The sequence below is a fragment of the Aquiflexum sp. genome (assembly GCF_041751335.1).
GTDB lineage: Bacteria > Bacteroidota > Bacteroidia > Cytophagales > Cyclobacteriaceae > Aquiflexum.
In genome coordinates this window covers 1-57,671 of sequence record NZ_JBGSXS010000155.1, presented here as the reverse complement: position 1 = coordinate 57,671, position 57,671 = coordinate 1, and the positions used below count along the sequence as shown (strand labels likewise).

General features: G+C 39.6%; 49 protein-coding genes (1 of these 49 running past the window's edge). 33 read left to right on the top strand and 16 right to left on the bottom strand.

Going from position 1 to position 57,671, the window contains the following annotated elements; all coding sequences use genetic code 11:
• The 3 genes in view from ACEW8U_RS08785 to ACEW8U_RS08775 are tightly spaced (at most 9 nt apart) and all read left to right on the top strand, a layout consistent with a single transcriptional unit that may run on beyond the window.
• Window positions 1-128: the end of a YbcC family protein gene (locus ACEW8U_RS08785; RefSeq protein ID WP_373521670.1), read on the top strand. 2,365 nt of this gene lie to the left of the window's left edge; the window shows 128 of its 2,493 coding nt (coding positions 2,366-2,493); the start codon falls outside the window, past its left edge; the stop codon is at window positions 126-128.
• Between the two features lie 2 nt (window positions 129-130).
• Window positions 131-2,011 carry a proton-conducting transporter membrane subunit gene (locus tag ACEW8U_RS08780; RefSeq protein ID WP_373521669.1) on the top strand — a complete coding sequence of 627 codons (1,881 nt, stop codon included), beginning with the start codon at window positions 131-133 and terminating at the stop codon, window positions 2,009-2,011.
• 9 nt (window positions 2,012-2,020) lie between these two features.
• The gene (locus tag ACEW8U_RS08775; protein ID WP_373521668.1) at window positions 2,021-3,667 is read left to right on the top strand and encodes a SulP family inorganic anion transporter; all 1,647 of its coding nucleotides are present in this window, start codon (window positions 2,021-2,023) and stop codon (window positions 3,665-3,667) included.
• Between the two features lie 135 nt (window positions 3,668-3,802).
• Here ACEW8U_RS08775 and ACEW8U_RS08770 read toward each other — a convergent pair whose 3' ends face one another.
• Window positions 3,803-5,239: an NADP-dependent isocitrate dehydrogenase gene (locus ACEW8U_RS08770; protein WP_373521667.1), complete on the bottom strand. Its 1,437-nt coding sequence runs from the start codon at window positions 5,237-5,239 to the stop codon at window positions 3,803-3,805.
• A 661-nt stretch (window positions 5,240-5,900) separates the two neighbouring features.
• Here ACEW8U_RS08770 and ACEW8U_RS08765 point away from each other — a divergent pair.
• The 4 genes from ACEW8U_RS08765 to ACEW8U_RS08750 all read left to right on the top strand — a co-directional run bounded on the left by ACEW8U_RS08765 (window position 5,901) and on the right by ACEW8U_RS08750 (window position 7,973).
• Window positions 5,901-6,041, top strand: a complete 141-nt coding sequence (locus tag ACEW8U_RS08765) for a hypothetical protein (RefSeq protein WP_373521666.1) — start codon at window positions 5,901-5,903, stop codon at window positions 6,039-6,041.
• 30 nt (window positions 6,042-6,071) lie between these two features.
• Window positions 6,072-6,497 (top strand): putative quinol monooxygenase, encoded by a 426-nt coding sequence (locus ACEW8U_RS08760; protein WP_373521665.1) that lies wholly within the window; start codon window positions 6,072-6,074, stop codon window positions 6,495-6,497.
• Window positions 6,498-6,999: 502 nt separating this feature from the next.
• On the top strand, window positions 7,000-7,488 hold the full coding sequence (locus ACEW8U_RS08755) for a hypothetical protein (protein WP_373521664.1): 489 nt from the start codon (window positions 7,000-7,002) through the stop codon (window positions 7,486-7,488).
• A gap of 143 nt (window positions 7,489-7,631) precedes the next feature.
• Window positions 7,632-7,973: a hypothetical protein gene (locus tag ACEW8U_RS08750; RefSeq protein ID WP_373521663.1), complete on the top strand. Its 342-nt coding sequence runs from the start codon at window positions 7,632-7,634 to the stop codon at window positions 7,971-7,973.
• Between the two features lie 168 nt (window positions 7,974-8,141).
• Here ACEW8U_RS08750 and ACEW8U_RS08745 read toward each other — a convergent pair whose 3' ends face one another.
• Entirely contained in the window at window positions 8,142-8,738 is a 597-nt protein-coding gene (locus ACEW8U_RS08745; protein WP_373521662.1) for a cation transporting ATPase C-terminal domain-containing protein, read from the bottom strand.
• Between the two features lie 84 nt (window positions 8,739-8,822).
• Complete coding sequence (locus ACEW8U_RS08740; protein WP_373521661.1) at window positions 8,823-11,624, bottom strand: UvrD-helicase domain-containing protein; 2,802 nt, start codon at window positions 11,622-11,624, stop codon at window positions 8,823-8,825.
• A gap of 146 nt (window positions 11,625-11,770) precedes the next feature.
• Here ACEW8U_RS08740 and ACEW8U_RS08735 point away from each other — a divergent pair, with 146 nt between their 5' ends.
• The 5 genes from ACEW8U_RS08735 to ACEW8U_RS08715 all read left to right on the top strand — a co-directional run bounded on the left by ACEW8U_RS08735 (window position 11,771) and on the right by ACEW8U_RS08715 (window position 17,099).
• Complete coding sequence (locus ACEW8U_RS08735) at window positions 11,771-13,243, top strand: APC family permease (RefSeq protein ID WP_373521660.1); 1,473 nt, start codon at window positions 11,771-11,773, stop codon at window positions 13,241-13,243.
• A gap of 9 nt (window positions 13,244-13,252) precedes the next feature.
• Window positions 13,253-14,704 (top strand): aldo/keto reductase, encoded by a 1,452-nt coding sequence (locus ACEW8U_RS08730; RefSeq protein ID WP_373521659.1) that lies wholly within the window; start codon window positions 13,253-13,255, stop codon window positions 14,702-14,704.
• A 360-nt stretch (window positions 14,705-15,064) separates the two neighbouring features.
• A complete protein-coding gene (locus tag ACEW8U_RS08725; RefSeq protein WP_373521658.1) occupies window positions 15,065-16,555 on the top strand; it encodes a S10 family peptidase in 1,491 nt (496 codons plus the stop codon).
• Window positions 16,556-16,637: 82 nt separating this feature from the next.
• Window positions 16,638-16,853, top strand: a complete 216-nt coding sequence (locus ACEW8U_RS08720) for a hypothetical protein (RefSeq protein ID WP_373521657.1) — start codon at window positions 16,638-16,640, stop codon at window positions 16,851-16,853.
• A gap of 27 nt (window positions 16,854-16,880) precedes the next feature.
• Complete coding sequence (locus ACEW8U_RS08715; RefSeq protein WP_373521656.1) at window positions 16,881-17,099, top strand: putative toxin-antitoxin system toxin component, PIN family; 219 nt, start codon at window positions 16,881-16,883, stop codon at window positions 17,097-17,099.
• A 1-nt stretch (window position 17,100) separates the two neighbouring features.
• Here the strand turns inward: ACEW8U_RS08715 and ACEW8U_RS08710 are convergent, their stop codons facing one another.
• Both ACEW8U_RS08710 and ACEW8U_RS08705 read right to left on the bottom strand, forming a co-directional pair.
• The gene (locus tag ACEW8U_RS08710; protein WP_373521655.1) at window positions 17,101-18,117 is read right to left on the bottom strand and encodes an RNA ligase (ATP); all 1,017 of its coding nucleotides are present in this window, start codon (window positions 18,115-18,117) and stop codon (window positions 17,101-17,103) included.
• A gap of 164 nt (window positions 18,118-18,281) precedes the next feature.
• The gene (locus tag ACEW8U_RS08705; protein ID WP_373521654.1) at window positions 18,282-19,307 is read right to left on the bottom strand and encodes a TlpA family protein disulfide reductase; all 1,026 of its coding nucleotides are present in this window, start codon (window positions 19,305-19,307) and stop codon (window positions 18,282-18,284) included.
• A 228-nt stretch (window positions 19,308-19,535) separates the two neighbouring features.
• On the opposite strand from ACEW8U_RS08705, the gene ACEW8U_RS08700 reads away from it, so the two are divergent.
• Window positions 19,536-19,952, top strand: a complete 417-nt coding sequence (locus tag ACEW8U_RS08700) for a DoxX family protein (RefSeq protein WP_373521653.1) — start codon at window positions 19,536-19,538, stop codon at window positions 19,950-19,952.
• Here ACEW8U_RS08700 and ACEW8U_RS08695 read toward each other — a convergent pair.
• Entirely contained in the window at window positions 19,946-21,055 is a 1,110-nt protein-coding gene (locus tag ACEW8U_RS08695; RefSeq protein WP_373521652.1) for a DNA replication/repair protein RecF, read from the bottom strand. The two genes, ACEW8U_RS08700 and ACEW8U_RS08695, sit on opposite strands and share 7 nt — an antisense overlap.
• Before the next feature lie 105 nt (window positions 21,056-21,160).
• On the opposite strand from ACEW8U_RS08695, the gene pdhA reads away from it, so the two are divergent.
• The 4 genes from pdhA (at window position 21,161) to ACEW8U_RS08675 (ending at window position 25,295) form a co-directional block, all read left to right on the top strand.
• The gene (gene pdhA / locus ACEW8U_RS08690) at window positions 21,161-22,180 is read left to right on the top strand and encodes a pyruvate dehydrogenase (acetyl-transferring) E1 component subunit alpha (protein WP_373521651.1); all 1,020 of its coding nucleotides are present in this window, start codon (window positions 21,161-21,163) and stop codon (window positions 22,178-22,180) included.
• A gap of 208 nt (window positions 22,181-22,388) precedes the next feature.
• Complete coding sequence (locus ACEW8U_RS08685) at window positions 22,389-23,099, top strand: tetratricopeptide repeat protein (RefSeq protein WP_373521650.1); 711 nt, start codon at window positions 22,389-22,391, stop codon at window positions 23,097-23,099.
• A gap of 86 nt (window positions 23,100-23,185) precedes the next feature.
• Window positions 23,186-23,662, top strand: a complete 477-nt coding sequence (gene ribH / locus ACEW8U_RS08680; protein ID WP_373521649.1) for a 6,7-dimethyl-8-ribityllumazine synthase — start codon at window positions 23,186-23,188, stop codon at window positions 23,660-23,662.
• A 313-nt stretch (window positions 23,663-23,975) separates the two neighbouring features.
• Window positions 23,976-25,295 carry an aspartate kinase gene (locus tag ACEW8U_RS08675; protein WP_373521648.1) on the top strand — a complete coding sequence of 440 codons (1,320 nt, stop codon included), beginning with the start codon at window positions 23,976-23,978 and terminating at the stop codon, window positions 25,293-25,295.
• Between the two features lie 365 nt (window positions 25,296-25,660).
• Here the strand turns inward: ACEW8U_RS08675 and ACEW8U_RS08670 are convergent, their stop codons facing one another.
• Complete coding sequence (locus tag ACEW8U_RS08670) at window positions 25,661-26,788, bottom strand: ATP-binding protein (RefSeq protein ID WP_373521647.1); 1,128 nt, start codon at window positions 26,786-26,788, stop codon at window positions 25,661-25,663.
• A 157-nt stretch (window positions 26,789-26,945) separates the two neighbouring features.
• On the opposite strand from ACEW8U_RS08670, the gene ACEW8U_RS08665 reads away from it, so the two are divergent.
• The 3 genes from ACEW8U_RS08665 to ACEW8U_RS08655 all read left to right on the top strand — a co-directional run bounded on the left by ACEW8U_RS08665 (window position 26,946) and on the right by ACEW8U_RS08655 (window position 31,112).
• Window positions 26,946-28,679, top strand: a complete 1,734-nt coding sequence (locus ACEW8U_RS08665; protein WP_373521646.1) for a M14 family zinc carboxypeptidase — start codon at window positions 26,946-26,948, stop codon at window positions 28,677-28,679.
• Window positions 28,680-28,793: 114 nt separating this feature from the next.
• A complete protein-coding gene (locus tag ACEW8U_RS08660) occupies window positions 28,794-29,129 on the top strand; it encodes a DUF6787 family protein (protein ID WP_373521645.1) in 336 nt (111 codons plus the stop codon).
• A gap of 192 nt (window positions 29,130-29,321) precedes the next feature.
• A complete protein-coding gene (locus ACEW8U_RS08655; RefSeq protein ID WP_373521644.1) occupies window positions 29,322-31,112 on the top strand; it encodes an ABC transporter ATP-binding protein in 1,791 nt (596 codons plus the stop codon).
• Window positions 31,113-31,260: 148 nt separating this feature from the next.
• Here ACEW8U_RS08655 and ACEW8U_RS08650 read toward each other — a convergent pair whose 3' ends face one another.
• Complete coding sequence (locus ACEW8U_RS08650) at window positions 31,261-32,400, bottom strand: DUF4221 family protein (RefSeq protein ID WP_373521643.1); 1,140 nt, start codon at window positions 32,398-32,400, stop codon at window positions 31,261-31,263.
• Window positions 32,401-32,540: 140 nt separating this feature from the next.
• Between ACEW8U_RS08650 and ACEW8U_RS08645 the strand changes: the two genes are divergently transcribed.
• On the top strand, window positions 32,541-32,999 hold the full coding sequence (locus ACEW8U_RS08645) for a hypothetical protein (RefSeq protein ID WP_373521642.1): 459 nt from the start codon (window positions 32,541-32,543) through the stop codon (window positions 32,997-32,999).
• A 71-nt stretch (window positions 33,000-33,070) separates the two neighbouring features.
• Here the strand turns inward: ACEW8U_RS08645 and ACEW8U_RS08640 are convergent, their stop codons facing one another.
• The 3 genes from ACEW8U_RS08640 to ACEW8U_RS08630 all read right to left on the bottom strand — a co-directional run bounded on the left by ACEW8U_RS08640 (window position 33,071) and on the right by ACEW8U_RS08630 (window position 36,040).
• Window positions 33,071-34,213 carry a cysteine desulfurase family protein gene (locus ACEW8U_RS08640; protein WP_373521641.1) on the bottom strand — a complete coding sequence of 381 codons (1,143 nt, stop codon included), beginning with the start codon at window positions 34,211-34,213 and terminating at the stop codon, window positions 33,071-33,073.
• A gap of 146 nt (window positions 34,214-34,359) precedes the next feature.
• The gene (gene glmM / locus ACEW8U_RS08635; RefSeq protein ID WP_373521640.1) at window positions 34,360-35,751 is read right to left on the bottom strand and encodes a phosphoglucosamine mutase; all 1,392 of its coding nucleotides are present in this window, start codon (window positions 35,749-35,751) and stop codon (window positions 34,360-34,362) included.
• A gap of 58 nt (window positions 35,752-35,809) precedes the next feature.
• Window positions 35,810-36,040, bottom strand: a complete 231-nt coding sequence (locus ACEW8U_RS08630) for a hypothetical protein (protein WP_373521639.1) — start codon at window positions 36,038-36,040, stop codon at window positions 35,810-35,812.
• A 71-nt stretch (window positions 36,041-36,111) separates the two neighbouring features.
• Between ACEW8U_RS08630 and mazG the strand changes: the two genes are divergently transcribed.
• Complete coding sequence (mazG, locus tag ACEW8U_RS08625; protein WP_373521638.1) at window positions 36,112-36,912, top strand: nucleoside triphosphate pyrophosphohydrolase; 801 nt, start codon at window positions 36,112-36,114, stop codon at window positions 36,910-36,912.
• 175 nt (window positions 36,913-37,087) lie between these two features.
• Here mazG and ACEW8U_RS08620 read toward each other — a convergent pair whose 3' ends face one another.
• From ACEW8U_RS08620 to ACEW8U_RS08610, 3 genes are read right to left on the bottom strand one after another with little or no spacing between them, the layout of a single operon-like run.
• The gene (locus tag ACEW8U_RS08620; protein WP_373521637.1) at window positions 37,088-40,333 is read right to left on the bottom strand and encodes a tetratricopeptide repeat protein; all 3,246 of its coding nucleotides are present in this window, start codon (window positions 40,331-40,333) and stop codon (window positions 37,088-37,090) included.
• A gap of 7 nt (window positions 40,334-40,340) precedes the next feature.
• Window positions 40,341-41,762: a CHAT domain-containing protein gene (locus ACEW8U_RS08615; protein WP_373521636.1), complete on the bottom strand. Its 1,422-nt coding sequence runs from the start codon at window positions 41,760-41,762 to the stop codon at window positions 40,341-40,343.
• 2 nt (window positions 41,763-41,764) lie between these two features.
• Window positions 41,765-42,847, bottom strand: coding sequence for a hypothetical protein (locus ACEW8U_RS08610; protein WP_373521635.1), 1,083 nt, complete (start codon window positions 42,845-42,847; stop codon window positions 41,765-41,767).
• A gap of 361 nt (window positions 42,848-43,208) precedes the next feature.
• Here ACEW8U_RS08610 and ACEW8U_RS08605 point away from each other — a divergent pair, with 361 nt between their 5' ends.
• The 3 genes from ACEW8U_RS08605 to ACEW8U_RS08595 are packed head-to-tail and all read left to right on the top strand — an operon-like array spanning window position 43,209 to window position 46,395.
• Window positions 43,209-44,117 carry a hypothetical protein gene (locus tag ACEW8U_RS08605; protein ID WP_373521634.1) on the top strand — a complete coding sequence of 303 codons (909 nt, stop codon included), beginning with the start codon at window positions 43,209-43,211 and terminating at the stop codon, window positions 44,115-44,117.
• Window positions 44,118-44,176: 59 nt separating this feature from the next.
• Window positions 44,177-44,977, top strand: coding sequence for a CHAD domain-containing protein (locus ACEW8U_RS08600; RefSeq protein ID WP_373521633.1), 801 nt, complete (start codon window positions 44,177-44,179; stop codon window positions 44,975-44,977).
• 35 nt (window positions 44,978-45,012) lie between these two features.
• Complete coding sequence (locus ACEW8U_RS08595; RefSeq protein WP_373521632.1) at window positions 45,013-46,395, top strand: tRNA/rRNA cytosine-C5-methylase; 1,383 nt, start codon at window positions 45,013-45,015, stop codon at window positions 46,393-46,395.
• Between the two features lie 10 nt (window positions 46,396-46,405).
• On the opposite strand, the gene hflX is transcribed toward ACEW8U_RS08595, so the two are convergent.
• Entirely contained in the window at window positions 46,406-47,671 is a 1,266-nt protein-coding gene (gene hflX, locus ACEW8U_RS08590; protein WP_373521631.1) for a GTPase HflX, read from the bottom strand.
• Window positions 47,672-47,900: 229 nt separating this feature from the next.
• On the opposite strand from hflX, the gene rfbC reads away from it, so the two are divergent.
• The 8 genes from rfbC (at window position 47,901) to ACEW8U_RS08550 (ending at window position 55,752) form a co-directional block, all read left to right on the top strand.
• Window positions 47,901-48,452, top strand: a complete 552-nt coding sequence (rfbC, locus tag ACEW8U_RS08585; protein ID WP_373521630.1) for a dTDP-4-dehydrorhamnose 3,5-epimerase — start codon at window positions 47,901-47,903, stop codon at window positions 48,450-48,452.
• Window positions 48,452-49,204 (top strand): tyrosine-protein phosphatase, encoded by a 753-nt coding sequence (locus ACEW8U_RS08580; RefSeq protein WP_373521629.1) that lies wholly within the window; start codon window positions 48,452-48,454, stop codon window positions 49,202-49,204. Before rfbC ends, ACEW8U_RS08580 begins: the two co-directional genes overlap by 1 nt.
• Complete coding sequence (locus tag ACEW8U_RS08575) at window positions 49,201-50,169, top strand: SDR family NAD(P)-dependent oxidoreductase (RefSeq protein WP_373521628.1); 969 nt, start codon at window positions 49,201-49,203, stop codon at window positions 50,167-50,169. The genes ACEW8U_RS08580 and ACEW8U_RS08575 overlap by 4 nt, the downstream gene beginning before the upstream one ends.
• Window positions 50,170-50,312: 143 nt before the next feature.
• On the top strand, window positions 50,313-51,734 hold the full coding sequence (locus ACEW8U_RS08570) for a tetratricopeptide repeat protein (protein ID WP_373521627.1): 1,422 nt from the start codon (window positions 50,313-50,315) through the stop codon (window positions 51,732-51,734).
• Window positions 51,735-51,760: 26 nt separating this feature from the next.
• On the top strand, window positions 51,761-52,531 hold the full coding sequence (locus tag ACEW8U_RS08565) for a phosphosulfolactate synthase (RefSeq protein ID WP_373521626.1): 771 nt from the start codon (window positions 51,761-51,763) through the stop codon (window positions 52,529-52,531).
• Window positions 52,532-52,578: 47 nt separating this feature from the next.
• Entirely contained in the window at window positions 52,579-53,514 is a 936-nt protein-coding gene (locus tag ACEW8U_RS08560; protein ID WP_373521625.1) for a DUF368 domain-containing protein, read from the top strand.
• Window positions 53,511-54,251 carry a shikimate dehydrogenase gene (locus tag ACEW8U_RS08555; protein ID WP_373521624.1) on the top strand — a complete coding sequence of 247 codons (741 nt, stop codon included), beginning with the start codon at window positions 53,511-53,513 and terminating at the stop codon, window positions 54,249-54,251. The genes ACEW8U_RS08560 and ACEW8U_RS08555 overlap by 4 nt, the downstream gene beginning before the upstream one ends.
• A gap of 250 nt (window positions 54,252-54,501) precedes the next feature.
• Entirely contained in the window at window positions 54,502-55,752 is a 1,251-nt protein-coding gene (locus ACEW8U_RS08550; RefSeq protein WP_373521623.1) for a pyridoxal-dependent decarboxylase, read from the top strand.
• A 556-nt stretch (window positions 55,753-56,308) separates the two neighbouring features.
• Here ACEW8U_RS08550 and ACEW8U_RS08545 read toward each other — a convergent pair.
• Complete coding sequence (locus ACEW8U_RS08545; RefSeq protein ID WP_373521622.1) at window positions 56,309-57,442, bottom strand: DUF819 domain-containing protein; 1,134 nt, start codon at window positions 57,440-57,442, stop codon at window positions 56,309-56,311.
• Between the last annotated feature and the right edge of the window lie 229 nt (window positions 57,443-57,671).

Genomic DNA, 57,671 nt, shown 5'->3' with positions numbered 1-57,671 from the left:
CCTTCCTGTTTAAGGGCAGGGAATTTATCCCTTACCTGCCTTTGACAAAGAAGATAGAAAAGATTCAAAACCTGGATGAGTTGTTGGTTTCAACCTCCGAAAATATACCTGTCTATTTGTTGAGCTAACCATGGAGAACCAAATCATCATCAGCAGCTTTGTGGTCATTCCTTTCATAGGATTCTTACTATCCTTGTTGATACCTGAAAAAAATGAGGCCGGTCTAGCCAGATTGGCATTCTTTACTATCAGCCTACAGCTAGCTTCCGCTGTGGGGTATATCGGATATTGGCTGATTATACTTAATGGCCGACCGGTAAATATCCCAGAATTCATACTGTACAAGCATCATGATTATGAGTTTCTGATTGACTTTTATTTTGATAAAGTCACTGCAGTATATCTCTTTGTAGGTGTATTTGTCACCTTCCTCATTACCCAGTACAGCAAGTATTACCTGCACTTGGAGGAGGGCTATAAGCGGTTCTTCAATTCCATCCTTTTCTTCTATCTCGCTTATAGCCTGACTGTACTGGCAGGAAATTTCGAGACTTTATTTATCGGATGGGAGATGTTGGGAATATCTTCATTCTTGTTGATTGCCTTTTACCGCAACAGGTACCTGCCGGTAAGGAATGCCGTGAAAGTATTTTCCATCTATAGAATCGGAGACATTGGGATTATCCTGGCTATGTGGGCAAGCCACCACCTTTGGCATGAAAACATCACCTTCCTGAAGCTCAACAATGAACAACTTGTAATCGAGCACCTCTCCCAACATGGAGGCATCGGCTTATTTATCTCGCTGGGTATTTTGGTAGCTGCGGCGGCGAAATCCGCCCAGCTGCCATTTTCTTCTTGGCTTCCACGTGCCATGGAAGGTCCCACGCCTTCGAGTGCGATCTTCTATGGATCGCTTTCTGTACATTTTGGGGTCTTCTTATTGCTTAGGACATTCCCTTTTTGGGAGCATCAGATTACTGCGAGGGTATTGATCGGATTGCTCGGTTTGGCAACCACTTTGGTGGCCTATCCCATTGCCCGTGTCCAGTCTTCGATTAAGTCTCAGATTGCCTATGCTTCCATAGCGCAGATTGGAATCATGTTTATCGAGGTTGCTTTGGGTCTACAGATCTTAGCCCTGATCCATTTTGCAGGAAATGCCTTCTTAAGAACCTATCAGCTTTTGGTATCACCTTCGGTAGTGAGTTATATGATCCGGGATCAGTTTTACCATTTCAAGCCCAAGGAAATCACTGTAGAAGATACTTTCCCAAAACGTCTTGAATACAGCCTATACATCCTTTCACTCAAAGAATGGAATCTAGATGCCTTTATGAACAAATGGGTTTTCTCTCCTATCAAAAAAATCGGTCATAAACTGGATTTTCTTACACCAAAGAATCTCTTGCTTTATTTCCTGCCTATGTATGGTGTGGGAATGTACCTCTATTTCCATCAGGAATACTTGCCCAAAGGAATTCAGGAATTCATTCCCGGCAGTTTCGCCTTCATCGGGATGATGATGGTATTCAAGGCATTTTCGGAGCGAAACTATCCAAGGCTGGCATGGATGCTTGTCATGGCCAACCATTTCTGGATTGCGCTTGCCGTATCTTTCAATGAGACCTTTGACTACAATCAGACACTGATTTACCTCAGCGGGGTTACTGCTTTTGGAATTCTTGGGTATGTGATCTTGGAATTCTTAAGGAAAAAAGAGCCGGAGTATTTTGATTTGAATCAATATTATGGTCATGTCTATGAATACCGGATTCAGGCATTGGTATTTCTGATTGCCACCTTGGGACTGATGGCTTTCCCGATATCGCCTACATTCATCGGAGTGGATTTGATATTCAGCCATATCCATGAAGACCAATACCTGCTCGCCTTCTTCGACTCCGCTAGTTTCATTATAGGAGGCATAGCCCTTATCCGGATTTATTCCCGCCTATTCCTAGGCCCACACATAAAAAATTACCACGAAAAAGCACTCAAATCTTCTTAAGGCACTATCATGAAAACGCATAAATTTCAAACACCTCTGACCGGCATCGCAGGTCTCAAACAGAACTGGAGAGCAGACCTGACTTCTGGATTTCTAGTATTTCTCATTGCTTTGCCACTTTGTCTCGGTATCTCCATGGCTTCCGGATTCCCTCCTGTGGCTGGTATATTCACCGCGATCATCGGTGGCCTTGTTGTGACCTTTCTTGGAGGTTCACAATTGACGATCAAAGGTCCCGCAGCAGGCCTTATCATCATTGCCATAGGTGCTGTCACTGAACTCGGTCAGGGCGACGCGATGCTGGGATACAAACTTACGCTAGCAGTAGTAGTTGCAGCCGGGATTTTGCAGATCATATTTGGATGGATCAAATCCGGGGTTTTGGCAGATTTTTTCCCTTCTGCAGCAGTTCACGGAATGTTGGCTGCGATCGGAATCATCATTATCGCCAAGCAATTATTTACCATGATCGGCGTCAGGCCCGAAGCAAGTGAAACTTTAGAGCTATTTGCAGAACTTCCGCATGCCTTCAGCGAACTCAATCCTGAAATCGCTTTGATCGGATTTATAAGTCTGCTGATTTTATTTCTTTTCCCTTTTTTCAAAAACAAGTATATCAGAATGATACCCGCCCCACTACTGGTTATCTTGATTGCCATTCCAATCGGAAGGTATTTTGACTTGGAGCATGAACACAGCTACCTGTTTTTGGATGGACATGAATATACCATCGGGCCAAAATTTTTGGTAACATTGCCGGACAATTTGCTTTCAGCCGTCACCTTCCCTGATTTCTCTCAGGTGTTTTCAATGACATCGATCAAATATATCATCATGTTTGCCTTGGTGGGCAGTTTGGAGTCTTTATTGAGTTCCAAAGCCATCGATGGAATAGATCCATTCAAGAGGAAATCCAATATGAACAAAGACCTGATGGGAGTTGGGATAGGAAATACCCTGGCAGGATTTATCGGTGGTCTACCAATGATATCAGAAATCGTTCGAAGCTCTGCTAATATCAATAATGGAGGCAAAACAGCCTGGTCAAATTTCTTCCATGGAATGTTCCTGTTGATCTTCGTGGCCTTCTTTCCGATGCTTATCCATCAGATTCCTTTGGCTGCATTGGCTGCTATGCTTGTTTTCACGGGTTATAGGTTGGCTTCTCCCCAATCATTCTACCATACATACAAAATCGGTAAAGAACAACTCGCCATTTTCCTTATTACCATCATCTTTACTTTGGCCACAGATCTTCTGATCGGTATCGGAGTAGGTATCCTTACCAAATTTATCATCCACCTGGTCAATGGACTTCCGCTTAAATACATTTTCAAACCCTTGTTTACAGTTAGTAAAAAAGAAGAAGAATATACTGTTGATGTATTCCATTCTGCTGTATTCAGCAATTATATCAAGCTGAAAAAATCCTTGGATGCACTCCCAAGAGAAAAAACCATCCGCGTTGATTTTAGCAATGCAAATTTGGTTGACCACACTGTATTGGAAAATCTGAACCATTACCAACATGACTATGAACATAACGGAGGCCATTTTATCCTCTGTGGGATGGACCACCTCAAGAAGAATTCAGACCACCATCTGTCTGGCAGAAAACTTAAATCAAGGAAAAAACATGACGCAGTCATTCATTGATCTCATTTATGGCAAAAAGAATCAACCATAATTTACAAGATCCTTTCAAAGGGATGATTTAAATTGTCCAATAAAAAAAAGGGTGCAGATTCCTGTCCACACCCTTTTTTTTAACACTTGTTGGTTTCAGAATCTTTATTGACCTTGACCCAAAGAGAAACCTTGGACGCCGTCAAAGAAATAAAGGTTTTCTGTTTTGATTACATCAATATCAAGTTGGGAAGCCTTTGTCAGCAGCTCAATGATATCTGCTTTGGAAATAGTCCCTCCTTGAGTCGGTTTGAATCTACATCTCCAATGGTCTGTGCAGAATGTTTCTTCAAATCCCTCAGGCCAAACTTTTATCCCCCTGTTTGTAATCATGGAGAGTTTGATGTCGGAAAAATTCATTTTCTGGACAATCTCTGCAATTTCTTCTGCACTTGTTCCATTCCAATGGACAAAAACATCAACGCCTACCAGTTCCTTTTTGGCAGGTTGCTTTTTCTTGTACTTTGGCAAGACCATAGGAATGTTTTTGTCATAGTGGACAGCCGGAAATACCTGTGGTTTTTGACCCAATCTGGCTATCACTGCCGCAGCAAATTCCTTTGTTCCTACTTTCTCTTTGCTTACTCCTTCTTTAAAAACATCATAGGTATGGATTCCATCCTCTATGGTTTTGAGCCAAGCGTTTTGTACTTTCTCTGCTACATCTGACTGCCCAATGTGGTTTAGCATCATGATTGCCCCTTGCAGAAGTCCTGAAGGATTTGCGAGGTTTTGGCCTGCCCTGCGGGGTGCCGAACCATGAATCGCCTCAAACATGGCGCACTCTTCTCCGATATTTGCCGATCCCGCAAGACCTACAGATCCTGCAATCTGTGCTGCTACATCAGATAATACATCTCCATAGAGGTTGGGCATGACCAATACGTCAAAAGCTTCCGGACTATCAGCCAACTTGGCCGCTCCGATATCTATGATCCAATGTTCGTTTTCTATTTCAGGATATTCTTTTGCGATCTCATCAAAAACTTTATGAAAAAGTCCATCCGTTTGCTTCATGATATTGTCTTTGGTAAAGCAGGTTACTTTTTTTCTGTTCTGCTGCCGGGCATATTCAAAGGCATACCTGACAATTTTTTCACAACCCGGACGGCTGATGAGTTTGAGGCACTGTATTACCTCATCTGTCTGCTGATGCTCGATGCCAGCATACAGGTCTTCTTCATTTTCCCTGACAATCACTACATCCATGACAGGATGCTTGGTCGACACAAAAGGATGTAAACTTCTGCAAGGTCTTACATTGGAATACAGTCCCAAAAATTTTCTGGTCGTCACATTCAAACTTTTGTATCCGCCACCTTGGGGGGTGGTAATCGGAGCCTTCAAAAAAATCTTGTTTCTCCTGATGATATCCCATGAGGAATTTGCGATTCCCGAGGTATTGCCCGACAGGTAAACTTTCTCCCCTACTTCGATTTCTTCAATTTCAATTTTGGCACCTGCTTCCAGGATAATGTCCAAGGTGGCATCCATTATTTCAGGTCCAATTCCATCGCCTTTAGCTACTGTGATTTTTTTCATATGGAGGTTTTGATTTGGTTTCGGCAAAATTCCCAGAAAAATCACATAAATAAAAATATATGTTTTTAATATATATTATAAAAATATTTTATGTTTTTAACAATATCATAATTCAAAAAAGTGATTATTGTCGCTGAAATATTTTTGGTATGGTCAAAAAAAAACACTGCCAGAAGCAGTGTCTATTTTCCTTACTAAACCTCAAAATACCTATGATTATTAATTACAAAATTAGAATGGATAGCTTTTATTTTTTGATTTCAATGATTATCAAATTACTGTCTTATTCAAGTCCTGATCAGCTGATTTTTAATAAAAAAATAATCTAAAGCATTTTTATCAATTGACCTGCTCTGTTTTTTTTAACCGCAATGATCGCAAGGGTTTCGCAAAGGGGCTCAAGGGATTTTTATCATGCTTAATTTCTCATTTTTTCACCGTATCTAAACGAAAATTTACTATTCCGCCAATGTTTTGTCTCCACAAACATTCCTTATTTTGAATTATTCATTCTTAATTTTTTGATTTTTTCCCCTCCATTTACCGAAAATTTATTTTCCTTCCATATCTTCAAAATACAATCAGTTTGAATCTCTTTTTGATCAAATTTTAGCTTATGGCTCTTTTTATACAGAGGAAAAAACTATTTAAAATGAATAAGATGAAATTATTGAAAAACAAATCAATAAAAGCCCAAGCCCTCCAATCCGACATCACCCGCCTTGACCGCGAGATGGATAAGCTGGTGTATGAGTTGTATGGATTGACTGAGGAGGAGATTAGGATAGTGGAAGGGGGATAAAAATGACAAGTGTATAAAAACTCCAAGGATATGAAAATAATCAACTTTGAAACCCACAGGGAAAAAATACAAAAGACTAAAGGTTTGCTGCTATGTCTATTTTTTCTTATTTCGTTTGGTAATGTAGCGTATGCGCAGGAAAAAAATCAGATGGTAAGGTTGGCTATCATCAAAGTTGACCCTTTACAATTAGAAGCCTATCAAGTAGCACTAAAAAAACAAATGAATGCTGCAATTCTGAAAGAACCCGGTGTATTAACCTACTATGCAGTGGCCGATAAAAGTGACCCTTCAAAAATCACCATATTGGAAATTTATGCAGATACTGCTGACTATCAAACTCATATCACTACGGAACATTTTCTGAAATACAAAGAGACAGTCAAAGATATGGTCACCTCATTGGAACTTGTGGATGTAGACCTCATTTCTTCCCTCAACAAAACAGGGAATTAGAAGTCTCCTCCCGCCGGGAGGTGCCGATAGCTATCGATATGTAATTCCATCCCCTGCCAATTTTGACTCCTATGTTTGAATTTCTTCATATCTTTTTGGCTAAAGCCTAATATGGAGGTGCTTTTCATTCAACCAACAGCTAAAGCAGGTGGCAATACACTAAAGCAGCAGGCAATTGAATCCTTCACTGGGTGGGAATTGATATTCTATAGCTGCATCTAGTTATTAGTCTTAAACGTACCGCCAAAACCCTTTGCCCCCTTCTGGGAGTAGAATGACGGAACCGCTAAGCGTAATTTGCAACTACGCTTTTCTATCAAAGAGAATTTGTAATTCGATTCCCCAAGATTTACCCTTAAGTTTGGGATTGGCTGGTTATTTACAATTGCAAATTTGTAAGGATAAAAGGGTGGAATTACAAATCCCACCTAGTCCACTATCCACCTTTTGACTAATCACAGGTGGGGGTGAGAGCCAAAATAATTATCGATCAATTATGGAAATGAAAAAGAGAAAAGAATTTGAGGCCATTTTCCATCCCCATAACCAATCAGGGACACAAATATGGGTGATCAATAAAATCCGGGAATTACCAATCGAAATCATACAGTTTGCGCTGAATCTTGCAGCTTTGGATTTTATCAAATATGTTAGGATAGATACCGAAACCATAGCTGCATCCAGTGAAAATTATCCTAATAGGCCCAAAGTCCCCATCACTCTAATGAATCATCCGACAGCGATAGGTATAGAGGTTCTTTACAGTTTGGAATATAAGACTGTTGATTTTTACGATATCAATTCACCGGTCAAAGGGAATGGCGGCAAAATGGCGGATTCGATTTTAAAAGATTTTCCTCCGGGATGGAGTCCATTAGTATTTAATGATTGGAGTGGTGGTTTTTGGAAAGGATACAGGAAAAGTACAAGCACTTGGATTGGATTAAAGATCCTTTTGATGAATAGAAGTGGATTTTTCCTTTGGGAGTAATTATTGAACATCGGAGCTATTCTGTTTTTTTTTCCGGAGAAAGGTCTTAAGAAATTTTGTGATTGGAATTAAACACGCAGCCAAAATCTTTGCCGAACAAAGGAATATTTTTAATTTAAAGTTGAATTATTAATAAATATGCCATGGAGGAAAACCCAAGAATGCCACTTATTGAAACCAAAGAAGACGAATATTTCTTTCGCCTGATGATGGCAAAATCAAGGATAAAAGAACTTGGTACAGAGATAGGCAAGCTTCAGTCAGAAATTGAGGAGCTAAAATTTGAACTTAAAAAACTTCAAGCCAAAGAAAAGCTCTCTTCAACCATCGAAAAAAGGACCACTCAAGAGAAAAGAAACTATAATATTATGCAGGAAGTCATCAGTCAGCTGATCAGCAAAAACAACAATAATATCAAAGTTGAAAACTTCGAAGAATTTTTGACAAGCTGTGCTTTAAGTGCAAAGAAAAAGGCTCGTAGGTAATGGGTTATTAGCCCCGTCTGGGTATAGTTTAAGCATTTGACTGGGCGGAGTTTGCAACTCCGCCCTACTATTTTGGATTCTTTATTTAATGATACCTCCTCCAAGGTAGATTCGATGGTACAGGGCAAAATGGATCGTATAAATCGGATTATCAATTAGAAGTTTTCTCTAAATCTTCATTGCTTTCTCCCTTTTAAAAAATTTCCAAACCTCTATCCAAAATACCCCAATGGAGGCAATCAGTAATGAAATGAGGAGTTTATTAAAGCTTACTGGCTCGAAATCAAATACCCCCATAATCGAAGGAATGGTCAAGATCACAACCAATAGGATGAGGGAAATTCCCAAGATAATTGGAACAAGCCTATTGTGATAGGTCAAGGTTTTGAATACAGAATAATAGAAAGATCTATTCACCAAGGTCAGGAAGATATTGCTGAAGACCAAGGTTGAAAAAATCAAGGTCCTGACACTTGCTTCGCTGTGGCCTGAATCCATGAGGTAAAACCCAAATCCCAAACATGCACCGGTAATGGCCAAGCCCTGAACCACACTCAGAGAAAGCTCTGACCATGAAAAGAAAGTCTTTGACATGACCCGCGGGGGCTTGTTCATGGAATCCGGTTCGATCGGTTCATTCTCAAACACAATGGAACAGGTTGGCCCCATGATCAATTCGAGAAAAATCACATGGATCGGGGTGAAAATCACCGTAAACTCCCAACCGAAAACCAATGGTAGCAATACGATCAAAACGTGTTTCATCTCCCATCCCGACTCACTCTTAATATCACCTAATTGGCCTATAAGATTTTAGAATTATTCTAACAATAGATTCCCACAATTCTTTTATTTGTAATATTGACGCATCTCGGGAAATTCCTCAAACATCTTTTCCCGTGCCATCAAAACATGTTTTTTCTCGTCGAATTTCCCGACTTTTTCAATTCCCATCAAATCATATACATTCACCCAATCCTCATCTACTAAAATTTCCAGTTCAGGATTGAGCACATAAAATCCTCTTGAAACTCTCAAGAACAACTTTTTGGTAATCCCTTCTTTTGCATCTACTTCGTTTCTGGAAACTGCCTGACTGAGATACGACCTTTGTTTCCTAAAATATGGCAACACGGACTCCGGATATGTTTCTATTGTTTTTAAAAAATCATCCATTTTTATCCCTCCTCCCCAACGGTTTCTTTTGAGCAGTACCGTCTGTAAGGCAATCATGTAATTGAGCAAAAAATATTCTATTTTATGGTTATCAATTTTGATCATTCTTCCGTCCACTTTGACTTTGATGCTGTCTGTCAAGATATATTTGTATATACTTCCAAGCTCTTTGGAAGCATAAATAATAGAGAAATGAGATTTGTTCAAAGCAATCTGTAAAGCATTTTTACCTTCATTATCCATTGCGGTACTGTCTGCCCCGTTCTCTTTCAAAAATTTGATCAGGTTGACAGAACCCGCATAGACAGCCGCCAAAAGTGGGGTCAAATTAAACTGATCCCTGTAATTGATCCCATATTTGTCTGTATTTGCGGTGAGTAATTTGACGTTTTCTGACCTATAGTGGGGATAGTATTTTCGGATAATTGAGTTTCTCTCCAAATCAGGATTTTCTGCACGTCTATATTTGAGGTCAGCCAATTGCTTTATGACTTCAGAGTCATGATAGATCAATGTGTAATCAAATAGCAAATCTTTGGCTTTTTTATTGAAATTTCCCGGATCCAGGGCATCTGACTTCAATTTGGGCAGGTCTTCTTTCAATAAAGGTTTCCATGGTGTAGGTTGGATTTTCAATAGACTTTGGCGGATTTGGTCTGCCTGTTCCTTTTTGCCTTGTTTTTCAAGTTTATTGGCTTCGTTTTTCCAATCTTCTGCTGAGGATTTTTGTTCTTTGATCCCAACTTTATCCCTCGTTTCCACAAGACCCAGAAGCCTTAGGATGTCATGCTTTGGTGATGATTCCAATATATACAGGTTTTCCACTGCCCTGGTAATGGCTACATATAGGGAATTGATATAAAATTTGTAACTGTCCAGGGACTTATCGGTCTTGTCTTTACCTCTAGAAAATTTAATCTCATGGTCTTCCTTTATGTCATCGGGGTGAACACCTTGGGAAATTTCCCTAAACTCCTTTTCATAGTCACTGATAAAGTTCACCAATATGATATTCTCATATTCAAGGCCTTTTGCCTCATGGATGGAAAACAGTAGTGGGGTCCTGAATATTTTTCTTGTATCAGCCTTGTCTTCATTCCGCATGACGATAACAGCATATTTTGCAGAGGCTTTGGTATTTTGGTTCAGCTCGGATTTAATTTTGTCACTACTTTGTAAAAAAACCACTTCACCCGTTCTTTTGCTGATAGAATTGACGAGGTAAGTACTTTCTTTGTCTATGGCACCAAACCTGCTGGTTTTGATTTTCAGAAGTCTATTTGCCAAGGAAGTGACAGTAGGGGCATTCCTGTAGTTGGTTTTCAGAATGCTAATTTCTTTGCCCTTCTGATCATTCTTATACAGGTATGTTTTCACACTTGACCAGGAAAAAAAGTTGGGATGTACGATCTGATTGGAATCCCCGCAAAGAATGAAATTCTCACTTTTTTTAAGTGACTTCAATATCAGGTGAAGCTGCACGGTGGTCAGGTCCTGCACCTCATCTACAATAATAAAATCATAGATGGGACTGACCAATTCCAACCATTGGTTGGAAATAATATTGATGTCGTAATAATGGCTTTCTTTCAAAAATTGCAGGTATTTTTCAAAAATGGAGTAAACTTCAACTCTTTCCTCCGCCAAAAAAACTGACTGTTTTACCCCTAACCCTTCATAATCCTCGCGGCTTAAGAATGCCTTACTGATATCCATTCCCGTGACCACTCCCTTAAATTCTTCAAAAAGCTTATGAGCATCTTTGATTTTAAAGGAGTTACGGAATTTTACAAACCAGTTTTCGAAGGCCTTAAAGTCTATTTCTTTTCCTTCTGCTACTTTGATACTTTGGATAAAGTCGTGAAAAGAAAGAAACTCCACTTCTTGCTTTTCATTATCATACTCAAATGAGTAATACAGATTGGAAGAATTTTCCACAAGATAGGGAGACAGTGTAATATATAGGATCCTGCCTTTCAGTAGCTTTACTTTCTCAAGGGTCAGGGCGGTTTTCCCACTTCCGGCAGACCCAATGATGATTACAGGAGGACGCTTATGGAAAATCAGTTCCTGACTTTCGTCAAATGAAATGGCTTTATCCAAAAGGTTGAAGCTTGTAGCCTTGGAATTGACATAAGCCAGCGGCAAAAAATCTTCTTTGGTTATTTCTTTTTCGGAAAGCAGTAACTTGATTTTTGTCTCACCTATTTCAGCACCTCTCAAAAACCGCGATTTGTCGTATTCATGGTTTAGGATTACTTCCAGCAATAATATATAATTCTTCCCTTCATAGGATGCAAACTTAAAAAGCAAGCGGTTTTCAGCATCAAGTTTTGCCCGGTAGTAGCTTGTAGGTTGCATTTTCTTGATCTCGGCAGATTTGAAGTCTCCATTTTTCAAAAAATCAACTGTCTTTTCAAACTGCTTTTTTACTTTGGAGAAATCGAGGTCATTGTAATAAAGGATGTTGATCATTGAAGGGATATTTTTTATTTCAGGGTAAATTTATTATGAATATCAGTATGAAATTGCAAAAGGAAGGAGTAAAAGTTTAAAAGCATTCCATTTTGATTTAATTAAAATTAGATGGATTTTTCCGAAATGAGTAAATCCTGTTTTCCATGAGTAACCCCACACTTACCCGACAATTGGGATTGATCGGATTGGTAGCCACAGGGGTCTGTTCCATGTTGGGTGCATCGATCAATGTGGTCCCCTTTATGATCCAAAGGCATGTTCCAGAGATTGGTCCCTATGTTTTGTATGCATTTATTTTTGCTGCTGTTCCGGCTTTGTTGGCTGCAATGGCTTATGCAATTTTAGCTACAGCCATGCCAAGGGCAGGTGGAAGCTATATTTATGCAAGCAGGGGATTGAATCCCTATTTGGGCTTTGTGGCTAGTTTTTCCCAATGGTTTGGATTGTCTATTGTGATAGGAGTTGTGGCTTATGTGACCATTCCGTTTTTCAGGGACATTTCAAAAGCACTCTCTTTTGAAGGCCTTGCCGTAATCTTGGATTCAGGCCTTGTGCGGGTAAGTCTGGCAATGTTATTGGTTTGGATTTTCGTTTATGTCAATATCAGGGGAGCAAAATTGTATGAAAAGACGGTTATTCCTTTGATGATCCTGATGTTTTTGCTCGGTGGGATAGTGATTGTGGCAGGATTCAGTTTTACGCATGTGGATTTCTTTAAAGCCATATTGGAAAAAGAGGGTAATGTCATCCCAAATCTTCCAACTTCGGACTTCCAACTTCGTAACTTCCTTTCAGCTTCAGCACTGCTTTTCGCAAGTTTCATCGGTTTTGACAGTATCGCCCAAGCTGGTGGCGAGGCCAAGAATCCAACGAAGAAGATCCCTTTGGCCATTGGCTTGACTATCTTGATTGTGGGTGGATATTATATGCTTTTCACAGGTGCTGTTTACCATGCTGTGCCTTGGAATTTTGTAGCAGAGGAATCACTTAAAAAAGATATTACTGCACCGGGGATGATGAGTTATTTGCTTCCTCCGGGTTTGACAGTCGCTATCATTGCAGGAGCGGCTATAGCGCTGATCAATGATTTGCCTGCGATGCTGTTATCCGTTTCAAGGCTGATGTTTGCATGGGCTGAGGATGGCATTTTCCCAAAATCAATCACTAAAATCCATAAGGATTACCATACTCCCTATTTGGCAATCATTCTCAGTGGCGTGATGGCAAGTGTCGGGATATTGGGGAGTCATTTTGCCGGGGATTTCTTTTTGGGAATAGATATCATGGTAACTTCTATGATGGTCAACTTCTTGCTGATGTGCATTACTTTACTGAGCATTGATAGGATAAATCCCCAACTTGCAAGCGAAATTAAATTAATGAGGAACCCTGCTTTAAGAAAATCAATCGGGTGGTCAGGAGCCTTGGTTTTGGTCTTTTTCCTAGTTATCCACACTTGGAAAGACATCCAAACAGATGCCGGAGCATGGTACTTTCACTCTACTCCTATTTGGTTGATTGTAATGGGAATTGCATCCACGATTTTCTATTTTAAATTTGCCCAAATGAAAAGAAAAGGAGTTGATGTCAAATCTCTTTTTTCCAAATTACCTTGAAAAACAAAAATGATGGATTTATACACAGACCTTGCCCATGACCTCAGGATCTCCAAAGTCCTGGCAGGCCTTTGGCAGATTGCGGATATGGAAAAAGAAGGGAATATCCTTGATCCAAAAATCACCTCGCTGGAGATGGTACCTTATGTGGAAGCCGGATTGACTACTTTTGATATGGCAGATCATTATGGATCTGCGGAAGTTATCGCAGGCACTTTTTACAATCAGCATCCTTTGGGTAAAAAATCACAGCTCCTGACCAAATGGGTGCCAAAACCCGGGAAATCCAGCAAGGAAGATACCCGTGCAGCCATCCAATTATCCTTGGATAGGCTTCAGGTTGAAAAAATTGATTTGTTGCAGTTTCATGCTTGGTCTTATCCTGATGCCACATGGTTGGATCAGCTTTTTTGGCTTTCCGAATTGAAAGGGGAAGGACTGATCAAACATATCGGGTTGACAAATTTTGATGCCGCGCATCTCAGGGTAGCATGCGCCACCGGTATTCCTGTAGTTTCCAATCAAGTATGTCATTCTTTGATCGACCAAAGGGTTTCAGGGGAAATGGCTCAGGTCTGTAAGGAATATGGGGTGAAAATTTTGGCTTTTGGGACTTTGGCAGGAGGATTTTTGTCAGACAAATGGTTGGGAAAAACAGAACCAGCTATTGAAAGCGGTGCCACTTGGTCACAGATGAAATACAAGAGATTTATTGACGTTGCCGGAGGTTGGGAGAAGTTTCAAGACCTGTTGGAGAATGTGGATAAAGTGGCGAAAAAGCATCAAGTCTCAATAGCCAATGTGGCTACCAAGTACATCATGGAACAAGAATATGTAGGGGGTGTAATTATAGGAGCTAGATTGGGACAAAGCATTCATATTGAGGATACTAAGAAGTTGTTTTCATTTGAATTGGATGATGTGGATAAGTCAGTTATCCACAATACCCAATCACAATTATTTCCAGTTCCCGGGGACTGCGGGGATGAATACCGAAAACCCCCTTTTCTCACAGCCTCGGGGGACTTAAGTCATCACTTGCAAGAGCTGCCCAAACCTTATGAGGTCATAAATGGAGCTAATGGAAGTTTGCAAGTATTCAGCGGGACAGTTTGGGAAGGAATGGCCGGTTACAGCCGGGCAACAAGAAGAGGAAACAGGATTTCTGTATCGGGGACAACGGCAACTCATGGTTCCAAAATGATCGGTGGAACAGATGCAGCTGCCCAAGCACATTTTGTGTTTGATAAAATTGAGGCAGCCATTATTTCTTTGGGAGGAAAAATGGAGGATGCCATTCGAACGAGAATATTTGTCAACAAGATTGAAGATTGGGAACCTGTCGCCCGTGCCCACGGACAGCGCTTTTCCCACATTCAGCCAGCAAATACTTTGGTAGAGGCCAAATTGGTAGGTAAAGGGTATTTGGTGGAGATTGAGGCGGAGGCGGAGGTCTTGTAAAAGTTTCAAGGTACGACGTAATCTCTAGTGTCAAATTCTAGATTGTACATTTTAGGAGACTAATAAGTTTTAAGGGATTTATTTATGAACTACAAAAGAAACAAAAGTTAACAAAAGAAATTGGTAAACTTTTGTTTCCTATTGTCACTTTTCCCGAATTTCGGGACAAGTTGTGGTTCCAATAATTTTATTGATATATAATCAAATTGGGAAATAATTTGAAAGCCAGATTGTTAAGTTTGAAATAAAGTTTTAAAAATGAATATCATGAAATCGAGCCTGCCTGAGGCAGACAGGTTCGGGACAAGCTATCCCGTACTCGGGACAAGTTATGACCATTGAAAAGAAAATTATAAGCATATGAAAGCAATCTGTTTTAACCTCTTACTCTTCGTTTGTTCTACTTCGGTTTTTGCTCAGGAAAGTGAAAAACCTATCCCAGATCCGGTGGTTTTTGAGACTACCCTGCAAGGGACTTTTCATGGGAAAAGCTTCAGCTATAAAGCGATCGCAGGAGAGACTTATCTGAAAAACCCAGAAGGTGAACCATCAGCCTCCATTTGGTCGACTGCCTATGTCAAAGATGAACCGAATCCGTCAAAAAGGCCGGTAACTTTTATCTTCAATGGTGGTCCGGGTTCAGCCTCTGTATGGTTGCACATGGGAGTTTTTGGTCCGAAAGTAGTTCAGGTAGATTCAGATGCCAAGGATGATGATGGTGGCGCTCCTTTCAAAGTTATCAACAATGATTTGGCCTTATTAGATATCACGGATTTAGTCTTTATTGATCCTGTTGGGACAGGTTATAGCCAGGTAATAGGTAAGGGAAAAGTTGAGGATTTTTGGGGATTGAAAGAAGATGCTAACTCCATTGCCCTATTTATAAGAATGTGGATAACTCAACATCAGCGTTGGCAATCACCCAAATATATTGCTGGAGAAAGCTTTGGAACTACGAGAGCCGGAGCAGTTACAGCTGCTTTGGAAGGAGGAGGTCAGACTATGGCCTTGAATGGATTGATATTGATTTCCCAGGCTTTGGATTATCAGGGGAGTACATCCGTTCATGACAATATCGCTTCTTATTTCACTTATTTTCCGACCATGGCAGCGACGGCTTGGTACCATGGCAAAGCTGGACAGGGCAAAGATTTAAAGGATTTTGTGCAGGAAGCCAGAGAATTTGCCTACAATGATTATTTGCCAGCTTTGTATAAAGGTAATCAGTTATCCACAGAGGATAAGAAGAAACTATCAGAAAGAATTGCTCATTTTCTGGGCTTGGATCCTGAATATGTGCTGCGTTCTGACAATAGAATCCTTACCTCTAGATTCAAAAAGGAGCTTTTGAGATCAGAGGGAAAAACCATAGGAACTTTAGATGGCAGGTATTTGGGTGAGGAAGGAGATCAGACTGCGGATAGACCTACTTTGGGGGATGCTTCAAGTTATGCGATTGATGCAGCATATACCGCAGCTTTACAGGATTATTTTGCCAGAACTTTACAGATAAAAATGGATAGACCCTATCTGACCTCTAACAATAAGATATATGGCAAGTGGAACTGGAAACCTGTGCCTGATGGTACAGGCTGGGAACCATCCTTTGTAAATGTTGCAAGGGGATTGGGCGAGTCCATGAGGAGAAACAAAGACCTGAAGGTCATGGTAGCCAATGGTTATTATGACCTGATCACGCCATTTCTGGATGCTGAATATACCTTTGCCCGGCATGACATTCCTATGGATAGAGTGGATATGTTCTACTATGAAGGTGGTCATATGATGTACAACCATAGACCTGATTTTGAGAAGTTGGTGGAGGATATTAGGGGGTTTATAGCTAAATGAGTTATCGGTAAAAAAAATTGAAAATATTTCTCCCTAAATCTTACCTGTTGTAATCGAGAAAATATATGATTAATATTGATAGATGGAATCAATTAAGATCGAAATATTAAATCCAAAAGCCTTTGAAATGATTGAATTGATGCAGGATTTAAAGTTGATCAAAGTTAGCGATGATCCTGTTTCAAACCTGAAAAAATACCTAGAATATATGCGCTCGAATTCTGATTCTGCTCCAAGTCTTGAAGAAATAACTGAAATTACAGAGCAGGTAAGGTCGGAAAGGTATGGCAAGAAATAAGCCGATCAGGGTGAAGGGTTAAAAGAAATGCTATTTGCTTTTGATCCTTTTATAGATTTTGTGGAAATAAAGAGTGAGGTTAACATTTGTAGAGACCCAAAAGATGATTTTTTATTGGGATTGGCAAAAGATGGGAAAGCAGATTTTATAATTACTGGAGACAAAGATCTTCTGGATTTGGTAAAATTTAGAAAAACAAGAATCATTACAATATCTGATTTTCTGGATATCAGCCTTGGCCTCTAGCCTATTCACCATACTTGATCAAAAACTCAGGATTAATAGCCTTAAAACTGACTCTTCCTGTATTGAAGCTTTCAATAGACAATAGCAGATCCATTTTTTCCAGATGGGGACGTATGACGATTCCTTCGGCCCATACATCTTTGCAGATCAAACTTTTGACAGTGGCTTTTTTGACGATGGATTCTATGTCATTTTCAAGTTTATAGTCAGCTTCCACGATCGGCACTATGGGCAGATCCAATTTTCCCATCAAATCCAAAAAGTCTTGGTACGGATAATATTCGAACTTGTCTATATCGAAGGCATTGAAAAGCCTGACTGTCTGTCCCCTTAATCTGAGTTTGTTGTCCTGAATACCCTCGCCAATCAACTCCCCCTGAATGGCGATGTTTTTATTAATATTCCTTAACTTCTCCTCCACATTCAAATCTCTCGCTACCTTCCAAAAGCTGTTCTCATCATCTTCATACAGTTCCATATTTCGGCTGCAAACCCCAAATTCATTGTCTTTCATAAAATAGGTAGCTGAACTGCCATCAAGTTTTTCGCTGACATAGCAGGATACACCTTGGTACTTGTCCAAGACTTTTTGCAGGATCTGCACCCTGGTTTCGTCAGTTTTCGGGATAAAGGAAGGAAACTTACCTTTGACCTTTCCGCTGAGATAGGCAGGAATGGGCGGTTCGTATTTAATGATGCCGAGGGTTTCGGTCACATCCAAATCTTCCTGAGGTTCGATATGGTCAGGTAGGATGGTCAATGGAAAGCATATTCCCTGCGAGACCTGTCCTCTTAACCTGATTGTCCTGATGCGCATACCCCGAGGTTTCAAAAATTCGAATTCAGGCCTATCAGGTAACAAACTGTCTATCTCACAATAGACTGACAAATCTCCCACTTTGTATTCCCCTTTTTTCACCACCAATTGCCAACCCAAGACCGTAGCTTTTTCTATGGCATCTGCTCCTTCTATTGGTTCCAGGGATTTGATTCGTTGGATGCTTGCTAGTTTTCTCATTTAATAAATTAATTTAGATAAAATTAAAACATCAATTCTATCTTAGGTATTAAATTAGAATTTAATTCTTCAATCAGGATTGTATTCTATTTTTTTAAAATATTCAGTAAAGTATTCCTACTGACCATCGCTTTTTATACTTCCAACGCAACGCTGAAAACTGATCACTGAATTTTGGACAAGACCTCAAAAGCCTCATCCCCTGGCCTTGGGGCGTTGACATCAATGATTTTATTGTCTTTTCCGATTATCAGGTAGCGGGGAATACCCCATACCTTGAAATATTGCATGATTTCAGCCTGAAAGCCCATTCCGGCAAAAAGGTGGGTTCCCCTCATGGGATTTTTGCTTAGGTAATTTCTCCAAGGCTCCTCCTTTTCATCAATGGAAATGTACATCAGAACCACGTCTTCCCTTTCTCTCAGCTTCGTCTCAAACTCAGGAGTTTTGGTCCTGAAAGTATTGATACAGGGTCCGCACCAACTCGCCCAAAGATCGAGGTAAATGATCTTATCTTTGAAATCAACCAGACTTACCTGATTTCCTTCCAGATCAACAAAAGAGAAATTTTTCACTTCCGCCCCGGCCCTTAGTTTTTCTATCGAAACCAATCCTTTTTCCAGATTACTATTATGAATGGATCGGGGATAATCATGCATAAATTCCTCGACTTGATTTTTATTAATATCATAACCACCTGTCAGCATCATCATGTCATTCTGTATCAAGGCCGCCATAAACATTTCCTTTTTTGGTTCTCCAAGTTCTTGGATAAAAGCCGCTACTTGCTCATTGGGCATACCAAATGGAATCCCCAGTGCAGCATGCACACTCATCATCATGGACCTTGCGAGATCGTCTGAGAGTTCCAAAATAGAGGTTTCAAGCCCTGTTTCTCCAAAATACTTTTCCAGAAAAACCAGTTTTTCTGAAGTATCCAATTCTTGCCCTCTATCCAAATAAAGATCCCCCAATTGCACAAGCATCGTATTTGTAAAAACCTGAGCGTCTTTCTTTTCAGAATCTTCCAGCCCAGATGAATTTTCTTTTAAATATGCATCAAGCTCTTTTTTGATCTGCTTTACAAAATTGATATAATCCTCAGCCGGAGGAAGTTCATCGACATCATACAAAACTGCTGCAACTTTTCCATAAAGGTCATTTTGGACATAATTTTCAAGCCCGTTCATATAATCCAGATAAGCTTGTGTGGGCGCTTGGCTATAAGAGTTAGATCCTAGAAGGATACAAAATAAAGATAGGAATAGAGACTTTTTTATCATGGGTATAATACTCATTTATGAGATAAGGGTTTGATTTTACAATTAAACTTAAATTTTAAAATTAAGAATCAGTTTTAGATTTATTGCTATTTTTGGAAATATAGACGCTATTATTTCATCCTAACATCTCAAACCATGAAAAAATTGTTCTTTTCCACATCACCATATTTCCAAGACTTGGGATTGGCCATCCTGAGGGTTTCAACATCTCTGATGCTGGTCACCCATGGCTGGGCCAAAATTGAAAACTTTAGTGAAAGGCTGACCACATTCAGTGATCCCATAGCACTAGGCCCTGCTGTTTCTTTACAATTGGTCATTTTTGCTGAATTCTTCTGTGCGATTTTATTGGCACTTGGCTTTCTATCAAGGTTATCACTGATTCCTTTGATCATCAACATGGCAGTGATATCTTTTGTTGTCCATGGAAATGACCCTTTTTCCAATCAAGAGAGAGGCTTATTGTTTCTGGTCATCTTTATTTTCTTAATGTTTTCCGGTCCAGGAAAATATTCTGTTGATGCGCAGATCATAAAAAACAGATCTTATTGATTCCAATCTCCAATCTCTCCATCCCTGACTAGAAAAAAACGGCTTTCTGCCGCTATCCCTGCCAGAATTCCTTTTGACCTTTCGGGCCTAGCATCGGAAATGAACAACTGGCCAAATCTATGGTCAGCCACCAAGTTCATCAGCTTCTCGATCCTATTGTCGTCCAATTTGTCAAAAATATCATCGAGCAATAAAATCGGTTTGGTTTTTTTGTGGGTCAAAAATATCTGAAACTGCCCCAGCTTCAAGGCAATCACAAATGATTTCTGCTGTCCTTGAGAGCCGAATTTTTTGATGGGATAGCCTGCGATTTCAAAAACAAAATCGTCTTTGTGGATACCCATATTGGTCCTTTTCAAAAAAAAGTCCTTTTGGGCGCTTTCCTTGAATTCATTTTCGAAGTCTGCACCCAGACATTGCGTTTCATAGGCTACCCCTATCTCTTCCTGATTGTCGGAGATGATGTTGTAAAACTCCTTCAAAATAGGATAGTATTCATCGAGAAAGGATTGCCGGGCAGCAGCTATTTTCTTGGAAAGGCTGATAATCTCCCTGTCATAAGGCTCAATAAATGACCGGTCCCAGCGACCTTTGTCTACAAACTGCTTGATCAATGCATTTCTTTGTTTTAGAAAATGCTGATACCTGACCAGTTGATCCAAGTACTGCTTATCCATCTGACAGAGCATATTGTCAAAAAACCTCCGCCTCTCCTCACTGCCATCCTTGATCAACCCGGTATCATCAGGTGCAATCATCACCACCGGCAATAAGCCCACATGGTCACTCATTTTATCTATTGCTTTCCCGTTTTGTAAAAGCTGCTTTTTCTTTCCGCTTTCAAAAATACAGCGAACCTCTATTTCCTTTCCTTCCAGATCAAAATCACCAAAAACCGTGAAAAAATCTTTGTCATGTAGGATATTGAGCATGTCCACACCATTGATGGCACTTTTGGTAAGGCATAGGTAGTGAATGGCATCCAATAGATTGGTTTTACCGCTTCCATTGATGCCTACAAAACAATTGATTTCATTGGAAAACTGTACCTCGGCCTTCGGATAATTCTTAAATTGTTGGAGGCGGATATTTTTCAGGTACATGATGCCTAATCTGTAGGGTTTTTGACTATTTTCGCAATTGGCCTTAAATTTCAGCCCTTTTGATTATATTTGAGGCCTAATTTAGCATATTTTATTATAATCGATATGGCAAAAAAGAGCTCTGCTACCAAAGCAAAAGCAAAATATTCAAAAGAAACTTACACCTTTTGGTACGAAAGCATGCTGTTGATGAGGCGGTTTGAAGAAAAAGCAGGTCAACTATATGGACAACAAAAAATAAGGGGTTTCTGTCACTTATATATTGGACAGGAAGCCTGCGCATCCGGTGCAATCACCGCCTTGGAAAAAGACGATAAGTGGATCACCGCTTACAGAGACCATGCCCATCCACTTGGTTTGGGAACTGACCCGGGGGCGGTAATGGCCGAACTTTTTGGCAAAGCCACAGGCACTACCAAAGGGAAAGGTGGTTCCATGCACATTTTTGACAAAGAAAGAGGATTTATGGGCGGTCATGGCATCGTGGGCGCACAGATACCCATGGGATTGGGAATCGGTTTTGCAGAAAAATACAAGGGCACCAAAAATCTCTGCATCTGCCATATGGGAGATGGAGCTGTCAGGCAGGGAGCTTTTCATGAAGCCTTGAATTTGGCAATGCTGTACAAAACCCCTGTCATTTTTGTGATTGAAAACAACGGCTACGCCATGGGAACGTCCACAGCGAGAACTTCCAACGTAACAGAACTCTACACCCTTGGTGAAGCTTATGATATGCCTTCATTCCCTGTAGATGGGATGAACGTGGAAGCGATCCATGAAGCCGTAGTAGAAGCTGCCGAAAGAGCCAGAAAAGGCGATGGACCAACCTTGTTGGAATTCAGGACTTACAGGTATAAAGGTCACTCCATGTCAGATCCTCAGAAATATAGAACACGTGAAGAAGTTGAGGAATACAAAGGACGTGATCCGATCGAACAGGTAAAGAAAACCATCCTGGACAACAAAATCCTGACAGAGGAGGAAATATCAGCAATAGATAAAAAGGTCAAAAAGCAAGTAGAAGATGCAGTGAAATTCGCCGAAGAATCCCCTTGGCCTGACGGACAAGATGCCTTCAAGGATGTATACATGCAGGAAGACTATCCTTTTGTGATGGAGTAAGATCCTTTATTCAAATATTTGAAAACCATCGTTACGGAAGTGACGGTGGTTTTTTTGTTATGGATTTTTAATTCGTTTAAAAATTCATGAAATTCTTGGCCTCCTTCCAATTTTTATCCTTTACTTCAATCTCCTGCGTTATCTATCTCCATCCCAATTTGGATTTCAATAAAAGAAAATTAACTTTGCGGGCGGAAAATTTTAAAGAATGGCTAAGAAAAAAACAAAAAAGGCTTCTGAAGTAGAGTATGAGCTTTTGGAAAAACCTGAAGAGATTGCAGGCAGACTAGAGAGAGGGGAGCTTTTTATCAAAAAGAATTCAAAAATTTTTGGTGGAATTCTGATTGTAGGTATTTTGCTTATTGCAGGGATCCTCTATTTCCAGATTGACAAACAGAATAAAAATGAAAAAGCACAGGCTGAAATGTTTCAGGCAGTGTATTATTTTGAGCAGGATAGCACTGAATTGGCGCTAAACGGAGATGGTTCAAATGTCGGTTTACTAAGAATTGTCGACAAGTATGGTGGCACAGATGCAGCCAATATGGCTCATTTCTATATCGGATCAATTTATTTGTCAAATGGAGAATTTCAAAAAGCAGCCGATCACCTGAAAAAATTCTCTTCCAGTGATTTCTTTGTTCAGGCAAGGGCTTATTCCCTGGTAGGTGATGCCTATTTGGAGTTGGGGAATACCAAGGATGCAATTGCGCAATACAAAAAAGCCATTGACCACAAAGAAAACAAATTCTTTGCCCCTAGGTATTTGAGCAAATTGGCCATTGCTTATGAAGAAGCAGGTGACTATGACAATGCAATCAAAACCTACACGATTATAGAAGACAAGTATTTTGAGTCTTTTGAATTTACTAACGCACGAAAGCATAAAGCGCGCTTGGAAGGCCTTGCCTCTAAGTAATGCTTTGATCTATTCAGGCATTCTAAAAGGAGTAAGGCGAAAGTCTTACTCCTTTTTTATTTATACCCCATCAAACACCTCAATTTATGGCAACCTCATTAAAAAGCTTAAGTCAGTATTCAGACAAAAATTTGCTGGATATGTCAAAGAAGAAATTTGGCATTGTAGTCTCTGAATGGAACGATCAAGTGACCGAGTCATTGTTCACAGGTGCAGTTGAAACGCTGTTGAAGCATGGCGTGAAGAAAGAAAATATTTTCAGGAAAAACGTTCCTGGGTCCTTTGAATTGACACTGGGAGCACAATGGCTGGCAGAATTAAAGGAAATTGATGCAGTAATCTGCTTAGGCTGTGTCATCCAAGGAGAGACCAGACACTTTGACTTCATCTGTGATGCTGTCGCCCACGGGATTACCAATGTCGGATTGAAATTCAATAAGCCTGTCATTTTCGGAGTTCTTACTCCTGACACACTCCAACAAGCCCTGGACCGCGCCGGAGGCAAACATGGCAACAAAGGCGATGAAGCCGCGATCACGGCGATTAAGATGCTGGGATTTTAAAATAGATGTGAGATTCTAGACGTGAGACGTGAGATGTAAGACACAAGACTCAAGACGTAAGATTTGGAGGTTCTTTTTGGATTATGGTTAGCGGTTAAAAGTTAATGGTAAACATCTCTTTAACCTAAATTCTCTTCCCAAAAGACACAAGTCCCAAATTTTGAGAAAGCCTTCTTGGTTCCCCGATACTCGGGGCAGGCTTTGTTTCTTGGTTCTAAAATCTCCCATCTTATGTCTTATGTCTAACATCACATCTCGCTTCTCGCATCTAAACTCTCGCTTCTAAAGAAAAAACCAAACCTATTCACATACCATGAAAATAATGAAATTCGGAGGCACCTCAGTAGGTAAGCCCGAAAGAATGCATCAGGTCAAAGACTTGATCACAAGAGACAACGATAGGAAAATTGTTGTGCTATCTGCTCTTTCCGGTACAACCAACGCCCTTGTTGGAATCGGTGAAGCATTGGCGGATGCCAATAAAGACCTTGCCAAAGAGCGGATTGATGTGCTTCACAAACACTACCTTACTTTTTATAAAGATCTCGTGAAGACTGATGCTGCCAGGTCAAAAGCAGAAAAAATCATCAAAGAACACTTTGAATTTCTCAATATCATTCTCAAAATTTCATTTAACGAGGCTATAAACAGAGATATTCTTGCACAGGGAGAATTGCTGTCAACAAAACTCTTTTATACACTATTACAGGAATTGGAAATTAATGCCGTATTCCTTCCGGCTTTGGATTTTATGAGCATTGATGAAAATCATGAACCTGAACTGAAAAAGATTTCTGAAAAACTAAAAGTCATACTTACCAATTATCCTGAGGATGGCATTTTTGTTACCCAAGGCTACATCTGTAAAAACCACAGAAATGAAGTAGATAACCTCAAAAGAGGGGGTTCGGACTATTCCGCTTCTTTGATAGGTGCGGCCATCAACGCCGATGTAGTCGAAATCTGGACAGACATTGACGGCATGCATAACAACGACCCGAGGATCGTAGACAAAACCCGTCCTATTGCCCAATTGTCCTTTGACGAAGCGGCGGAGTTGGCTTATTTCGGAGCAAAAATCCTCCATCCTGCATCCATTTGGCCTGCCCAGCAATATAATATTGCCGTCAAATTATTGAATACCATGGAACCTGACGCCCTTGGCACTACTATCACAGCCAAAGAAATCGGTTCCGGTGTTAAAGCCTTGGCTGCCAAAGACGGCATTACCGCCATCAAGATCAAATCCAGTAGAATGTTATTGGCCTATGGTTTTCTCAGAAAGGTATTCGAGGTATTTGAAAAGTATAAAACTTCAATCGATATGATCACTACTTCCGAAGTGGCTGTGTCTGTCACCATTGATGACCTTTCCTACCTTAATGAAATTGTAAAAGAACTAGAGGGATATGGTACAGTGGAAGTTGACCAAAATCAGGCCATCGTATCCATAGTGGGCAATATGATTGCTGAATCCAAAGGTACCGTCGCCAATATCATGGATTGTCTTCGTGAATACCCCTTGCGGATGGTTTCCTATGGTGGCAGCCGTCATAACGTTTCCATTCTGGTAGATGCTCAATTTAAAAATGACGCATTGAAGAGCTTGAATGAGGGTCTGTTTGAATGGTGAGAGAATGGAAGGATGTAGGGTATTAAAAGGTACAAAGTACTATGTACCAAGTACCAAAAAGGGGTTAGTATTTGATAAGGGTTCTTCGTTCAGAATGTCCGACATTTTGAAAATGTTCAGAAAAGGGGAATGACATCAAGTTAACCGTCATCCCGAGTCCCCAACATTTTAGAAATGTTCAGAAAAGGTAATGACATCAAGTTACTTGCTAGGTTGCCGTCATCCTGAGGCACGAAGGATCTCCAGAGGTCCTATTTATGTTAATTCTATCATTTACTGATCCTCGAGAGATGCTTCCTTAGTCAGCATGACGCAAACCGCCATGGCATTCGGGCTTGACAAACTCTACATCAATGAATATTTCTTTACAACCTCGCCATCCACCTGGCCAGCAAAACCTCATGGACCAGATATGCCTCATCATCCACCACTACCAATTCTGATTTTTGCAGGGATTTTAGGGCGGTGTTTACTGTGCTTGCAGCTCCTAGTCTGTGTTTTTGGATAAAGTCTTTGCTTAAGGGATTGTATAAAGGCTCTTCTTTGGCGATGGCCTTAAATACATTCCACTGGGTTCGGGTCAGCATTTTGGAGAAATTGGCGAACATCCCTTGCTGTTGTTCCAATATGTCCTGATAGATTTTTTGAATATGTTCATCCCTGACTTGGGAATATTGTGAATAAAGGTAATTACACACCAACTGTATGGTAAAGGTCTGCCCCCTGGCCCAGGTATAAATCATTTCTATTTGTTCATTGGAAATACTTTTCCCTTTAGTTTTGAAATGACCCTGAATGAAAGGAATGTACTTTTCCAAAGATATGGGCAAGAGTGACATCAATTGTGCACTCTGATAAAATGGGCGGCTATTTTCCGCAAACATTTCTACCATCATGGTCCGATGACTTCCACATAAAATGAACCTGATGTCAGGAAACTGCTGGGTCCATGCCCTGAATAAGGCCTCGGCATTATCCTGCTCGTGATGCGCTACCTGTTGGAATTCATCAATGGTGATGACGATCTTCTTTTTTCTTTCCCTGAGAAATTCACCCAATGCATGCAAGGAATGCTCCTCCGTACCGGGCTGTCTCATCCCCAAGCTCAATTCTGGTGCTCCACTATAGGGGTCAAAACTGATGGTCGCCCCCATCATTGACAACAGTTTTTGCATGGCTGCCGAAAACCCTATTTTGGTTTTTCCATATTTATCATAGATCCCTGACGTGATTGTCTTCACGGCATCTTCAATGGTATGTGTCGCCAAAAAATCCACATACAATGTTTCATACTTCCCTGTGTCCTCCAATTCTTCAAAAAACCGCTGGATCAAAGCGGATTTCCCAAGCCTTCTCCAAGCATACAAAACGACATTTCTGTCATTATCTATATGATTTTGAAGCTTATCTAAATCATCTTCCCTATCACAGAAATATTTTTTTCCATGATAGGTATTGAGTACAAATGGGTTACCGGGTGGTTTCATTGACATCTTGCTTATTGATTTTGTATTCTCATTACGTACATTGCGTTACGTAATGTACGTAACGTAATTTGCGTAACGCAATGTACGTAACAAATTTAGAAATACAAATTTTGAAAGTATAATCTCTTTTAGTTTTTAAAGCTCTTTTTCCCCAAATTCGGGCATGAAAATAATCTCTCTGTTGGTATTGGCAATACTCATTTTTCAAGGAGTATCCGCGCAGGAAAAATATATAACCCTTTTTGAGCAAACGGAAGGGAAGGAGACACCAATCTATTCTGAAGTAATCCAATACTTTCAAACGTTGGCCAATGATTTTAAAGAAGTCAAAATGGTGGAAATGGGAATGACGGACAGTGGATTTCCACTCCATGTCCTGTTATTTGACAGACAGGAAATATTTGACCCTAAAAAATGGCATGAGGCAAACCGGTTGGTGCTATTTATCAACAATGGGATTCATCCAGGCGAGCCTGATGGTATTGATGCTTCGATGATGTTTTTGAGGGATATTCTCTTGAACAAAATAGAGGTTCCTGAAGATCTTGCGATGGCCATAATCCCTGTTTACAACATCGGGGGCCATCTGAACAGAGGCTCTTTCAGTAGGGTCAACCAAAATGGACCAGAGGAATTTGGCTTTAGGGGCAATGCCAGAAACTTTGATCTTAACAGGGACTTTATCAAAGCCGACACAAAAAATACAAGGTCATTTCAACAGATTTTTACGTGGCTGAAGCCACAGCTATTTATCGATACCCATGTCAGCAATGGCGCAGACTACCAACATGTGATGACATTGGTTTCTACCAGTCATGACATGTTGGGAGGAGAAATGGGCAACTATTTAGATCAGGAACTGCATCCAAAACTCTACAGTGGGATGAAATCCAAAGACTTTCCCATGGCTCCCTATGTCAATGCCTGGGGAGGAAAACCTGAGGATGGATGGGCACAGTTCAAGGACAATGGCAGGTACAGCAGCGGTTATGCTGCGCTTTTTGGAACTTTGAGTTTTATGCCGGAGACGCATATGCTGAAACCATATGACCAAAGGGTAGCCTCCACCTATGCCCTGATGGAGACCTTTATGGAAATCATCCGGGAAGATGCTACAAAAATCGTGACCAAAGCCGATGCTGACCGGAAGGAGAAAAGGGAGCAAGAGGAATTTTGTTTCAATTTTATATTGGACAGAGACCAGCACAAATTGATAGAGTATATGGGTTATGAATCAGGTCAAAAGCCTTCTGATATCTCCGGATTGCCAAGATTATACTATGACCGAAGCAAGCCATTTACCAAAGAAGTCAAATTCTATGACACCTATACTGCAGGATTGAATATCAAAAAACCAGAAGCTTATATCATTCCGCAGGGTTGGTTTACCGTCATAGAAAACCTTCAAAGAAATGGTGTACAAATGGATGAAATCAAGAATGATACAGTTATTCCGGTGACTATCTATCATGTTGCAGATTTTCAGACCGCACAGCGACCTTACGAAGGCCACTACCTGCATTCCAATACTCAAATTATACTATCCCACGCTATGATAAACTTTCGGGCAGGTGACCTGATGATTCCCATGAATCAGGAAGCCAACCGCTATATCATGGAAGTATTGGAACCTCAATCGGAGGACAGCTTCTTCAATTGGAATTTCTTTGACACTATCTTACAGGCCAAAGAAGGTTATTCTGCCTATGTATTTGAAGATTTGGCTTCGGAATACCTGAAACAAAATCCGGAGGTGAAAAAAGAACTGGAAGAAGCCAAGTCCAAAGACGAGGAGTTGGCAAAAAGTGGGCCTGCCCAATTAAGATGGGTTTACGAACATTCTCCATGGAAGGAAAAGGAACATAACCGGTACCCGGTGTATAGGGTGGAAAAATGATGGCCATAATTCATCTAAAGGTTATTCCTCAAAAAAAATAGATCATAGGGTTAGAAGATATTTATGGATACTTAATATTTGTTGATATTTGTGACCCTATATATTTTCATTCTCATGACCAATACATCCAATCAATCCTTCCTCCAAAAACTCCAATCCAAATGGAACCTGAAAAGTCTCCGACAGGTGGTATTGGTCTTGATTGTTTTTGCTCTGACCGGATTTACTATTCTTTTTATCAAGAAACCTATTTTTGACTTTTTGGGAATAAGCATGGAAAGGGGTGGGTTTTGGAAAACAGTGCTTTACCTGCTGCTTGTCCTTCCCCTTTACCAGATTATCCTTTTGATGTGGGGATTTGTCTTTGGACAATTTGACTTCTTTTGGGAAAAGGAAAAACAATTTTTGAGAAGAATCACAGGTCATAGAAAGTCTGAAAAAGAAGAATAAATTCAAATGATTTCTAGGATCTGCGCTCCCTAACTGACTAAAAAGGTTATCCTTACAACCTTTCCATCCCAAAACATATAGCAGGACTATCATGTTTTTCCTTTACAAATCGGACAAAAAAAGAAGCTTTGTCTTCCACCTCCCATCTTATTGTTTAGATTTGCAGGTTAGATAATTGAATAGATATTTTCCATGGCAAAAAAGAGAGGCACTGCTCTTGAAGAACACGAAAAGCGAAAGCTGAACAAACAAAATCTGAATAAACTTGGTGGTATTTTTAGGTTTGTTCTACCCTATAAAGTAAATTTTTTACTGGGGATGGCATTTCTGCTTTTTTCAAGCTTGACCTTATTGACATTCCCCTTCGTTGCTGGGAAACTGATTGATACTGCTTCAGGAGAGACTTGGTTGGTAAATGACATCAATAGTATTGCATATATTTTATTGGGAATATTATTGGTACAAAGTATATTTTCATTTTTCAGAGTGTGGTTGTTCGCAAAGGTTTCTGAGCGCAGTATGCGGGATATCAGGATCTCATTGTACGGTCAACTTGTACAACTGCCCATGACATTCTTTGACAAAAGAAGAACCGGAGAATTGATTTCCAGAATCACCGCTGACGTCAGCATGCTTCAGGACACCTTCTCTGTGACTTTGGCAGAATTGTTCAGACAGATTATTACCTTACTAGCAGGGGTGGTCTTTTTGATGGTGACGACACCAAAGTTAACATTGTTTATGTTGGCCACTTTCCCAGTTTTGGTGATTATCGCAATGGTGTTTGGGAAATTTATCCGAAAACTATCTAAACAAGCCCAGGATGAACTAGCTGCTGCCAATGTCATTGTAGAAGAAACCTTGCAATCCATCATGACTGTAAAATCATTTGCCGGGGAGGAATACGAATCCAACCGCTACAGAAAAGGCCTAAATCGAGTTGTGGATGTGGCTTTAAAGGCAGCCGGATTCAGAGGGGCATTCATCTCATTTATCATTTTTGCTTTGTTTGGGGGTATTGTAGCTGTGATGTGGTATGGGGCAACGCTTGTCGCATCAGGTGAGATGACTGTTGGAGACTTGGTTTCTTTTGTCCTGTACACAACTTTTATCGGTGGGTCCATCGCCGGTTTGGGAGATATTTATGGACAGATTCAAAAAGCTATTGGGTCTTCTGAAAGGGTTTTGGAGATTTTGGATGAAGAACCGGAAATATCGACAGCTGACTTTCAAAAAGTCCGGATGTCCGGGGATGTTCAATTTGAGCAGGTTGGCTTTAATTATCCAACCAGGCCTGAACTAGAGGTGCTTAAAAATATCAATTTACATATCCCGGCTGGAGAGAAAGTGGCCCTTGCCGGACAGAGTGGTGCTGGAAAATCTACCATCATACAGTTGCTGCTTAAATTTTACCCTGTAGAAAAAGGTGCTATTCTGGTGGATGGAATAAAGATATCAGATTGGAATCTGAAACAGCTACGTTCGAATATCGGCATTGTTCCGCAGGAGGTTTTGCTTTTTGGGGGCAGTATCAAAGAAAACATCGCCTATGCCAAGCCTGATGCTACAGAAGAAGAAATTATAGAAGCTGCCAAAAAAGCCAATGCATGGCAATTTATCAGCAGATTTCCGGAAGGTTTGGAAACAACTGTCGGTGAACGTGGGATCAAACTCTCAGGAGGCCAAAGGCAAAGAGTGGCCATAGCGCGTGCCATTTTGAAAGACCCTGCTATTTTGATTTTGGATGAGGCAACTTCTTCCTTGGATGCCGAATCTGAAGCATTGGTACAGGAGGCTTTGGATGAACTGATGAAAAATAGGACGACCATTATCATCGCCCACAGACTTGCCACCATCCGAAAAGTTGACAGGATCTATGTACTCAAAGATGGGGAAATCGTCGAGGAAGGAACTCATGAAACTTTGGCTGTACAGGAAGATGGCTTCTATGCCAATCTGGTTCGGTTGCAGTTTGCGGAGTGAAAAAAGTTACAAAACTCTCCAAGGGTTTTAAAACTCTTGAAGAGTTAGACGAATAACATGACCTTTTTTTCATAAATTATTGCCCCTACTCTTGTCTTCACGAGCAGCAAACCCAGTTAAAATAAAGTGCGCGTGCCAGCAGAATCCTTCAATTCTCCAAGATTTTTATCCTAATAAACCCCAACTCATCCTCCACATTTTCATGGAGCCAAATGGCGCCACCTTTGGCAAAATGGGAGCTTGAAGGTGATTTTATATAATCATTGATTTTTGTCTCTCCTATCATTTGAAGGTCATTATCAAATATGGTCAGGAACACATCCGCATTCTCAAATTCACCATCGGGATTCATTTTGGAAATATGAGACAGCCTGTAATATCTATTATTTGGCTCATCAAACAAAAATGGACCAAACTCAATTTGGCTATTCATTTTTCCATATTCAGCACCCATTTCTTCTTGAGAACTGACCAATGTTTTGAAATTGGCCGTTTTGCCATTTGGTGTGAGTTGACTTTCAAAATTCCTTCCGATAACCGTATCCTCCTTCGACTTGTAGATGATGACTTCATTGAAAATACTATTGCTGATGATTAAATCCTCATTCCATGGATGAAAATCGATAGAAGGATGTAGAGTCATCATACCGCGTCCTTCCATTTCCATGTGAATTTGAAAGTCTTTGAGTTTTTCAAATTGTGGGATTTCTATCCTCTTTACCGTGTTGTCAGTGGTATTAACCTTTGCAATGAAGTTACTATGTTCGGGATGATTAGAAATCCGGGTGTAGAATTCGTCTTTGCCTTTTGTAAAAGTATAGCCCGGAGATAAATCTTCACCTTCCTTCAATTGTTCCCCCTCAAATTTTTGATTTCTAAAGTTAAATTCCCAAATTCTTTCACCTTTTTCATTGACTATCAAACTGTTCATGAAACTTGAAAAGGCATATTCATCCTCGGATATATAGGTAAAAAAGTTAAGGAAAGTACCCAAACCATTTGGCCCATCTTTTTCAAATTGAATTTTTCGGACCAATTCCAGATTCTCAAGGTCAATCATTTCCAACAGATATTGTTTTTCATCAAACTTGTAAAGATATCTCTTATCCTTACTTAGGTCGGACATATACAGGTTGGAACCTGCCATCAGGATTTCTCCTTTGGAATCCACCATCATGGTATCAATCTTAACCGTAAAATCAATAGAACCATTACCAGTACCTTTTTCCCCATCTTTACCACAGGACCATAATACCAACAGCCCGAATATAAAAGTTAGCTTTCTCATTTTAAATGTGTTTCCCTAAAATTAAAACCAGAACAGATATCAAGCAAGGCTTTAGTTATTTTTTGCAGTGATTTTCAACTAAGCGTTTTTTTTTCGTACTCTTTTTATACCTTTCCCCTGAAACTGAAATTCAAAAGAAAATGAAGAAACTAAATTATTTTTTATTGGCAATATTAACTACCGCCTTCTTCTCCTGTATTGAGGATAAACTTCCTGATTTTAGTGAATGTAAAGATTCAGGGTCATTGTCTCATCTTCAAACAGAATTGTTGGGCACATGGGAATGGCAGTTTATCATGTGCTGTCCTGAATCAAATGAAGGAATGAAAAAAGATTCGAATGCATATTTAGGAACCAAAATCACCTTTTTTAATGATGGTACAGGTAAAAAAGAGGACAAATCAGGAATTGAAGATTTTTCATGGTCCCTAAAAACAGTTGATACCAATTATTTCGGGATTGATTCAGATCCTGTTTTACACTCAATATTTGGAAGATTATTTATATGTAATGACAATCTGTGGGCAAATGACAGTTATCGTGATGGTGCTGACAATTACTTCAACAAAATCATAGAAGCTCAAATGAAGCCTAAATGAATTAAATCAGCCAAATCTGCGTCATCAGCGTTCCATCAAATCACAAAATTAAAACATCCTCTTTTGAGATCCTACACCACTACCCCATACAATTCCTTCAACTTCTCAACGGTAAAATCAATCTCTTCCTTAGTATTGAACCTGCTAAAAGAAAACCTGACGGACTCCCGCTCATAGTCATGGTTCAATGCCCTTAGGACATGAGACCCTACAGTCGCCCCACTGCTACAAGCCGATCCTCCAGAAGCTGAAATACCATGCAAGTCCAGATTAAACAGTAACATTCCCCTATTTTCTTCCGAAGGAGGTAAGCTTACATTTAATACAGTGTAAAGGCTCTTATCCAAATGCTCCGAGAGTCCATTAAATTCAATTCCGGGAATGTCATTTTTTAATAATCCGATAAAATACTTCTTCAGACCCTCAATATGGGATTGATGTCCCGACATATCCTCATAAGCCAATTCCAATGCTTTGGCAATGCCCACTATTCCTATCACATTTTCGGTTCCTCCACGCATATTCCGCTCTTGGGCGCCTCCATAGATAAAGGGATGGATTTTTTTGTCTTTTCTCACATACAGGAATCCTGAACCTTTTGGCCCATGGAATTTATGCCCACCGGCAACCACAGAATCTACTGGAAGATTTTTCAGGTCATGTACATAATGTCCCATAGTCTGCACTGTATCCGAATGAAAAAACCCTTCATACTCTTTCACCAAATTCCCCATTGTATTCAAGTCATTGATGTTTCCAATTTCATTGTTGGCATGCATGAGAGAAACCATGGACTTTGGATTTTGCTTCAATAACTCCTGTAAATGATCCAAGTTGATTTCTCCTTGGGAGTTTACCTCTACCAGACTCAAACTTACCTTTCCCTTTTTAGCACATTCTTCCAAAGTATGCAAAACCGCATGATGCTCAATGGGTGAAGTGATGGCATGAGTAATCCCATGGGTTTCAATACCACACACAATGGCTGTATTATCTGCTTCTGTACCACCGGATGTAAAAAATATCTCAGCTGGAGAAGCATTCAGCAATTCCGCGACTTTCTTCCTTGCTTTTTCAATGGCAGACCTGACCTGTCTTCCATGACTGTGAACAGAGGAGGGATTGCCATAATGTTCCTTCATGTAGGGAATCATTGCTTCAACTACCCTGTCATCCATGGCTGTAGTTGCTGCATTGTCTAAATAAACTCTCATTTTTAATTTTATTTGGGTTGGGGTTTCAATTTGTAAGCCTTACAGGTTTTTATCAAGTTTATCAGCCAGTGTTTGTGTCTTCACAAACACTACCAAACCATTATCAACTTGAGCCAATGTTTGTGTCTCACTAACATTAACCACTATCAATTAGACCCTTTGACCACTTCCCTGATATCCAACATGATTTTGTTGGCCAAATGGTCAGCAGTCGCCTGGGATTCTGATTCGGAATAAATCCTAATGATGGGTTCGGTGTTGGATTTTCTCAAATGCACCCATTCTTTTTCGAATTCTATTTTTACGCCATCGATATCATTGATGGGCTGTTTGCTGTATTTTTTCTTGATGGCTTCAAGCACTTTGTCCACATCGATTTCAGGGGTGAGTTCAATTTTGTTTTTAGAAATATGGTAATTCGGATAGGTTGCTCTCAGTCTGGAAATGGTCTTGCCGAATTTGGCCAAATGCGTCAAAAACAATCCGATACCTACCAAAGCATCCCTTCCATAGTGTGATTCGGGATAAATCACCCCGCCATTTCCTTCTCCTCCGATGATGGCATTGGTCTCTTTCATTTTGTTGACCACATTGACCTCTCCAACAGCTGCAGCTTTGTATTGTCCTCCTCTTTTTTCAGTCACATCTCTCAATGCCCTGGTTGAACTCAGGTTGGACACTGTATTGCCTGGGGTTTTTGAAAGCACATAATCCGCTACGGCCACCAAGGTATATTCCTCTCCAAACGGACTGCCATCTTCATTCATAAAGCATAGCCTATCCACGTCCGGATCTACCACAATCCCCAAATCATATTTACCTTTTTTCAATTTTTCAGAAATATCTCTAAGGTTTTCAGGAAGTGGTTCCGGATTGTGGGGGAAATTACCATCAGGTATACAGTACATTTCCTCTATATCCTCGACGCCAAGGGCTCTCAGTAATTTTGGTAGCGCTATTCCACCTGTAGAATTCACACAATCAATAACCACTTTAAATTTTCTCGCAGCAATGGCATCCTTGTCAACTAGATTCAACCTCAAAACATGGTCCACATGCCTATCTATATAATCATCAATCTGGGTATACTTTCCCAATTTCCTGACTTCAGCGAATGAAAAATCTTCATTTTCGGCACTTTCAAGAATTGATTTCCCTTCAAGATCAGAAATAAATTCACCTTTATCATTTAAAAGTTTCAGTGCATTCCATTGTACGGGGTTGTGACTTGCCGTCAGAATTATTCCTCCACCAGCTTTTTCCAACGGAACGGCTAATTCTACAGTTGGAGTTGTACTAAGACCCAGGTCTATGACATCAATACCAAGCCCTTGCAGCGTTGCTGAGACAAGCTTTGATACCATTTCGCCTGATATCCTGGCATCTCTGCCGATGACTACTTTAGGGTTTTGAGTATGATTTATCACCCAAGACCCATAAGCAGAGGTAAATTTGACAATGTCCAATGGAGTAAGACCTTCACCAGGTTTGCCACCAATAGTACCACGAATGCCTGAAATAGATTTGATTAATGCCACAAGAAAACGATTAAGTTAAAATAGAAAAATCCTGACTGTGTCAGGAGCAAAAAACTGATTACTTAAATTTGGCCATAACCTTGTCCACTTCATTGTCAGGGTTGCCGCAGGAACTTTCAGAATCTACGGTTTTACCACAGTAGCCGCAGGTTCCTCCATCTTTGTTAAGGTAAGGATTCTGTGAAGCACAGGTGCCTTTAAATTCACCGTTTTTCAGAAATATCAGCCTGACGGACATCAAAACGAAGAATAATGCCAGAAAGCCTAAAGTCAAGTACAAGGTTGTCATATCAATTTAATTTGCGCAAATTTACGTAATACTTTGAAAACGTCCTCACCTTCCGATTAGTTTCCCCTCATATGTCTGAATTATCCTCCAGAAAATCCCAACTTGAAGCATTTGATAGACTATTGACGATCATGGATGAACTGCGGGATCAGTGTCCTTGGGACCGAAAACAAACATTGGAAAGCCTGAGGCACCTTACCATAGAAGAAACCTTTGAACTTTCGGATGCCATCATAGAAAATAACCTCAATGAGATCAAAAAAGAATTGGGAGATATCCTTTTGCATATTGTTTTTTATGCCAAAATAGGATCTGAAAAAAATTCCTTTGATATAGGGACTGTGATTGATAGCCTATGTGAAAAACTGATCCGAAGACATCCGCATATCTATGGAGATACCAAAGCCGAAGATGAGGAAACAGTCAAACAGAATTGGGAGAAAATCAAATTACTGGAAAAAGGAAATATATCTGTTCTCGGAGGGGTACCCAAATCTCTTCCTGCACTTATCAAAGCCATGCGGATTCAAGAGAAAGCCCGGGGAGTAGGGTTCGACTGGGAAGAGAAACATCAGGTCTGGGAAAAAGTAGAAGAGGAAATGCAGGAATTCAAAGAAGCTTTCAATGCATCAGAAGATGATGAAATCAACAAAGAGACAGCCTCAGGAGAATTTGGGGATTTACTTTTTTCTTTGATCAATTATGCACGGTTTATCGATATCAATCCCGAAGAGGCCTTGGAACGTACCAACGTGAAATTTATCAAGCGATTCCAATACCTCGAAAAAGCCGCCAAAGAATCTGGGAAAATGATTGAGGATATGACCTTGGCTGAAATGGATGTGTATTGGGAAGAGGCGAAGAAGTTATGATACTTTAAGAATTTACAGAGGGTAGATATTAATAGATACTAATTGATATTTTCGATAGTGTAAACAACCCTTTTTAAATTCTTCATCAAATTTTCGGTTAGGAAATGTAAATTGGAAAAGTAAGTTGTGAATCTTTCAGGTTATTCATTAAAAATTCCGATTATGAATCCATTGCCTAAGAACCCTTGTTTTCTTTTGCCAATTCAAGATTATTTTTATAGACCTCGTTGGTAGGATCCGATTCGACTGCTTTAGCAAAATATTCACATGCTTTTTCAAAATCAGATTCCTTATAGGAGAGTTTCCCCAATCCATTGAGGGAAACGGGTGAGGGGCCAAGACTTAAGGCTTTTTGATAATCCAAGAAAGCCTCCTTGTTCCAGCCCAAAGATTCCTTTGCCTGAGCCCTATTTTCCCATAAAATTGCTTCATTTTGAGAGATGATTATTGCTTTCGAAAAATATTCAACGGCCTTCTCAAATTGACTTTGTTCCATCTCTATTATTCCCAATTGATTGAAGACAATTTTACTTTCTGCTATTGACAAAGACTTTAAAAAATCCTGTTCCGCCGAGGTGAAATCTTGAAGTGCATAGTAGGCCAAGCCTCGATTTTCATAAAGGATGGCTTTGGAGCCGTCCAATTCTATGGCTTTGGAATAATTTTCAATTGCTTCATGGAAATTTTTAGTCCAGTAATTTAACTTTCCGATTGAATTGTATGTAATGGGATCCTCTTTGATTTCAATCACCTCCGAATAGTCAGCCAATGCATCTTGATACAAGCCCATAGCCTCAAAGGCCAAAGCTCTATTTTCCCAGAAAACCGGGTTGAAATGATCCATTTCGATTGCTTGAGTGTAATATTGAATTGCTTCTTTATTTTTACCTTGCATGTATAGAGACAAACCTAGGAGGTTGTACCTGAGAGGGCTACCTTCAATTTCCAGGGCTTTTTTGGAATCAAGTTCCGCTAAGCTATAGTTCTTTGAATTTTCATAAGCCAATGCCCTGTTTTCCCAGTAAATTGGATTATTGGCATCAAGCTCCAAGGCTTTTGAATAATAGACAATGGCCTCATCAATTTTTCCCTGTTTGTGTAAAGACAGGCCCAAAATGTTGTTTCTCCCAGAACTATCTTCAATTTCCAGGGCTTTTTTGGAATCCATTTCCGCAAACTCATAGTTTCCTGCCTTTTCATACGCCAATGCCCTGTTTTCCCAATAAATTGGATTATTGCCATCAAGCTGCAAAGCTTTGGAATAAAAGTCTATCGCTTCCATAAATTTCCCTTGCAAATACTTCATGACACCTATGGCATTAAATGAAAAGTCACTCTCTTTGATCTCAATTGATCTTTGATATTCCTGAATAGCTTCATCGTAAAGCTCAAGATTCCTATAGGCTGAAGCTCGGTTTTCTATATAAACTCTATTTGTTGGTTCATCATTTTCGGCCTTTGTAAAGTATTCCAGAGCGGATTGGAAATCATTCAGCTTAAAATAGATAAGTCCCAATAAATTGAATCTCGCTGGAGTTTCTTCCAATGACAAAGCATGTTGAATATCATTTTCCGCTGGCCGTAAATTCTCCAATTTCTCATTGGCATACGCACGGTTTTCCCAATACATTGCGTAGTCCGGATTCAGTTCAATGGCTTTGGAATAATATATTACTGCCTCTTCGTTTTTTTCCTGCCAGTATTTCAATCTTCCTACGGCATTGTACAAAAAATCATCTTCCTGAAATTCAAGAGACCTGAGGTAATCAGAAATCGCAAAATCATAATTATTTATCTTTTCTTGGACCAAGCCCCTGTTCTCCCAAAAGATGCGATTATCCGGGACCAGAGTTATGGCCTTATCGTAATAATCCAGAGCTCTTGAATAGTCCTCAATGTTATAATGAAATACACCGGCCTCATTGAAATACTCTGCTTTATGTGGAAAACTAGCCACTAGATTGTCATAAAAATCAACCATCAATTCATTTCCACCAATCTTCTCTAAGGCACTTTTGAGATTAGTATGATAAACAATTTCATATTTATATTCATTGATGGCCTTTCTATAATATTCAGCTGACTTTTCATTTTCACCCAAGTTATAATACAAAATGCCCAACATATTATAAACCCTGTCGTCTCCCATAGTTCTGATGCCCAAACACTTTTGATAGTATTCAATCGACTTTGGAATATTGTTTAATTGGTCCGATTCATTAAGCCAACCCAAAGCCCAATAAGCAGCAAAATTCAAGGATTCCTTTTTGGGATAAACAGCAGCTTTCAACCATTTTTCCGCTTCTTCAAAATCAGATTTATCTGCATAGACGTAAGCCAGGTCGATTTTTCCAGAAGAGAAATCAGGTTTAAGTTCGATAGCTTTCAAATAATATTCTATTGATTTTTCATAATTTTTGGCTTTTTTGAACCCATTACCCGCATCCATATGGAGGATGTATAGTTTATTCCCGAATTCCTCGTTTTCCAGAAAGCTACATGCCTTCTCCAGCAATTTTTGGATTTCTCCGGGCCTTGTTTCAAAAAAAACCGGTTCCCCCATTAAGTTTATCAATTTGGAATAAGGCAAATATTCCAAAAAATTGATCTGAACGGCATCATTATACCATTGTTCGGCTGTTTCAAATTTCTGCTCATTTAGGTAAGAATCCCCTAAATAATTATAATTCTCGATATGATTCGGATCCACATTGATGGCGTTCAACAATAAAGTCCTCGCTTTGTCAAGATTATTTTCTATGATCAGCAATTCTCCCTTGACCCGGTTGATCAATTTATTATCAGGAAAAACTTCCTCTGATTTTTGAATCAAATTTTCGACTATATCAGAATAACCAAAATAATATAGGACAATTTGAGCGCTGTAAAGATAAAAATAGCTCCTTGTGGTAACAGGCAGCTTTTCATTTTCTGCAAAATTCAAAAAATAAGGATAAATTTCCGGCCACTTCGAATCCAACACCAGCTGATTTAAAGATTTAAGTTCCTCAATTTTATCCTTATCCTTAGGATTAAAGTCAAATTTGTATTTACATAAATTTCCGAAAATTTCCCCTTCCCAATTCACCAAAGCCTCAGTATAAATAATCAACCATTGGGTGAATGCCAAATCTCTATCTTTTGCCGCTTGATTCTCAATATTCCCGATAGCTTTTTCCAATAATTTATTGTTAATCCCTGATCTTAACTCCAGAATACGTTGATAATAGGCTTTTTTTTCAAATCTTTCTTTGTCTATTTTGACCTTTGACCATGCCTGTATGGTTGGGTAATTTTCATAAACTTCTGCCAGATTCTCCAGCACAATCGCCAATTCCCTCATATCACAGTCTTCATCCAAACAGGCGTTTTTGTAAATGTCCGCCAAAACCAACCTAATATCCTTTTGATTCAGATCCATAAAAAACTCAGTTTGATGAGGTTGAAGATGATGTCCTTACCCTGGCCGTTTCACTTTTGGAGGTGGATGCCGATGAGTCGGCTTTAGCCTCAGTGGAAGTCTGGACCGGTATTAATTTTCCACCACAGAAATTTTTATTACAGTATTCAAAAGTGGGGTTTTCATATACGGATGTACATCGGGAACATCGTTTTGTATTTATTTCCTTCTTTCCACTTTCCATATTTTTAATCTTGGGCATCAACCGCAATGGGCTTGTTGCCTTATTGGTAAAAACCACCGGGGTTCCAAAGAAATTGGTGTTGTAGGATTTGAAATCGCTATTGGAATTTTTAGAATACTCACAGCCCAAAAAATACCTTCCCTTACTGACCGAATGGAAAATATCATCTCCTTCCATTAAAAATTGATAGACCTCTTGGACAAAAGCATTGGAAACATCTTCGGTAATCTCATTCTGCATGGCAATAACCGGGGAAATACCTGCTTTGACTAAACCAATTCCCAAGCCACTGCCTTTCTCATCAATCTGCCCACTCTCACATGCCTGCAAAAAAACCAAAGAAGGATGCCTTATCGGGTCATTCTTTTGTTGGTCAAAGAGATCAACAAAACTTTCGGCGTTCCAATAATCAATTTTCCCATTATCACCTGCCAATCCTAAATAACTTCCATCCTTCCGCATCTCTGCATGACCCATGAAATGCAATACATAAGGACCTTCTATATTCTTCAATTCCAATGAAATCTGTTCAAAAATATTTTCTTTCGTGGGATTTTGTATGGGATATACATTGAATCCTGAAGTCTCCGGGCTGCCGTCGTCAAGTTTTGATGCGTATTTCTGGATCAAAGATTTGAAAGTATTTTGTAATCCAAGTTGATTGATGGGCCGGTCGGCAGCATTGACATAGACCAACACTACACTGATCTCTTTCATTTCATCCGGGTTGAATTTTTCCTCAGGAACCTGAAATTCTGACTTCAAAAACCGGAAAAGGTCAAATTGACTCTTTGGATCCGCCCCGATGAACAAAGGGCCTATTTTCCTCTCTTGATTGTAGGGAATGTATAAATATTCCCATGGCAGGGAAGCAAATTCATTGGTATTGTCCAGAAATTCCAAAAAAAACAAACATCTGCTGTCTTTGTCACGGATAACTTCAGCTAAAATATTTATAAAGAAAATCCTGACTTTTTCGGTAGCTGTAAGGATCTTATACAACATCTCCCCGAGTAACTCATAATCTCTCTTTTCAAAAATTTCTATGATCCTGGCCTTGTTCAACACCTTATGAAAAATCCTGGCAACATTCAACTCCAATTCAATGGATTCTCTCACGAGGATATCATCTTCCGATGATTCAACAGATCTTACAATCTGGATTTTGTTGTAATGAAACGATACTTTGATGGTCGAGACGTTCATTTTCAATTTATTTGGTTGAGCAGTTCAAGTCCCAAGCTATCCATTTCCTTTTCCCATTCATCCTGTTTTTCTTCTTTAAGGCCTTTGGAGCCGCTCAAAGGTTGTCGGGAATCAATCATTTGTTTCAAGTCTTGTCTGTAGGTATTGATCTGTTCAATAATTTGAGGACGTATCAGATCGGGACTCATTCTTATATTATCCTGTAATGAAAATAATTTCCCATTGATCAGTTTCCTTTCTTCAGCCGAAAGCTCAAACATCCCTGATATGAGTTTTTGCAGTTCCATGTACTGATGGTGAAAGGGCAAAATATCAATATCATCCCTATAACTGGTCTTCAGGATGCTGTATAAAATATAATCATTTTCCCTGTATGGTTGGGATTCATCTATTGAATTTCCGTAAAAAAGACTGTTATTCTTGACAAAAAACTTTGATGGATCAAATTTACCTTCCAGGGCATTGATAAGAACCCTGTAGCCTGAAGTAAAATTATCTTGGACGGCAGGCACATATTCCTGGCGCATACCAATGACCGGTTCTATTTCGTGGCTGTCAAACATGGCTTCAACGCTGTCCAAAACGATATTTGCAATTTTAGAGTATCCGGTTATAACTGTGGAAAAACCGGTCGGGAATGCCGCTGCGGTATTCTCAAGAAGTGACAATAATTTTCTCAGATAATTATCCTGTTTCAACCTGCCCAATACCAGACTTAGTCCAAAAAATCCGCCCCTGTATGGCTGAAGGCCTGCAATGGTCGTATCTTTGAACAAAAAGCCCTCGTTGAGTTTTTTAAATGGGGATTGCAACATATTGGGGCTGATCAAAAATGGCTGTGAGACTCTTTGTCCCCCATAAAGATATTCAGCCGTGGAAAAGACTACCGGATCGTAAGTAGAAAACCATTTTCTCTGATAAGATAGAAACATTTCATTGACCCTTACCATAAAATAATGTTGGTCCTTTTCAATTGGCTGACCCAAACCCGATTTTTGGTCAATATTTTCTGCAATTACCACGAATTGGGTTGGAGTGAAAGAAGGTGACTCTTTCACCTTTTTCCATAATGAAGAAATTCCCATAAATATTGGATTTAAAACACTTTAAATTAGTCTTTCCCAATTTATAAACCAATTTATTTGCTTCAAATTACTATACTTTATTGTTTTGGATTTTTTTAATTAAAATGTTTGGCATTTCATTGAGAAAAAACTGCCAAATGGCATAAACACAATTTCATAACTAATATCCAAATTTCGGCATGGCAAAAATCCGCACTTTAATTATTACAAAAAGCAAAACCATATATTCAAAATTTTATTTCTTTTATTTCTTTTTTTAATAGATTTTATGCTGTAAATAGTATTGATTTTCAAACAAAATCACCCAAATCTATCTCTTCAATTTCCGCAGTTTGTTTTACTGCGTTAGGTTTTATTCATCATGAAAAGTTTCACTCAAGTGGCTTTCGCATTAATTTTATTGCTGGCTACGACTTCTGCTTATTCCCAACAAACCGATTTTCTCAAAATCGATAAAGAGATAAACTTATTAATTGAACAGAAAGACTGGTTACAGGTACTGGAAATGGCGAAGACCCAAATCGCCATGGATTTAAGTCAAGGAGAAGGATATTATTACTCAGCCCTTGCCCTATTCAAAACAGGGAAAACAAAAATGGCCAAACCATACTTGGACCATGCAAAAAAACTGGGAAACGAAAACCTTTATCCCAAGATTTTTGAATTGGAAAAAACCATTGCAACAAACCAAAAAAACCCAACTGGTAAATATGGCAATCTTCCCGAAGGATTTATTCCAATAAGAAAAGTTGACAGATTTTTTTACTCCTTTGTCTATACTCCCAGCGTACCGTTTGGGATAACAATCGGAAGCATCAACCACCGTGGTATAGGTACCTACATGACCATCAGAGGCAACTCTGATATTTTACTCAAAACAGGTGACCTTACAGCCAATAACTTAGGTTCCGTTTACGGTGAAGCAGAATTTGAAAATGCAAAGACCACCGGATACATCCGCCATGGCATGGTAGAAGGGATAATGGGTATTACTTGGAAAATCCATAAACCGCTCTGGATGTATGCTGGGGCAGGATTAAATCACAGCAGAGAATTTTGGCAAGTTGAAATCCTTGAAGAAAACAGCTCCAACAAACGAAATGAATGGGCAAAAAATCCCCAAGCAAATAAAAATCAAGCTGCATTGGAAAGTGGTCTAATTCTAGATTTTAACGGATTGAACTTAAGGTTTGGAGGAAATCTTAGAGGATTTGACCTTTCCAAGGTTGAATACCATATGGGCATGGGCTTTTCACTGAAATCCAAGTGAATTTAATTCCTTATCTTTTTTGAATAAAATGTATATTCAGGTTCAAAAATTTATCCATATTGAATACGCGCATACAAAAAGAATTTTTAGAAGAGAGGTGGGGTATGCTCCATAAGCATTTTAATCAATTCTGTCAAGATAAAAACCCTGTTGATATCCACCAAATGAGGGTTTTTACAAAGAAAATCCATTCATTTGTAAAATTCCATTCTCATGCTTTTCCGAACAGTGAGGTGGTCGAGATTTTCAAACCGGTAAGAGAAATTTTTAAACATGCCGGAATCATCAGGGAAGCCCAAATACACCTGCTCAATTTTGAATTAGTTGGTCTGACAAATGAAAAACTTAAAAACCAATTAAAAAACCTGATCCAAAAGGAAACTGAAAAATTTGTTCACAAAGAGAAAAAATATCAAAAATTGCTTCAAAAGGCCGAGAAAGATTTTTACAAAGAACTTACCCCCATTTCCAAATCCCAATCGGGAAGGTTCTACAAAGATTATATCCTTGCCTCCCAACTCATTTTCAAGAAGAAAAAATTTATCCCCCATCTTCACGATTCAAGAAAGAACCTGAAATCAATCCTGCATATAACAGAATTGACCGGAAAAGGGATTAGCCAAAAGAAAGAAGTGAATGTGGAATACCTTGGAGAGCTTACCGAAAAAACCGGAAATTGGCATGACTTACATCAGACCCAATTGTGGTTGAAAGGAAAGAAAATTGATGGCATTTCCAGAAAAACATTGAATCAAAACATTGAAGATATACTTATCCAAATTGACAGCTCAAAAGAGGGTTTCAAAGAAAAGATCTTGCGGGTCTCTTCGACCGAATCTCAGATTGTGCAAGAACAATAAAAGGGAAAAGGTTATTTTTGGCAAAACCATTTTGTATGTCTGAAATCAAACTCCCGGAAGCTTTTGTACTCAGGATGAAAAACTATCTGGACGAAAAAGAATTTACGGCATTTGTAAAATCACTTGAAAAAGAGCCTCGGGTTTCTATCAGGATCAATCCTTACAAAGAAATACACCTGAAAGAAGATGTGACAAGCGTTGCTTGGAATGATGAAGGCTATTTTTTATCCGAAAGACCTTCATTTACCTTGGATCCGCTTTTTCATGCGGGATGTTATTATGTTCAGGAATCTTCCTCCATGTTTGTCGCACATATTTTAAAATGTATTCAGGCACCCAAGGACGGAATATTTTTAGATTTAGCTGCATCGCCGGGTGGCAAATCCACATTGTTGAGCAGTTTTCTTGGAAAGGATGGTTTTTTGGTAGCCAATGAAGTGATCAAAACCCGGGCAAATATCCTAAAGGAAAATATCATCAAATGGGGCTTGGGCAATACAATGGTCACCCAAAATGACCCTGAGCATTTTAGGGATCTCGAAGGTTTTTTTGATTTGTTGCTGGTAGATGCGCCATGTTCGGGAGAAGGTCTGTTCAGAAAAGATCCGGAAGCAAGGAATGAATGGTCAGAAGACAATGTCAACCTGTGTGCAGTAAGACAGGAAAGAATCATGGACCAAGCCGGTGCGCTTGTAAAAGGCGGTGGCCATCTCATATACAGCACATGCACATTCAATGAAAAAGAAAACGAGGATATGATCCGGTTTATATGTTCAGAATATGCCTATGAACCAGTCCGAATTCCCCTTGACCCCGATTGGAAAATAACCGAAAGTGCTATTGAAACTGAGGAAGGTACTTTTTATGGATACAGGTTTTATCCACATCATGTCGAAGGGGAAGGTTTTTTTATTTCAGTCTTCAAAAGACCTGAAGGTGCCTATATTCAGGAACCAAAAAAAACCAAGGATTTCAAGCATTCTCATATCAAGGCTGCCAGCAAGCAGGAAAAACAAAGATTGATTTCAGATTTGGGCTTGGATGAAAAAAGTACATTCTATAGCCTTCAGGACAGTTTCTTTTGGACCTATGCCAAACATCAAACCCATTTTGAATTCCTGAGCAGGTTTTTGAACATCAGGTATTTCGGCGTTGAGTTAGGCAAATTCAACAAAGACCAATTCATCCCAAACCATGAATTGGCGGTAAGTGTCTTACCCAAAACTGGTTTTACCACCCATGAGCTGAATCTTGACCAAGCCCTTACATTCCTTAGAAAGGATGATATGGAGGTAAGTGACATTCCTCAAGGATGGATTTTGGTCACGTATCGAAACAACCCTCTGGGTTGGATCAAAAATCTGGGCAACAGGATCAACAATAATTATCCTAAAGAATGGCGGATAAGGATGAGGTAGGCTTTCAGAATTATTCCAAATCCTTATATAAAGACATATCGATCACCTCGTTTTCAAGATAATGAGGATACATTTTGATATGCTGCTTTTTCACCTCTTTGACCAAAGATTCCCTAAAAATCTCCACATTGGTCCCCTCATGTGCTGCCATAAAAACAGGCTCAATTCCGGTTTTTTTGGTATAAGCTTCAGCCAGTTTCCCAAAATCAAGGTAATTGTTTTCCTCCACCTCAAGTTCCGTCATGTGCATCATTTCTTCTTCAGAAGGCATTTTGGGAACTAGATCAATTTTGTTGAAGACCAGCAACATTGCTTTATCCCCCGCACCGATTTCATTGAGTGTGTTGTTCACCACTGTAATATGGTCTTCGAATCCTGGATGTGAAATATCCACCACATGGACCAAGAGTTCTGCTTCCCTGATTTCGTCCAAGGTGGATTTAAAAGATTCGATCAAATGGGTAGGTAATTTTCTAATAAAACCAACCGTGTCAGAAAGCAAAAAAGGAATATTTTCCAATACCAATTTCCTGACAGTGGAATCTACCGTGGCAAAAAGTTTATTTTCTGCAAGAATTTCTGATTTTGTCATCAAGTTCATCAAGGTGCTTTTGCCCACGTTGGTGTAACCGACCAAGGCTACCCTGACTATTCCTTTCCGTCCTTTTCTTTGGGTCACTCCCTGTTTGTCGATATCCTTAAGTTTGCTTTTCAATAAGGTGATTTTGCTTCGGATATCTCTTTTATCTGTTTCAATTTCCTTTTCACCGGCACCACCCCTCGTTCCTGTACCACCTCTTTGCCTTTCCAAGTGGGTCCACATGTTGGTCAATCTCGGCAATAGGTATTGGAAACGGGCAAGTTCAACTTGGGTCTTGGCCTGTGCAGTCTGCGCCCTATTCAGAAAAATATCCAAAATCAACAAAGAACGGTCGTAGACCTTTACTTTGAGTTCATTTTCCAGATTTCGCATTTGGGAAGGTGAAAGGTCATCATCAAAAATAACCATATCTACCTCGAAGTGATCAATGTATGATTTGATTTCCTCCAATTTCCCTGAGCCTACAAACGACTTGACATCAGGCTTTTCCATTCGTTGGGTAAAGCGATAAACTGTCTTGGCTCCTAATGTCTCAGTCAAAAAAGAAAGCTCGTCAAGATATTCTGTGATCTGATGGTCTGTTTGACCTTGACGAATCAAGGCCACCAACACAGCCGTTTCTTGAACGGGAGCGGTATCATATAATTTTTGAAGCTTTCGGGAATATTTACTCATGTAAGTTTGTTTGTTTCTGGAAAAGACAAGAAGCGCATAAATAGTTCCAAATCTTAATCTCTGCCACAAATTTACCAACCTACTCCCAATAAGACTTATATTTGCGCAATTATTCGTGGAAATGAACCAATATCGACAAATTCAACAAGTCAAATTAAAACAAATGTTCACAGGACATCAGATTTGTTGATGAATATTTACGACAAGAAAATTTAAAGAATTAAGAATTATGAAAGTTTTGACTACACCTATTGAAGGACTTTTTGAAATATATCCGAATATTTTTGAAGACAATCGAGGATACTTTTTTGAATCATTCAAAAAAAATGAACTGTGCCATAATGGTATTGATAAAGAGTGGGTCCAAGAAAACCAATCTTTTTCAAAAGCAGGAACAGTAAGAGGGCTTCATTTCCAAAAAGAACCCTTTGCACAAGCAAAATTGGCCCGGGTATTGAAAGGTAAGGTATTGGATGTGGTGGTGGATCTTCGAAAAGGTTCTGTGACTTATGGTGCAGTATATACAAAAATTCTTGACGATATTCAGCACAATATGCTGTATGTACCTGAGGGTTTTGCCCATGGGTTTTCGGTACTTGAAGATGCTGTTTTTTCGTACAGGTGTTCAAATTATTACAACAAGGAGAGTGAAGGTGGCGTTATTTGGAATGACCCAAAGCTGGCGATTGACTGGGGAATAGCTATGCCGATTCTTTCAGACAAAGATCAGATGTTGCCAACACTCGAAAAATTTACCGAAATGACCAAGGGAGGAATTTAATGGGAGTATTAGATATTTTTAATTTTATTATCAAGGATAAACCCATTCAGGATCTCGACCTGAGTTGGATGGGGGCGGATATGCATTCCCATTTGATACCGGGGATAGATGATGGTTCAAAGAGCATGGAAGAGAGTATTGCTATGATCAAAAGACTAAAAGGATATGGCCTCCAAAAAATCATCACCACGCCTCATGTCATGTCAGAATATTACAAAAATTCTCCTGAAACAATTTTGCCAGGACTAGCAAAATTGAGAGAAGCTCTTTTAGACGAGAATATTGAAATTCAGATCGAAGCCGCAGCGGAATATTTTATTGACGAAATGCTGATGGAAAAACTGAAAAATGGTGAGAAATTATTGCCTATCGGAGATAATCTGGTTCTGGTAGAAACTGGATTTATGAGCAGACCTTTGATGTTGAAAGAGATTTTTTTTGATATGGAAATGCACGGATACAAGCCTGTTTTGGCCCATCCAGAAAGGTATCAATACCTCATACAGGACAAAGATTTTCTATATGAACTGATTGATAGGGATGTTTATTTTCAGATCAACTTATTATCCCTTACAGGATTTTACTCCAAGCCAATAAAAAATTTTGCTGAATTGCTCATTGATGAAGGGAAAATAAGATTTTTTGGGACTGATTGCCACAACCACAGGTACTTGGACATGTTGGAAACATTGCCAAAATATAAGTATTTCGAGAAGATTCAGGAGATGAGTCTGCTTAACAATTCCTTATGAAAATATTGATAACAGGTGCCACGGGACTTTTTGGCAGCTACCTTGTCAAAAGATTCGCTCATGAAGGGTCTATTTTTGCATTAAAAAGAAAAAATAGTTCTGAGAAACTTTTGGGAGATGATGCATCAACGATCAATTGGATTGAAGGCGATATCCTTGACCCTATATCCCTTGAAACCGCTTTGGAAAGTATTGACATGGTCATTCATGTGGCAGGGCTGGTATCTTTTGACTCCAATGATGAGGACAAGCTCATGGAGGTCAACGTGACCGGAACTTCCAACATTGTTAATGCCATGCTGGAAAAAGGGGTGAAAAAACTTATCCATGTAAGTTCTATTTCTGCATTGGGGAGGACAGTCGATACTGTCACCTACGATGAAAATTCCAAATGGACAGCATCCAAGTACAATACACCTTATGCTATTTCAAAGTACAGGGCCGAATTGGAAGTTTGGAGAGGTGTTCAGGAGGGGATTCAGGCATTGGTAATCATGCCATCTGTGATTTTGGGAAAAATAACTGATGAAAGAAGCAGCACCCAGATTTATCATTATGTACTTGAAGAAAACAAATATTATCCGCAAGGGACTGTCAATTTTATCGACATTAGGGATGCTGTAGAGATTACATTCCAACTCTATCAAAAGGAACAGTGGGGTGAACGTTTTATTCTCAACCATAAAACAATCCTTTACAAGGAATTTTTTGAAAAAATGGCAATTGCATTTGAAAAAAAACCTCCATTTCAAAAACTGAAATCCTTTCAATTAAGGTTGGCCCTGATAGCAGTGGGGATTGGAAGAATATTAAAACTGACCAAAAGTCCTTTAAACAAACAAACTGCGATGATTTCACAACTTGAAATATATCTTGAAAACGGGAAAGTAAATTCCATTTTGGACTTTAAGTATACCCCATTGGAACAAACTTTCCAATGGGCAAAAGCGAACGAAAGGCTTTAAAGCAACGTTGACATTTCTTAATACAATTAACCGGTAAACCCATGTCATAAATCTTACCCAGATTTAAAGAGAAAAATATTTGAAGTATGATTTTGTGGCTCCTGATAATTTGGTATCTTAAGTAAGAATTTAAAATAAAGCTGATGACCGGAGATTTTGAAAACGAATGGGAGGAAGATAAAGAGTTAGTAGAAAGATTTGAAAACTCATTGAAATCCAATTTGGATTTATATTTTGAAGAGGAAGAATTAGAGAATATCATCCGCTTTTATTTCGACCAACAAAAATACCTGAAAGCGTTAAAGGCCTCTGACCATGCATTGGAGAAATTTCCCTATAGCATTGAAATAAAGCTTTTCAAGGCCCAATGCCTGATTTTTAATGATGAATTGGAAGAAGGTCTGGAAATTCTTGAAAACATCAATAACCTTTCCCCTAACAATGAAGATATCATTCTTGCCTTCAGTCAAGGACTGATGATCAATGGGAATATCAAAGAGGCGATTGTAATGTTAGAGGACTTCACCCCTTTGGCGGATGATAAAGCAGAGGTATATTATTGTCTTGGCAATCTTTACAAAGCAGACGAGAATAACGAAAAAGCCATTCATTATTATAAAGAGTGTGTCAAACTCCGCATCAATCATGAGGATGCACTTTTCCAATTGGCCATGATTACAGAGGAAGAAGGATCTTTTACAGAAATCCTTCAGTTCTATCAGGATTTCATTGATCAAGACCCTTACAGTGCAGGTGCTTGGTATAACTTGGGAGTGGTTTATAATCGCTTGGGCAGATATGAGGAAGCTATTCAGGCCTATGACTATGCGTTGATTATTGATGATGCTTTTGCATCTGCTTACTTCAACCTTGGCAATGCTTACATGAATACCGAGCAATTTGACCTTGCTTTGGAAGCATACCAAAATACGATCAACTGTGAAGGTTCGAATGCGGAGAATTGCTGTTATTTGGCAGCAGCCTACGAAAAATTGGATCAGATTGACCTTGCTTTCAAATATTTCAAAAAATCATCCAAACTTGACCCTGAATATGATGATGCCTGGTTTGGACTGGGCATGTGTATGCTCAAAAGAGAGAAGTTTTTTGAAGCCATACATTATTTCCGTAAAGCCATTAACCTGACAACAGAAAACCCCAATTATTGGGTGGGCCTGGCCGATGCGGAATATAACCTTGGCAACCTTCAAGCAAGTGCAGACGCTTATGAAGAGGCCATTAATCTTGAGGCAGGAATCATAGAAACCTACGTCAACCTTGCCATCATCTATTTTGACCAAAACCGCTTTGAGGAGGCAATCGATGTTCTCAAAGAAGGGATTGAAGAACTTCCTGAGGAGGCCGAACTGTATTACCGAATGGTTGTATACCAGTTAAAGACAGGTAAATACAAGGAAGCCTTTTCATATTTGGAAAATGCATTAACTTTGGACTTTGGGAGACATACCATGCTTTATGAATTGATGCCGGAAATCAAACATCAAAAGGCTATTTTCAAAATCATCTCCCAATATAAAGATGACGCAAAGTCATCAGAATCTTAAAATCTAATTACCTGAAATCTGTTAGAATGAATTACGTTCTTAAGAACCTGCCTGTACGTTCACAAAAGCCGCGTACGACAGGGTTTACCATGGTCATGGATAAAGGCCTTAGCATCAGGGAAGTCGAAAACTTTGTTGATTCAAACAGCGATTTTGTTGACATTGTAAAATTGGGCTGGGCAACATCCTATCTGACTAAAAACTTGGCACAAAAAATCGATATTTATCAAGATGCAGGAATCCCGGTTTATTTGGGGGGTACATTGTTTGAGGCTTTTGTAATCAGAGGTCAGTTTGAGGATTACAGAAGAGTACTTGAAAAATTTAATCTGAGATTCGCTGAGGTTTCTGATGGATCTATCAGTCTCAATCACGATAAAAAATGTGAATACATTGAAATCCTAGCAAAGGATGTCACTGTCCTTTCGGAAGTAGGGTCAAAAGATGCCGCAAAAATCATCCCTCCATATAAATGGATTGAGCAAATGCAGGGGGAACTTCAAGCAGGCTCTTGGAAGGTGATCGGAGAAGCCCGAGAAGGCGGAACCGTGGGACTTTTTAGGGATTCAGGAGAGGTAAGACAAGGATTGGTAGAAGAAATCCTCACCAAAATCCCCGAAGAAAAAATTATCTGGGAAGCCCCGCAAAAAGAGCAGCAGGTTTGGTTTGTCAAACTTTTGGGAGCTAATGTCAACCTTGGGAATATTGCTCCAAATGAACTCATTCCGCTGGAAACCATCAGGTTGGGTCTAAGAGGAGATACCTTCGACCATTTTCTGGGAGACCATCAACTATAATTTTACTGAAGTGCCATGATGGAATGGCATGATATTCATCTCGATCAATGAACCATCTGAAAGATTATATTTTGGTCTTCCTGAAAGGAATATCCATGGGAGCAGCAGATATTGTTCCTGGAGTTTCGGGAGGCTCCATTGCACTGATTACCGGGATTTACGAAAAATTGCTGGACAGTATCAAGGCCTTTGATAAAACAGCTATTGGTTTTCTTTTGCGCTTTGAGTTCAAAAAATTCTGGGAACATGTAAACGGAAGCTTTCTATTAACCCTCCTGATAGGCATACTGACAAGTATCTTTACCCTTTCAAAACTGATCACCTATTTGATGGACTACCATGCCATCCCTCTGTGGTCGTTTTTTTGCGGACTTATCATCATTTCAGCCATTATTATTCTTCGGGATATCAGCAATTGGACCATTGGCGTAATAATAGCCATACTCATTGGAACTGTGGCGGCATATTGGATTACAGGACTTCCCCCCATTGGATCACCTGACACATTATGGTTTACATTTGTAGCAGGCGCAATTGCCATATGCGCCATGATATTACCGGGGATTTCGGGTAGTTTTCTCTTATTGGTATTGGGTCAATATGAAAGAATCCTTGCTGCAGTTTCAGAAAAAAACATCCCTTTGCTGGCCGTATTTGCTGGAGGTTGTATTGTCGGTATATTGTCCTTCAGTAGATTGATTTCATGGTTGTTGAAAAAATACCATGCCATCACAATAGGATTGCTGTCCGGTTTTATGCTAGGATCTATCAATAAACTTTGGCCTTGGAAAGAAGTCATTTCCTATAGGATGTCCTCAAGCGGGGTTCAGAAACCTTTTGTAACAGAAAACATTCTACCTCAAAATTATCTTGAAGTTACAGGGCAAGAATCTTTATTTTTATTTGCCTTGCTTGCATTTTCTTTTGGTGTAATTTTGGTACTCGGTATCGAAAGAACCGCTTACTACATCAATAGGAAATGAGGAAATTTGGATTGATAGGTTATCCTTTAGGCCATTCTTTTTCGAAGAAGTATTTTACTGCTAAATTCGAAAATGAGGGAACAAAAGACTGTCAATACGATCTTTATGAAATTGAAGACATCTCGCTTCTCCCCTCCATTATCCAGAATAACCCTGATCTTCAAGGTCTAAATGTGACCGTACCTTACAAAGAAAAGGTATTGCCCTATTTGGACAGCCTTGATCCTTCCTGCAAGGAAATCGGTGCCGTAAACTGCATCAAAATCATCGATAGAAAACTTAAGGGTTATAACACCGATTACTTTGGATTCAAAGAATCGTTAGACAATTGGCTGAATGGTGAAAAGCCATATGCATTGGTATTGGGAACAGGTGGAGCGTCCAAAGCTGTGGTGAAGGCATTAAAGGATTTGGGGATTTCATACCTATTGGTATCCCGAAACCCAGGTGATGACCCGGGAATTATTTCGTATGAGGACCTTTCAAAGAGTAAATCGGTTTTGGACCGGAATCATCTGATCATCAATACCACTCCATTGGGGACCTTTCCCAAAACAGAAGAAATGCCTGCAATCAATCCCGAGTATATTTCCAGCATGCACAAGGTGTATGATTTGGTATATAATCCGGAAAAGACTTTTTTGATGCGGTCCTTAGAGGCCCGTGGCGCAGTAGTGAAAAATGGATTGGAAATGCTCCAACTTCAGGCCGAAGCTGCCTGGAGAATCTGGAACTGATTTCTGTTTGTAAAGCTATCTGATCCAAGAAAAATCACTTCTGGAAAAACCGCTTCTACAAATAAATTCACATTTAGTATTTATTATTCATAATACCTCTTTGTTTCCATCAAATTTGGAAAAATGACTTTCGAGCTGGTTAAATATCAATTCCCAGCTTCTTCGGTCTTCGGTCTTCCAGCTTCCGACAAGTCAATAAGAGGAAACTGGGAAACTGGCATCAAAGAGGGTAACCTACACAAACCAAGCCATGTACTGGAAAAAACAATCACACGAACAGATCAAAGAATCCATATTTAAAGCTTTAGAAAAAAACCTTGACTACAGAGGTGACCGCCCAATTTTAGGCGTACCGGGAACTTACTTGGACACCATGGAATTTTACCCGGATGCGCCTTTTCTTAAGGATGCCCCATTTATGTCGGCCATGGTCAGAAATCCCAACCACATCGGTGTGCATACACTCAGTGACCAATCTGTTTTAGAGGTATTTGAGGGCACACAAAGGGTAGAAAAAGACCTCATCAAGTTGGTAGCCGAAGAGATTTTCAACGGCGATGCCAATCAGCAAGATGGCTATGTGGCCACAGGCGGTACAGAAGCCAACATTCAGGCCATGTGGATTTATCGGAATTTCTTCCGAAAGGAATATGGGGCAAGAATCGGAGAAATCGGATTGGTCTATTCCCAGGATTCCCATTACTCTATGCCCAAAGGAGCAAATCTCCTCAACCTGACCAATATCATCTTGGAAGTGGATCCCGAAACCAGGGAAATCACCAAGGCTTCACTGGAAAGCAAAGTAAAAACAGCCCTAAAGGATGGCATCAAATACTTTATCGTCGTTGCCAACCTGTCCACAACCATGTTCGGTTCGGTGGATGACATCGACATGTTGGGAGAATATTTCACCAATATCAATGCTCCCTTCAAGATCCATGTAGATGCAGCTTATGGTGGATTTATTTACCCATTTACCAATCCTCTGAGCAGGTTTACTTTCCAAAATCCCTACCTAAATTCCATTACTGCTGATGGACATAAAATGCTTCAGACACCCTATGGAACCGGACTTTTCCTAATCAGAAAAGGTTATTTTGACTACGTCAAAACCGAAGAAGCACAATATATTCCCGGCAAGGACTATACTGTAAGTGGAAGCCGTTCTGGGGCAAATGCCATTTCCATGTGGATGATATTGCAGATCCATGGTTCTGAGGGCTGGAAATACAAAATGGAAATGCTCTGTGATCAAACCGAAAGAATCTGCAAAAAACTGGAAAGGATGGGCGTGGAATATTTCCGAAACCCCTACCTCAATATCATCGCCATCAAGGCAAAGTATATGTCCAAGGAACTCGCTCATAAATACTATTTGGTAGCAGACAGCTACGAACACGAAGCCAATTGGTACAAAATCGTAGTGATGCCCCACGTCAAGCCGGGAACCATTGACATGTTTTTGATGGAATTGGAGGGGGAAGTCAGGGGGAGGAAGTGAGTTGGAGTAAGATGAAGAGTGACTTTGACGCTAGGCGTAGTTTGTAACTACGCCTTTCTATCCTTGTATCCCGTACAGTAGTCGGGAGAAATTCCAGAATCAATATTTGTACGCTAGTACTTGAAGCTACTCAGGGCCGGAAGGTCTTATTGAGATGGCTTATTGGTGAATTTAAGACGTTTTACAATTGCAAATTGATAATGATTATAAGGTGTAGTTGCAAACTACACCCAGTCACCACCGGAAGTTTAAGTACACTCAGAGGGAGAAATCAAACAGAATTATTTATGATTGAACCAAATAAATCCTGCAAATTTGATATTAAATGTTAAATTCAATTTCTTAAAATCAAAAAAGATGACGGTGATAATTGATAAAACCAATTCCAAAAACATTTCCAAAATACTCAATGAAAAACTTGGGAAAAGGAAAAAGACTGGAAACATAGCTAAACACTTTGGGAAATTGAAAAGGAAAATTGATGGATTAGAATATCAACTGGATGTAAGAAAAATTTAAAGTTAATTTCACTTGAATGTTAGTAAATTTTTTAAATCTACACCATCCCCGCCACCATAAAACCCAAATAGGTCCCCAAAGCATTTCCCAAACTTCCGACCAATACCCCGGGGATCAGGAGGTCGGGACGGTTGAGGCTTTCAGCAGCTGCTAGGGCAGTGGTATTTCCGCCCACATTGGCCTGTGAAGCCACTGCAATCACATCCCAATCCATTTTGAATGCTGCCCCGACTCCAAATATCACCAATCCATGAACCAAAATAATTACTAAAACAAAAAGCATCAATGAGCCTGCAAGACTCCCAATTCCTGAAAGTGCCGACACATCACAAAGTGTCCCAATGACAGCCAGAAATATCAAAATAAAGAAAAACCCTAAAGTATGTTTCCCCTGCAAACGCTTTACAAAATTGAATTGGGCCATAACCAAGGCTAGAGTAGTTAAGGTGATGATTTCCGGTATCTGTGGAAAATAAATTGCAGTCATTTTGGAAATACCCATTCCCAACAAACCCATACCTAAGATCAAGGATAGCGATAAAATTGAGATATTTTCCTGGGTTTTGATCTTTGACGCAGATTTGGAGGAATCCAGCTTTTTGCGGGGGAAATAACGCTGCAGGTATTTGGGTAAAATCAATGTGGCTATGATCCATGGCGTCCCGAGAAGATTGTCTACTACCGTTGTGGCTGCAAACAATACTCCACTTTCATTGACCTGATAGTGCAAAGCCACCGCATTGAAATTGATACTGCCTCCAATATATGTCCCTGTAAACATCCCCGCCACAGCATGCGCCAACGGACCGATCTCCGCAGCAGGATTCACCAAAAACCAGGCAACAAATACACCAATTAATGTCCCCAGAGCTCCCAAACCGAACATCAGAAGGATGGGAAGACCGGCATCTTTAAGGCTTTTAAGATCCACTTCCAATAGTGCAATGAAAATTCCCAAAGGAGCGATATAGACAAAAACTCCTGTATAAACCGGATGACCAGCAGTGGCTGTCGGAATAATTCCCAAATTGGAAATGACTGCGCAGATAAGAATGGCAAGGATGGGCGTACCTATTGTTTTCCAACCCTGAAACCTATTTAACCAACTCGCAAAAAATACGGCCAAACAAAGCATGGCCGAAACATAAATGGGATCCTGATTCCAGAGCATCCTGAAAAATAGGCAAAAAATTATCATTCTGATAGTCAAATCAATAAGATTATCCTTTTCTTAAATAAACTTAATTTCTTTTGATAAAATGGTAATCCTATATTTAAATTTCTATATTATTCCCAATAATCATACAGTAACATTTTAACTTATGCCAAGAGCTAAATCCGATAAAGACCGAAAAATTTTTGTGTTGGATACCTCAGTCATCCTCTATGCACATAACTCC

Coding starts and splice junctions, on each gene's coding strand:
- ACEW8U_RS08580 (WP_373521629.1), top strand. CDS start 48,452: ATGGGAGTATTAGATATTTTTAATTTTATTATCAAGGATAAACCCATT.
- ACEW8U_RS08685 (WP_373521650.1), top strand. CDS start 22,389: ATGGCTAAGAAAAAAACAAAAAAGGCTTCTGAAGTAGAGTATGAGCTT.
- ACEW8U_RS08665 (WP_373521646.1), top strand. CDS start 26,946: ATGAAAATAATCTCTCTGTTGGTATTGGCAATACTCATTTTTCAAGGA.
- ACEW8U_RS08670 (WP_373521647.1), bottom strand. CDS start 26,788: ATGTCAATGAAACCACCCGGTAACCCATTTGTACTCAATACCTATCAT.
- ACEW8U_RS08650 (WP_373521643.1), bottom strand. CDS start 32,400: ATGAGAAAGCTAACTTTTATATTCGGGCTGTTGGTATTATGGTCCTGT.
- ACEW8U_RS08655 (WP_373521644.1), top strand. CDS start 29,322: ATGGCAAAAAAGAGAGGCACTGCTCTTGAAGAACACGAAAAGCGAAAG.
- ACEW8U_RS08740 (WP_373521661.1), bottom strand. CDS start 11,624: ATGATCAACATCCTTTATTACAATGACCTCGATTTCTCCAAAGTAAAA.
- ACEW8U_RS08645 (WP_373521642.1), top strand. CDS start 32,541: ATGAAGAAACTAAATTATTTTTTATTGGCAATATTAACTACCGCCTTC.
- ACEW8U_RS08595 (WP_373521632.1), top strand. CDS start 45,013: ATGTCTGAAATCAAACTCCCGGAAGCTTTTGTACTCAGGATGAAAAAC.
- ACEW8U_RS08630 (WP_373521639.1), bottom strand. CDS start 36,040: ATGACAACCTTGTACTTGACTTTAGGCTTTCTGGCATTATTCTTCGTT.
- hflX (WP_373521631.1), bottom strand. CDS start 47,671: ATGAGTAAATATTCCCGAAAGCTTCAAAAATTATATGATACCGCTCCC.
- ACEW8U_RS08725 (WP_373521658.1), top strand. CDS start 15,065: ATGAAAGCAATCTGTTTTAACCTCTTACTCTTCGTTTGTTCTACTTCG.
- ACEW8U_RS08615 (WP_373521636.1), bottom strand. CDS start 41,762: ATGAACGTCTCGACCATCAAAGTATCGTTTCATTACAACAAAATCCAG.
- ACEW8U_RS08705 (WP_373521654.1), bottom strand. CDS start 19,307: ATGAACGGGCTTGAAAATTATGTCCAAAATGACCTTTATGGAAAAGTT.
- ACEW8U_RS08640 (WP_373521641.1), bottom strand. CDS start 34,213: ATGAGAGTTTATTTAGACAATGCAGCAACTACAGCCATGGATGACAGG.
- ACEW8U_RS08700 (WP_373521653.1), top strand. CDS start 19,536: ATGAAAAAATTGTTCTTTTCCACATCACCATATTTCCAAGACTTGGGA.
- ACEW8U_RS08775 (WP_373521668.1), top strand. CDS start 2,021: ATGAAAACGCATAAATTTCAAACACCTCTGACCGGCATCGCAGGTCTC.
- ACEW8U_RS08570 (WP_373521627.1), top strand. CDS start 50,313: ATGACCGGAGATTTTGAAAACGAATGGGAGGAAGATAAAGAGTTAGTA.
- ACEW8U_RS08605 (WP_373521634.1), top strand. CDS start 43,209: ATGAAAAGTTTCACTCAAGTGGCTTTCGCATTAATTTTATTGCTGGCT.
- ACEW8U_RS08660 (WP_373521645.1), top strand. CDS start 28,794: ATGACCAATACATCCAATCAATCCTTCCTCCAAAAACTCCAATCCAAA.
- ACEW8U_RS08675 (WP_373521648.1), top strand. CDS start 23,976: ATGAAAATAATGAAATTCGGAGGCACCTCAGTAGGTAAGCCCGAAAGA.
- ACEW8U_RS08765 (WP_373521666.1), top strand. CDS start 5,901: ATGAAATTATTGAAAAACAAATCAATAAAAGCCCAAGCCCTCCAATCC.
- ACEW8U_RS08735 (WP_373521660.1), top strand. CDS start 11,771: ATGAGTAACCCCACACTTACCCGACAATTGGGATTGATCGGATTGGTA.
- ACEW8U_RS08575 (WP_373521628.1), top strand. CDS start 49,201: ATGAAAATATTGATAACAGGTGCCACGGGACTTTTTGGCAGCTACCTT.
- ACEW8U_RS08755 (WP_373521664.1), top strand. CDS start 7,000: ATGAAAAAGAGAAAAGAATTTGAGGCCATTTTCCATCCCCATAACCAA.
- ACEW8U_RS08780 (WP_373521669.1), top strand. CDS start 131: ATGGAGAACCAAATCATCATCAGCAGCTTTGTGGTCATTCCTTTCATA.
- ACEW8U_RS08730 (WP_373521659.1), top strand. CDS start 13,253: ATGATGGATTTATACACAGACCTTGCCCATGACCTCAGGATCTCCAAA.
- ACEW8U_RS08610 (WP_373521635.1), bottom strand. CDS start 42,847: ATGGGAATTTCTTCATTATGGAAAAAGGTGAAAGAGTCACCTTCTTTC.
- ACEW8U_RS08745 (WP_373521662.1), bottom strand. CDS start 8,738: ATGAAACACGTTTTGATCGTATTGCTACCATTGGTTTTCGGTTGGGAG.
- ACEW8U_RS08555 (WP_373521624.1), top strand. CDS start 53,511: ATGAGGAAATTTGGATTGATAGGTTATCCTTTAGGCCATTCTTTTTCG.
- ACEW8U_RS08565 (WP_373521626.1), top strand. CDS start 51,761: ATGAATTACGTTCTTAAGAACCTGCCTGTACGTTCACAAAAGCCGCGT.
- ACEW8U_RS08720 (WP_373521657.1), top strand. CDS start 16,638: ATGGAATCAATTAAGATCGAAATATTAAATCCAAAAGCCTTTGAAATG.
- ACEW8U_RS08710 (WP_373521655.1), bottom strand. CDS start 18,117: ATGAGAAAACTAGCAAGCATCCAACGAATCAAATCCCTGGAACCAATA.
- ACEW8U_RS08620 (WP_373521637.1), bottom strand. CDS start 40,333: ATGGATCTGAATCAAAAGGATATTAGGTTGGTTTTGGCGGACATTTAC.
- ACEW8U_RS08750 (WP_373521663.1), top strand. CDS start 7,632: ATGGAGGAAAACCCAAGAATGCCACTTATTGAAACCAAAGAAGACGAA.
- ACEW8U_RS08770 (WP_373521667.1), bottom strand. CDS start 5,239: ATGAAAAAAATCACAGTAGCTAAAGGCGATGGAATTGGACCTGAAATA.
- ACEW8U_RS08560 (WP_373521625.1), top strand. CDS start 52,579: ATGAACCATCTGAAAGATTATATTTTGGTCTTCCTGAAAGGAATATCC.
- pdhA (WP_373521651.1), top strand. CDS start 21,161: ATGGCAAAAAAGAGCTCTGCTACCAAAGCAAAAGCAAAATATTCAAAA.
- mazG (WP_373521638.1), top strand. CDS start 36,112: ATGTCTGAATTATCCTCCAGAAAATCCCAACTTGAAGCATTTGATAGA.
- rfbC (WP_373521630.1), top strand. CDS start 47,901: ATGAAAGTTTTGACTACACCTATTGAAGGACTTTTTGAAATATATCCG.
- ACEW8U_RS08695 (WP_373521652.1), bottom strand. CDS start 21,055: ATGTACCTGAAAAATATCCGCCTCCAACAATTTAAGAATTATCCGAAG.
- ACEW8U_RS08715 (WP_373521656.1), top strand. CDS start 16,881: ATGCTATTTGCTTTTGATCCTTTTATAGATTTTGTGGAAATAAAGAGT.
- ACEW8U_RS08545 (WP_373521622.1), bottom strand. CDS start 57,442: ATGCTCTGGAATCAGGATCCCATTTATGTTTCGGCCATGCTTTGTTTG.
- ACEW8U_RS08550 (WP_373521623.1), top strand. CDS start 54,502: ATGTACTGGAAAAAACAATCACACGAACAGATCAAAGAATCCATATTT.
- ribH (WP_373521649.1), top strand. CDS start 23,186: ATGGCAACCTCATTAAAAAGCTTAAGTCAGTATTCAGACAAAAATTTG.
- ACEW8U_RS08760 (WP_373521665.1), top strand. CDS start 6,072: ATGAAAATAATCAACTTTGAAACCCACAGGGAAAAAATACAAAAGACT.